Genomic DNA, 45600 nt, shown 5'->3' with positions numbered 1-45600 from the left:
TGGTCCGTCGCAGGCGTCGGCCTGGCGGTCGGTGGTGGGATGTACACTGCCGCTATCGGCGCCACCATCATCATCCTGGTCATTCTTGCCGGGGTGAAACCGCTCGAACGTCGTTTTATTTCGGTCAAGCAACAGCGCAGTATCCACATGCTGGTCGAGCGCGGCAGCGTGTCGCTCGATAGTGTTCACGAGGCCCTCGGTACGGGTAGCGTCCGGGTCAAGCAGTTCATCGTCCAGCAGTCCGAAGACGATCCCGAACTCGACGACGTGCAGATCGGACTGTCTCGCACCGCGGACAGCGACTTCGCCGCTATCTGTGCGCGACTGGCGGCAATGTCCGGCGTTCGCGAATGCCGAAACGCCGGATGACGGCCTTCTCGGGTCACCGATCACCTATTACCGCTCAGCGCGGCCACATCCGCACCGCGAGCGCGGCCATCGACGACACCACCGCAAGCGCGATCACGCCAGCCCAGCCCCATTGCGCCAGAGCCAAGCTACCGATGCCCGCCCCCGCCGCCATGCCGATGAACATTCCGACGAACAGCACCGCATTCAAACGGCTACGCGACGCAGGATCGATGCCGTAGACGATCGTCTGATGTGCGATCAACGTCGCCTGCACACCGAGATCGAAGCCGACCGTCGCGAGCGCAAGCACGACCAGGTGCGTATGAGGCGCCATCGTCAGACCGATTGCCATCGCCGCGAACGAAAGCGTCGCAATAGCAATACCGATGCGCGTGACTATCTCCGGCCCGCGGCGATCGGCCAAGCGCCCGGCAATGGGCGCGGCCAACGCGCCGGCCGCACCGGCAAGACCGAATGCGCCTGCCACCGAGCTGCCGAGGTGAAACGGCGCGCCGTGCAGCATGACAGCCAGCGTCGACCAAAACGCGCTGAAGCCCACTGAAAGCAGCCCTTGCGCGAATGCGGCGCGACGCAACGCGCGATGATGCCACCACAGATGTGCGAGCGAGCCGATCAAGGCGCGATACGACAGATGCGTCGTCGGCTTGAACGACGGCAGTCCCCGCCAAGCAGCCGCGCCGATCGCTGCGACGCTTGCCGCCGCAGCGAAGAACATTGCCCGCCAGCTGGCATGCTCGGCGACGAAACCGCTCACAACGCGCGACAGCAAAATGCCGAGCAACAATCCCGTCATCACCGTTCCGACCACCTTGCCGCGACTCGTGTCGGGCGCGAGCGTGGCTGCCGCAGGCACGATGTCCTGCACCATCGTCGCCGATAACCCGATCGCGAAACTGGCTGCCAGCAAGTATCCGATCGAAGGGGAAACCGCCGCGAGCAACAAAGCGCCGACGAGCGCAGTGGTCTTGACGAGAATCACGCGGCGCCGATCGAACCGGTCGCCGAGCGGCGCAAGCAGCAAGATGCCGAGCGCGTAGCCGAGCTGGGTCAGCATCGGCACCATTCCAACGACGCGTGTGGACGCGCCAAGATGAGTCTCCAGTATGCCGAGCATCGGCTGGCTGTAATAAAGCGTGGCAACGCCAAGGCCGGCGGCGGCCGCGAGCAGCAACACCAGGCGAGGACTGAGCGCAGCTGCCGAGGCTTGTGTCCGCGCGGTCTGCGGTAAAGCCGAGGACGCTGCATCGAGGGTCTGTGAAGTGGACATCGTCGGATCCTTATTCGGGTGTCGAATCAATGGACGCGAGTGTGACGTTCCTGCCATCGCCCTGGTAGTACCGCAGCATGCAGATTTGTTATACGCTGAGCGTATGACAACAAAATCTCGCCCTTTCGCCGCCCCAGGCGCCCGCTCGCGCACCCCGGAAGGTTTCACCGACAGTGCGAGCCAGCGTTTCGAGCTCATGGAAACGTTCGTGCGTATAGTCGAGGCCGGCAGCTTGTCGGCTGCCGCGGCGCAAATGCGAACGACACAGCCCACGATCAGCCGCCGCTTGCAGGCACTCGAACGGTCGCTCGGCGTGAGACTGCTGCAGCGCACGACGCACGCGATGAGGCTGACGGTCGATGGCGAACGGTGCTTCAAGCGCGCCAAGCAGTTGCTGGCGAGTTGGGCATCGTTCGAGGCCGACGTACGCGGGGCGCAGGAGGAGCCCGAGGGATTGCTGCGAGTGGCGGTGCCGCACGCATTCGGTCAACACAGATTGGTCGAACCGCTGGCAACGTATTTGAGCGATCACCCGCGCGTAGCGGTCGAGTGGTTGCTGCGCGACGATGTGCGGGATTTCATCGCCAACGGCATCGATTGCGCGATCCAGGTGGGCGAGCCCAGCGACCCCGCCGTGGTGGCGGTCCGGCTGTCGAATGTCTCGAGGATCGTGGCGGCTTCGCCGTCGTTGCTCGAATATGGCGCGGTGCCGGAAGAACCGGAACAACTGATGTCTCTACCGTGGCTCGCGTTGCGGACGTATTACCGAACCGAGTTGACGCTGACACATGCAGACACGGGCGAGAAGCGCCGCATCTCGATCAACCCGCGCATGAGCACGGACAACTTGTATGCGCTTCGCAGCGCGGCACTGCTCGGCATCGGTGCATGCGCGAGCTCGGCTTGGCTGCTTGCAGACGATCTCGCCGCGCAGCGCCTCGTCCACCTCGCGCCAAAGTGGCAGGCCGCGGCACTGCCCGTTTACATCATCTATCCGCACGCGCAGTTTTATCCATCCCGGTTGCTGCGGTTCGTCGCGCTGATGCGTGAGGCCGTCCCGCTTGCGATAGGCGGCCTGTAGCGGATTCAGGCAATCCGCGCACCGACGGCCACGACAATTGCGGCCGTCGGTCACGGGCCCGTCGAGGCCGAATCTACGCCCGACGGATCAGTTTCCAAAGGACGAGAAGCACCACCGCGCCGGCCGTCGCCGTTATGATCGATGCGATGAACCCGCCGCCAATGTGAATACCCAGCACCCCCGCGAGCCAGCCGCCCGCGAACGCGCCAATGATACCGACGACGATATCGCCCAGTAGCCCGAAGCCTCCGCCGCCCACGATCAAGCCTGCCAGCCAGCCTGCGATGGCGCCGATCACGAGCCAAACGATAATTCCATGTGCTGCCATTTACATTCTCCTTTTGTCGTCACGGTGGCACTCCCCGCTATGCCCTCGCTGTGTCGGGCGATGTAGGGTAGCGGCTTGAAACGAAGAAATCTGTCAAAAATTGTTAGAACCGCAGGAACCAGATGAAAGCAACCGACACCCCCGATACAGATCGGAACCGCGCCGGCACTCGCAATATCGCGTTGGCCGCGAGCCTCGCTTTGATCGCCTTCTCGCTTCGCACGCCGATTACGAGCGTGGGCCCGATCCTGCTGGAAGCGGTTCGCGCAACCGGGCTGACAACCACCGGTGCGAGTTTGCTGACTACCCTTCCCTCGCTCTGCTTCGGGTTGTTCGGGCCGATTGCGCCGATGCTGTCTCGTCGTATGGGCAGCGAACGGGCGTTGCTTCTCCTGCTGACGCTGCTTGCCGCGGGCACGGCATTGCGGGTCATACCGTCCTGGCAGCTTCTGTATCTCGGTCAGGTGGTGGCCTGTTTTTCGATTGGTTTGATGAACGTGCTGCTGCCCGGCGTCGTCAAGCGCGACTTTCCGCATCACGTCGCGCTCATGACCGGTCTCTACAGTGCCGCAATGTGCGCGGGCGCGGCGACCGCCGCGGCAGTCACGGCGCCAGCGGCAAACGCGATCGGGCAGCTATTCGGCAACACGAGCGGCAATGCGTGGGCATGGGCCTTGGCGATGTGGGCTCTGCCCGCTGTTTTCGCGATACTCATGTGGAGCACTCAACTCCCTCCGGCCGGCACGCGCATCGAACGGACTTCACGGGTCGTGCGCGGTTTATGGCGAGACCCCCTCGCCTGGCAGGTCACGCTGTTCATGGGCTCGCAATCGTCATTGGCGTACATCGTGTTCGGCTGGCTTCCGACCGTTTTGCGCATGCGAGGCATGAGTGCGGTCGATGCGGGGCTCATGCTTTCGCTCAGCGTGATGGCTCAGGCCGCGGCCTCTTTGCTGCTGCCATTTCTGATCGCGCGTCTCCCTGACCAGCGCTGGGTGAACGTCGGCGCGTTGTTGCTGACCGGGCTGAGCCTCGTGGGGTGTTTCTTCGCGCCGATCTCGACGATGTGGGGCTGGGCAGTGTTGCTCGGCATCGCTCAGGGTAGCGCCTTCACACTCGCCCTCACGGTCATCGGGTTGCGCTCGGGCGATTCGCATGTTGCCGCTCAGCTCTCGAGTATGGCGCAAGGCATCGGCTATCTGATCGCGTCGAGCGGCCCCTTCATCGCGGGTTCGCTCCTGCATGCAACCGGCTCGCTTTACAGTCTGGCATCCCTGTGCGCCGCCGTCTGCGCCGTGTCGGCGGGATTCGGTTATGCCGCGGGCCGGCGCGTGCATGTCCGAACCGGAGCATCGCCGAGCGGACAGTCTTGAGACCTCGGTCCGCCGAACCGCCGGGTCCGCGCGCGAACGCCTGAACGCCTGAACGCCTGAACGCGCGCGTTCGATATTGCATTCGCCGCAAGCTGTGTCATCGATTCGTCACATAGCGTCCACCCGGGCATCGGTACATTTTCCCCTTGTCTCAATATTTGACAGCGATAGAGGGAATCTTCCCGGTTTCAGGGTGGATGACGCAACAATACGGAAATCCCTACGGCGCCAATTCTTACTATTTCTCGCAAAGCGCCGTATCGTTTAACGACGCTGCCCCGATGGCTCCCGGCCTGACCGAACCCATCGGCGAAACGCCAAAGGGGCATTGCGGTCACCGTCCGCGTATTCGATTCAGTCAACCGCATATCAAACAATCCACTGACCTACATCTTTTGAGTTGTTGAGTACCCTGAACCATTGCATCGCAAAACGAGAACGAGTCATGATGAGTTGTACTGACGAGCCCCACCTGTTCTGGTTCAGTCCGCGCGCACACGCCGCGCCCGCCAACATTCAAGCGCACGGAGCCGTTGCGCTTTCGTCGCCGTGCGAGCTCGACAACACCGAGCCTGCCGTTGTCTTCCTGGACTGCCGCGAAGCGGATGCGGCAAACGAATTGGCGAAGATGCGGGCCGAAACCGGCCCGAAACCCTATCTCATTCCCGTCGTGCGCCAACTTACGGCGGAGCGTGTCGTTTCGCTCGTCGTGCACGGCGCCAACGATGCGGTCACGGAGCGGGACATCGAACAGCCCGAAGGCATCATTCGGGACGCGAAAGGGCATGCAGGCTTGATTGGCCTCGCACTCGGCACGCAGGCCGGGCTCGCTCAAATACAGGCTCATGCGAATGCCATGGGTTCGCCCGTCTTCATGAAGGACGCCGATGGCATCTACATCGGCTGCAACGATCGATTCGAGAATTTTCTCGGCTTCGGACGCGAGGCCATCCAGGGCAAGACTGTGTATGACGTCGCGCCGTCGGAGCTTGCACTGACCTACCATCGTGCCGATCTGGACCTCGTGTCCTCGGGTGGGCTCCAAAGCTATGCCACCGGCGTGCGGCACGCCAGCGGCAAGATTTGCATGGTCCGCTTTTTCAAAAGTGCGATTCGCGACAGCGCTGGCCGCATCGCCGGTATCGTCGGCGCCATGCACGATATTGCCGATGTGCGCGGCCTGCGCGATACGCATGCCGAGTTTCAATCGGTCGCCCGCGAAATCAACGCCGAACTCGGCGGCGCACACGGGGCCGCGCCGGCGGTCGACCCCGACGCGCCCGTCGTCGAGCGCATCGCGCAACGCAACGCGGCTGCGCTCGCGCAGCTTTACAGGACTTATCACCGCCGTTTGACGCGTTTTCTCAATCGCATGAGCTGGAACGAGCAGTTGATCGAAGAGGTGATCAATGACACGTTCATGGTTGTCTGGAACAAGGCCGCGCAATTCCGCTACGACTGTGCAGCGTCGACCTGGATCATGAGCATCGCGTACCGTTGCGCGCTGAGCGCTTTGCGCCGCGAGCGTCACACGCGGCTGCTCGTACCGCTCGACGATTCGTACGCACTCATGCACTACTGGCACGACTACGAATCGAGCGATCTCATTTCCAAAGCACTCAATCTGCTGCCGGACGAACAGCGCCTGGTCATGTCGCTCGCCTACGTGCTCGGCCACTCCATGACGGAAATCGCCGACATCATCGATAGGCCGCCAGCCACCGTCAAGGCAATCCTGCACCGCGCCCGAAACAGTTTGCGGCGTGCGATGTCCACCCTCGGTCACTAACCGGGCGGCGATGCCCTGCTCCTCTTTTGGTACGATCGCGGCTTTCATTCTCGTTTTGCCTCGTACCGATAGATGATCGAGCCCGTCCAGCAATTGCTTCTCTCGGCGCGCAAACTGGCGCTTGCCGGACGCGCACGCCTGCGGCGCCCCACGCGGCGGGGCATCGCACTCGCGCTCGCGGCGGTCCCCGTGCTGTTTGTGCTCTACGTCCTGGCGCTGATCCCTCTGACTCCCGGTATCGGCGATATCCGCAAGGCACGCGTCGATCGCCCCGCCCAGATTCTTTCGTCGGACGGAAAGCTGCTGGCCGAATTCAAGCCGTCGAACCGCGAATGGGTCAAGCTGGCCGATATCTCGCCACGCGTCATCGATGCGCTGATCTCCACCGAGGACCATCGCTTCTACCAGCATCACGGTATCGATTGGCGGCGCACGATCGGTGCGGCGCTCCATACGTTCTCGGGTGACCGCCAAGGCGGCTCCACGATCACGCAACAGCTCGCCCGCAACCTCTATCCCGATGAAATCGGACGTGCACCGACCCTCACACGCAAGCTCAAGGAAGCGATTACCGCGCTGAAGATCGAGGCGGTCTACCGCAAGGACGAGATTCTCGAGACCTACCTCAATACGGTGCCGTTCCTCTATAACGCGTACGGAATAGAAATGGCCGCGCGCACGTATTTCGACACGTCGGCCGCGGAACTCGACGCGCGCCAGGCCGCGACGCTCGTCGGGATGCTCAAAGGCAATGCCTATTACAACCCGAGGCTCAACCCCGCGCGAGCGCTGCAGCGACGCAACACGGTGCTTGCCCAGATGGTCAAATACGGGCGGCTCACGCCGGCCCAGTACGCGTCGCTGCAAGCGCGTCCGCTGGGCATCGATTTCGAGCGGCAGACCGAGCCGCCCGGACCCGCGCCTCATTTCGCGCAGCAGTTGCGCAAATGGCTGATCGCTTGGGCCGATCGCAACGACTACAACATCTATGCCGATGGCCTCGTCGTGCATACGACGATCGACGCGAGACTGCAGACGATGGCAACGCAGGCCGTCGCATGGCAGACGAGTCAGTTGCAGAGCATAGCGAACCGCGCCTGGTCGGGAAGAGAAGGTTGCTCCGCGGCCAATCCGACTTTCGTCGCGTTCATGCGCGAGACCGATCTCTACCGCGCCGCCCGCGCGGCGGGTCAAAGCGAGTCGGATACGGTGAAGCAACTGGCGCGCGATCCATCCTTCATGCGCGCGCTGTGCACTGCGAAGACCGACATCCAGGCGGGTTTTCTCGCGATCGACCCGCGCACGGGCGAGATCCGCGCGTGGGTGGGTAGCCGCGACTTCGCGCGCGAGCCGTTCGATCACGTTCAACAAGCGCGGCGGCAACCTGGCTCGACATTCAAACCGTTCGTCTATGGCGCCGCCTTTGCGGCCGGCGCGAAAGCCGACGACAAGCTCGTCGACCAACCCGTCGCAATCGCGCTCAAAGGCGGGGAAATCTGGCGCCCCTCCGACGAAACACCCGCAAATGGGGACGCGTTCACGCTCCGGCGCGCGCTCGCCCTTTCGCGCAACCGGATCACCGCGCAAGTGATTGAACGCATCGGCCCGGCCAAGGTCGCCCGGTTGGCCCGCGCGATGGGTGTGCGCGAGAGTCCGCTCGAAGAGGTGCCCTCGCTCGCACTCGGCACCAGTCCCGTGACGCTGAAAGAAATGGTTGCGGCCTATAGCACCATCGCCGACGACGGCGTGTACCGCGCACCGCAGATGGTCACGCGAATCGACGATGCGAACGGTAACGTGCTCGCCGAGTTCGCTCCGGCACAAGCCGAGCGTGCGCTTGCCCCGGATGTCGATCGTACGCTCGTCGATGCAATGCGAGATGTCGTGAACTACGGCACCGGTTCATCGATTCGCAGCCGCTTTGGCATTCGCGCCGACGTTGCCGGCAAGACGGGCACGACGCAAGACGGCGCGGATGGATGGTTCATTCTCATGCATCCGGAATTGGTGGCAGGCGCGTGGGTAGGGTTCGACGACGGGCGCGTCACGCTGCGCAGCGATTATTGGGCGCAAGGCGCGCATACGGCATTACCGATCGTCGGGGAGTTCTTTCAGCGGGCGTTGCGTGCGCGAATCGTCGATGCGCGCGTGCGATTCGATACGGTAGCGGAGCCTTCCGCGTTCGAACAATTCCGCTCGCGCTTGAGCGAACGGCTGCAAGGATGGCGCGAGGCGCTCTTCGGCGGCGCAGCGCCGCAACGAGCCGCGACCGGCGCGGTTCGGACTCCCCCGGCTCCGCGGCCGCCGTCCGCCAGTGCAACCGAAGAGGCGAGCGGCGCAACGAACGTCAACGAATCCGCCGGCGCAGCGGTGCAGGATACTATCGAGACGCAGGCACAGCCGGCTGCAGCTGCGGCTGCGGCTGCGTCCGTGCCGGCGCCGGCGAGTACGTCGCAAGCAGCGTCCGCGCCGCCCTTCCCTGTTGTGCCCGATGCGGGTGGTGCGGCGTCGGAACCAGCGCAAACGGCGCCATCCGCACCGGCGGATATGGAGCGTGAAAGCGGCCCCCAACAGCAGTGACCAGCGTTGCCCGATTTCGGCGTAGCAGTGAGTACACGGACCCAAGCTCCGGTCGATGGGTCGGGAAGCTCGATCCGCTCTTGTTCCTTTGCTTTATGCAGCGCTATTGCCCGCTCTTCACGCGAGATTGACGACATGCAACCGACCCTTACCGCCATACTGCCCTGCAACGATCTTGACCGCACCGAGGCGTTTTTCGCACGGCTGGGCTTCAAGCGCGAGGCAGGCAGTCTCGGCGACTATCGAATGCTCGCCGACGGTTTCGGTGGGCGAGTCCACCTCAATCCGGCTGTCGAAGGGTGGCTCCTGCCGGGGCGCAATCCGTTCGGGCTTTACCTCTACCGCGAGGATGTAGACGAACTCGCCGCCGTGTTCGGTGCCGAAATCCTCGGAAGCGGCGATCCGAGCGACAAACCGTGGGGAATGTACGAGTTCGCGCTGAACGCACCCGATGACGTGTTGGTCAGAGTGGGATGGCCGACGCGCCTGCGCCGCTCTTCGCGAGGCTAGCCAGCACACGCGCCGCAGCACGCTCTCCTGAGCAAAGACTCGAGTTCGTCGTCGAACCGGAAAAGTAGTCGCCGGCCAGTTGCACCGGCGAGCCCGCATCGACCGATTGAACGAAGCGCCGCAGCGCCGACAGGTGCCCGGGAGCATTCACCGCGATCGATGGGCTCCACCGTTGTACATGCGTCCATTGCACGTCTGTCAGCAGATGCGGCAGTGCGCCGGCGAGCGTATCGAGCGCGGCTTTCCCGATCGCATCGTCGTCGAGATCGGCCCGCGGGTCGCTCCACGTCTGCCGCCAGTACGTCGTGACCAAGCCGCGGCCGGCGGGCGCTCGACCCGGTGCCTTGTTGTGTTCGAGGACGATCGCTCCGAGGTCTGGTTGTTCGACGCGGGGTACGAGCAGAAAACACGCCGGCTCAGCGGGCGGGACCGATAGCGCGAACGAGACATTGACGCATCTGCCATAGCGCACGCTCTCGAGAAACGCGCGCTGATCCAGCGTCCAGTTTCGATAAAGCTGCGCTGCCTGAAGCGCAGGCAATGCAATGACGCACGCGGCGGCCTCAGTGCTGTGCTGCTCCCCGTGCGCATCGCGCCACGTGACCGTGACCCCCGCTCGCGTGCGCTCCACCTCGAGCGCGGTCGCTTCCAGCCGCACATCATCGATATGGCGCGCCAGCCCTCTCGGCAAGAAGGCGACGCCGGATGGAGAATTGAAGAGCCCCCGGGTCGCGAGCACGCGGCGAATGAAAAACAGAAAGCTGGCCGCCGAATTGTCCTCCGCCGTATTGAGCGTCATACTCGCGCAGGTCGGTTCGACGAGGTAGTCGCGAATCTCGAGATTGAGGCGCCGCACTGCATACTCGGGAGCGCTTTCACGGTCGGCGGCATGTGCGCGCGAAAGATCGAACCAGTCGAGCTTGTCTCCGAGCCGTATGCAATCCCATACCGCGCGCAACAGCGTCACCTTGCTGCGCGCGGAAAGCGGAATTCCGAGCATATCCTTGAGATTGCCCGCCTGAAAGCGGTGCACGTTGCCGTCGCGCACGAGACCGAAAAGGCTCGACGTGGGCACGATCTGATCGGCAAGACCCGCTTCGTCGATCAACGCCAACATGTGCCGGTAGCTCGTCGGCAAAAGACTCGCACCGAGGTCGATGCGGTAGCCGTCCCGAAGATGCGTCGACATGCGGCCACCGACCTCGCCCATGCGCTCGAGCACCGTCACGCGAAGGCCTGCCTTGTTCAACCGGTAGGCCGCGGCGAGGCCAGCTACGCCGGCGCCCACGACGATGACACGCTCGCCCGTGGTCACCACCCTACTCGCTCGCGCTCAGCAGATCTTCGAGATAGGGCCCCCCCAGTGTCGCATCGGCATCGTATCGTATCGTTTGCAAGCCCCAATCCAGGTGACCTCGCATCCAGTGATGCAATCCCTGTATATACCGGTCGATGGCATCGCGTGAATGACCGCCGAGATCCGTTGCGGATATTCTTTGGCGCGACGCATCGAAATCGGCGATACGCGATGCAATCCGCTCAACCACCTTCTGCAATGCCGTTGGCTCATCGCATCCTGTCTGGTGTTCGAGAACGATGACGAGATTGTGCACATCGCCATGCGCCCGCTCTTTGGCAACGGTGAGCAAATCGTCGCTCCAGCAGACGACATCGGCACATGCGGTCCGAGCTTCGAGCAGCAGCGGATGGCTGCGAACATCGTCCGGCAGCGGCGCATCAGCCACATATTCGAGCAGATCGAGCGACGGCCAGATCGCGCCCGCGTGACGACGGTTCGGCACGAACTCGTGGATCGGCGGTATGCGGCCATGCCCTCGATTTGCCGCTTCCCACTCGCAGCCGGAAAGGTAGCCCAAATAATGCCGCGCGAACACAGCGCGCCAATGCTCCGTCATGCGCCCAGCCAGCCGGTACCAGATGTCCCGCAGGGCGCTAACGAGGGGCAGGCACGACGACGGTTCTCGGGCCGGACTCACCGACCGCGCGCCGTCTTCGAGGCGCACCGCTGTCCTTCCCGTCATTTCGCCCGCCATCGCGATGAAGGGCCGCAAGCGGTCTCTGACGAGTTGCAGCTCTCTTCCTGTTTCGCCCTCATCCAGTTGATCGTCGATCAGAAAGAGCCAGCCAATCCAGGCGGTTGCCGTCTGAAGCCGATCCTGATCGATGGCAGTGGAATAAACGCGGCCTGCCAGGGCACCGGCAGCGGTCTTGCGGAACCGGTCCCGGGCAACTTTCGAGCGCGTGAGCCCGAATGCGACGGCCCATTCCCGAACCCACGCTTCGGCTTGCCCGGTCCATACACTGACCGGCGATCGATTTGTGCCCAGCGCTTCGAGGAGCGTTCGAGCCGCCTGCATTTCGTCACGCACACTTGCCACCGTCCGGGAATTCACGCGTGCTCAGTATGCTTCGAGGGTTAGGACTGCGAACGAATCAAAGCCGTAGGTGAATCTCCGTGGCGAGCCGCAAGCTACGATTGCGCGCGCGTGCAATTCCCGACCATAGAGATACAGTGCTAGTCGACTGGACAGGAGCGATTTCATGGCGCAGACATCGTCATACAGCCTCGATCAGCGCCTCGCGGGCTTCAGCACCTATGAAACGACGCCCGACGAAGCATTGGCATTATTTCGTGAAGCCCGGGCGTCCGGGCGCTCCGTGTTCTGGAGCGACACGCAAGGGGGCCACTATGTGTTTCTCGACCACGCCGACGTCAAGGCAGCGCACATCGATTGGGAAACCTACCGTTCCGGCCCACAGGTGCTGCGCCCGCTGGCCGAGCGGCCAAGATTTCCGCCGATCGAATACGATCCGCCCGAACATGCGTCGTGGCGCAAATTATTTGCGGAGGTATTGAACCCCGATACGGCAACGCTTCACGAAGCGGCTGTACGGGAGGACGTGGAAGAACTACTCGACGACGTCGCTCGGCGCGGGACATTCGATCTGCAAGCGGATTTCGCGGAGCAGGTTCCGTTGCTCGCGCTGTGTCATCTGATCGGCTTCGACAAGACCAAGCGCAGCGAAGTCCGACGCTATACGGTCGAACTGCATGCTGCTTCTGGAGACCCTCATAGAGCAGCCGCGGCCTTCCAGGCGTTTGCCGAGTTTGGTCTCGAAGAGGTTCATGCGCGGCTCCAGGAACCGCGGGATGACTTCCTGACCAAGCTGGCGCATGCGCGGCTGGGCGACCGGCCGCTGACCGCGATGGAAGTGGGCGCGACGATGAACAGTCTTCTGAACGCGGGCCACGGCACAACGGTCAGTGGGCTGACAAGCCTTTTATGGGAAGTGCTGCGCTCCCCTGCCATACGAAGGCGGTTGATCGAAGATCCCTTCCTGATCCCATTCGCGGTTGAGGAATCGATGCGGCTGCATACACCTTTTTTCGGCATCTATCGGATGACTACCCGAGATGTGACGGTAGGTGGCGTCGATATCCCGGCCGGCAGCTCGGTGCAACTGATGTGGGCGGCCGCCAATCGCGATCCGAAGGTGTTCCGGGACCCCGATACATTCGATCTCGATCGCGACCTCGGCAGTAACCGATTGCTGACCTTCGGTTTCGGGATACACGCCTGCATGGGTCAGCCGATGGCTCGCATGGAGATGAACGTGGCGCTAGGTGCGCTGTTGCGGAGGCTGCCGGACATCGAGCTCATAGCACCCGATGCGGTCAAGCACGAATTTGCCGGTTCGGAGACCGCCCTGATCAAATCGCTGCCCGCTCGGATCGTTCAATGACTCGACCCATGTCTTCGAAGACGTTTTCAGACTTCCCTCCCGCGGGCTTCAAAGGTGTGGTCTTGCGTCCGGGCGACCCGGGATATGCCGAGGCCCGGGCGCTACCCAACGCTCGATATGCGACGCGTCAGCCTGCGCTGATCGCGCGCTGCCGCGATATCGAGGACATCGTGATGGCGGTCGAGTACTGCGCCGGGCGCGGCGAACCGATCGCCATTCGCAGCGGCGGGCATGCGATCGACGGGCACGCGATGCCGCACGATGCATTTGTCATCGATATGTCGTTGATGAAGCACATCGAGGTCGATCCACAGACCGGCGTCACGACGATCGAAGCGGGAGTGCTGCTCGGCGAGATGGACGCGGCGACGCAACGACACGGGTACGTCGTGCCCTCTGGTACCGTTTCGACCACCGGCGCGGCCGGTCTGACACTGGGCGGAGGTATCGGCTACCTGACGCGGCGATTCGGCATGACAGTCGACAATCTTCTCTCGGTCGATGTCGTGACCGTCGACGGCCGCAGGCTGAGCGCGTCGGCGAAAGAAAACCCGGAACTGTTCTGGGGACTGCGCGGCGCCGGGCACAATCTCGCAATCGCCACGTCGTTCACCTATCGGGCGCACAAGGTAGGACCCGAGATCGCGAGCGGGCTGATCGTCTATCCCATCGAGGCTGCGGTGCCCATCCTCGGCCGAATCGACGAAGTCATGCTCGCCGCCCCGCGCGAGCTTACGCTGTACCCCGTGATTCTGCCGGCGCCACCGCTACCCGGGCTGCCTCCGCATATGATCGGGGTACCGATCTTCGTGCTGATCGTGGTCTACACAGGCGAATCGGCGAAGTATGAAGAAGCGCTCACAGGAGTGCGGCCGTTGGCACGCCCGCTTGCCGACATGGTTCGCCCATCGTCGTGGCTGGAAGCGAATTCGCTCCTCGATGTGTTGGCACCGCCGGGCCGCCGCCAGCATAGCCGCGGCGGATACCTGGCGGCGATCACCCCCGAGATCGCCCAGACTGCCGTCGATCTCGTATCGCGCGCGCCGGCACCGACCGGGCCCGGCCCGAGCGTCGCGATTGCTTTTCCTTGTCTGGGTGGCGCGAACTTCGACGTTGGCGAGGATGCGATGGCGTACTCGCGCGAAGGTGCCTATTGGCTCTGGGAAGTGCTAGGGCAATGGGACACGCCCGATGAAGACGCGCAGTACGAGGGTTGGGTGGACGGTGTGATGAACGCACTGAACCCGTATTCGCTGCGAACCGGGTACGTCAATTTGTCGACCGACCGTGGCGCCGAATGGTTACGCAACCTCTACGGCTCTCCCGAGAAATGGCAACGCCTGTGCGCGCTCAAGTCCGAATTCGACCCGCGCAACCTGCTGTCGTACAACAAGAACATCGCCCGGGCCCAAGCGGCTGCCGCATCGCTGCGCGCAGCCGGCGTTGCCTGGTCCCGGGAAAGGTAGCGACGATACGGGCCGCGCACGGCGGCCCATTTTCGATCAGCCGACCTGGCGCAGCGCGTCACCAACCGTCGAAAAGATCTGGTCGATCTGCCGCTCGTCGACGATCAACGGCGGCGAGAAAGCCAGGATATCGCCTGTATAACGGACGAGCACGCCGGCTTCGAAGCACTTCACGAAAACGTCGTAAGCGCGCGCCCCTGGCGCATCCGCCCGCGATTCGAGTTCGATTCCGGCGACCAGGCCAAGGTTGCGGATGTCCTTGACGTGCGGCGAGTTGCGCAATTCGTGAACCGCATCCTCGAATGCGCCCGACAATTCCTTCGCGCGCTCGAAGAGCCGCTCACGCTTGTAAATGTCCAGCGTGGCGATCGCGGCGGCCGCCGCCGAGGGATGGGCCGAGTAGGTGTAGCCGTGGAAAAACTCGATCGCATTGGCGGCCCCGGCATTGATCACCGCGTCGTGAACGGCACGGCTCGCCGCAACGGCACCCATCGGGATCGCCGCGTTGTTGATCGCCTTGGCCATCGTCAGCAGATCTGGTGTCACGCCGAAGTATTCGCTCGCGGTTGGCGCGCCAAGACGGCCGAAGCCCGTGATGACCTCGTCGAAGATGAGCAGGATGCCGTACTTGGTACAAATGTCGCGCAGCCGTTGCAGGTAGCCTTTGGGCGGCACCAGCACGCCGGTCGATCCGGCGAGCGGCTCCACGATGACAGCCGCAATCGTCGAGGCATCGTGCAGCGTAACGAGCCGCTCCAGTTCGTCGGCGAGATGCGCACCCCAGGTCGGCTGGCCGCGGGTGAAGGCGCATTCGGCGATATTGAGCGTGTGCGGCAAATGATCGACATGCGGCATCAGATTGCCGGAGAACGCCTTGCGGTTCGGCGCGATACCTCCAACCGAAATGCCGCCGAAGCCGACGCCGTGATAACCGCGTTCGCGCCCGATGAAGCGGGTGCGCTGACCTTCGCCGCGCGCACGGTGATAGGCGAGCGCGATTTTCAGGGCCGTATCGACCGATTCGGAACCCGAATTGGTGAAGAAAATCCGGTCCAGGCCGGCCGGCATGAAGTCGGCCACTTTCGATGCCGCTTCGAAGGCCAGCGGGTGCCCCATTTGGAACGTCGGCGCGTAGTCCATCGTCGCCAACTGCCGGGAGACCGCTTCGGTGATTTCGGCGCGACCGTGCCCCGCATTCACGCACCACAGCCCCGCCGTTGCGTCGAGCACGGAGCGATCGTCGACCGTCGTGTAGTACATGCCCTTGGCGGCCTTGAACAGACGCGGCGCGGTCTTGAATTGGCGATTTGCCGTAAAGGGCATCCAGAAATTGGAAAGATTCGGGTTTTCCGTTGCGCTCATTCTATGTCTCCATCGATGTGCGACCGACTTTAGCGACTGTGCAGGCTACAATCACTGGACAGCAAAAAACGAATACTCAGACCGTACTGGTTTTTTCTTCCCGACTGTATTGAAATGTTCAAGCTGAATTTGTCCCGGTCCCGGAAAGACGAAGGTACGCTGGTCGAGCAGATCGTTTCGTCGGTCAGGCAGGAACTCAAGAACGCCACCTACCCCGCGGGCACTGCGCTGCCGTCGGTACGCGCGCTCGCCAAGTCGTACAACCTCAGCACCTATACGGTATCCGAAGCGTATCAGCGGCTCGTCTCGCTCGGTTTGATCGTGGCGCGCGCAGGCGCGGGCTACCGCGTCGCAACCCCGGTGGGTCAGATGCCCGCCGCTCCGGCATGGCACGCGCCGAGCCTGAACGGAGCCTGGTTGCTCTCTGATGTCTTCGCCGACCAATCGATACCGATCAAGGCCGGAAGCGGCTGGATACCGAACGATTGGGTCAACGAGAGCGGTCTGCAGCATGCGCTGCGTGTGGTGAGCCGCACGCCGGGCGCGCGCATCGGCGGTTACGGGCATCCTTATGGTCTGGGCGCCCTTCGCGAATACATCAGCGGATCGTTGCGCCGCTATTCGCTGTCCGTCGGCACTGCGGACGTCCTGCTGACACAAGGCGTCACGCAGGGGCTGGACCTGATCGTACGGACGTTGCTGCAGCCGGGCGATACCGTCGTCGTCGAGGATCCTTGCTACTGCAATTTGCTGCAGATCCTGAAGGTCGCGTTCATCAATGTGGTCAGCGTGACCCGCACGGCGGAAGGCATCGATACGGAAGAACTCGAAACCGTTATCCGCGAGCATCGCCCCAAAGGCATATTCGTCAACACGGCGCTGCAAAACCCATCGGGCACGTCGCTCAGCGCGGCATCCGCGTTCCGCTTGCTGCAGATCGCCGATCGCGAAGGTTTATGGGTCGTCGAAGACGACATCTCGCGCGAACTCGCGCCGCCCGGCGCGCCGTGTCTCGCCGCGATGGAAGGATTGCGACGCGTGATCTATCTGTCGGGATTCTCGAAGACGATTACGCCGGCTGCGCGCGTCGGCTACATCGCCGCCAACCGCGAGCTCATTTCAAAGCTCGCACTGACCAAGATGGTCGTGGGGCTGACGTCTTCCGAAGTCACGGAAAGAATGGTGGCCAATGTGCTGATCGAAGGACACTACGATCGTCACACGGCTCATATACGCGAGCGGCTGTTCAATGCGCATGCGAGCGTGGCCGAATCGATGCTGAGCTCAGGGCTCGAAATCTTTCATACCCCCAACGCCGGGCTTTTCCTGTGGGCGAAGCTGCCCATCCGGCCCGACGAGAGTTTGGCCGTTGCGACCGAAGCGCTGACCAAGGGAATCTGGCTCGCACCCGGATCGTATTTCCGCCCGGCCGAGGCCGAATCGGCCTGGTTCAGATTCAATGCGGCGACATCCGATGTGCCCGAGCTGTGGGAATTCATCCGTGGGCTTGCGGCATAGCGTTCGGGGACCGAAAGCGGACGATGCCTCCCGCCAAGGCCGATTCGTTGAATCGCTACACGATGGCCATCGATTCGGTCATGTTCTGCCGCATATAGTCGAGGAACCGCTTCTGAAACAACATCGTGTGCTCGTGCGCGGCTTTTTCGGCAGCGTCCGCGTCGCGCCTCGCGATGGCCTCGATCATCTCGTTATGGTCCCGATCGAGCTTCGAGGCCGTGGGCGAGTTGACCGTGAAATCGAAATGCAAATGCAGCAGCCGCTGTCCTTCGCCGAGTAGCCGTTCGTAGTAGCCGACAAAATACGGATTGTTTGCCGCGTGCGCGATAGCCATATGAAACGCTTTGTTCGTCTCCGACATCGCCTGGAAATCACCGCTTTCGACCGCTTCCATGTAGACATCGTCAGCCTTGCGGATTTTGCCGAGATCCGCTTCGGTCCGCTGCGTCGCGGCCAATCGAGTCACGGCCCGCTGCATGAGATCCAACGCCGAAATGTACTTCGGAAACTCCTCGATTTCGAACGGCGTCACGAGCGTCGTTCGGTTCGGCAAAATCGTGACGAGCCCTTCGCTGATCAATCGGGCCAGCGCATCGCGCACGGGCGAGCGCGACAAGCCGAACTGCTCGGCCAGAGAGATCTCATCCAGCTGGGCGCCCGGCTTGAGCTTGAGCGTCAGAATCTGCTTGCGCAGTTCTTCATAGACGTACCGCCCGCCGTGCCGGCGCACGCCACCTTCCGCTTCCTTCGTCGCTTTGCTCGTCACACCCGTCTCTCCATCATCGATCCGCTGATCCAGCATGCGTTTCAGTGTAGCACTGCACAAACTCGACAGTGACTCGGAGCCGGGTCCGATGTAGCCGCGATGCGCCGTCGATAGCCATCGCGTTCGCCCTTACGCCAGCAAATGAACCTGCGGCCCCCAGGTGTCGGACAGCGCGAATCCATCCGGAAACGGGTCATCGTCGGACCACCGGAGCTGTTCCCGGCCATAGACGAATGCCCGTCCCGTGATACGCGGCAATATCGCGCGGCGACCGCCCACTTCGGTTTCGCCGATCGCTTCCGCGACAAACTCGCCGCCGATGATCGAGCGCGACGTACGGCGGTCTCCGACCGCGATAGCCCCACGCGCGAACAATGTCGCGAGGTTCGCCGAGCTGCCGGTACCGCATGGCGAACGATCGACGCGGCCCGGCTTGAGCGTCGTACAGGTGCGCACGGCACCATCAGGCTCGCGGCCGCGAAACATGACGTAGGCGATTTCGTCGACGCCCGTCAGTGTCGGGTGCCGCACCTCGATCTGGCCCGCAAGCAGCGCTTTCAGTTCGATGCCTGCCTCGGCCAGGGCGCGCGCGTTGCCTGGCACGATATCGAGCCCGATCTGCTGCGCATCGACCAGCGCGTAATAGACGCCACCGAACGCGACATCGACTTCGATACGCCCCCAGCGTGGCGTCTCGATCGGCCGGTCCAGTAACTCGGCGAAGCACGGCACGTTGTCGAGGCTGACCGAAAGGCACCGACCATTACGGCAAGCCGCCCGCGCGACGATGAGGCCCGCCGGCGTATCGAGCCGGACCACCGCCTCCGGCTCCTGCATCGGCACGCGTCCGCTTTCGAGCAGCGCCGTGACGACGCAGATGCAGTTGCTGCCCGACATCGGATGCGCACGGTCGGCCTGCAATACGATGAAGCCGGCGTCGGCGTCCGGACGGGTCGGCGCGACGAGCAGATTGACGGACATCGCGGCGTTCGCGCGCGGCTCGAACGTGACGAAGCGGCGCAGGCTGTCGTCGACCGTGTTGATGTGATTCATCTTGTCCAGCAGGGTCGCGCCCGGAATCTCGGGTGCGCCGCCGACGATGACTTTGCCGATCTCGCCCTGGCAATGCACCTCGAGCAGATCCAGCGAGCGTTCCCAATTCATCATTCGCTCCGTTCGGACTTGATGTACCAACCCCATGGCTGGTCGCTTTCATAACGCGTAATCTGCTTGATTTCGAGGTAGTTGTTCAAGCCCCACTCGCCCAGTTCGCGGCCTATGCCGCTTTGCTTGTAGCCGCCCCACGGTGCCTCGGTGAACGTGGGCTGCGAGCAGTTGATCCAGACGATACCGGCACGCATGAGGCGTGCGACGCGCTCGCAGCGCGCGAGATCGCTCGACATGACCGCCGCCGCGAGGCCAAAGCGGGAATCGTTCGCACTCCGGACGGCCTCGGCTTCATCGTCGAACGGCCGCACGCAGACGACAGGACCGAAGATTTCTTCGCGCCAGATCCAGCTGTCCTCGGGCACATCGGCCAACACCACGGGCTCGATGAAGTAGCCTTTGGCCAGGTGCGCCGGGCGTTCGCCGCCCGTCAGGCGCCGCGCGCCTTCGGCTTCGCCGCGCGAGATTGCCTCGCGCACCTTATCGTATTGCCCCCGGGAGACGAGCGGCCCGAGCAGCACGTCTTGCTGAAGGCCATCGCCAATGGTGATCTTTCGGGCTTGCTCGGTCAGGCGTTCGAGCAACGGCGCGTAGAGCTTGCGTTGCACGAGCACGCGTGACGTAGCCGAGCAAACTTCGCCCTGATTCCAGAAAATGCCGAACATGATCCACTCGACGGCGGCTTCGATATCGCTATCGTCGAATACGATGAACGGCGACTTGCCGCCCAACTCGAGGCTCACGTTCTTGATGTCGCGCGCCGCGGACTGCATGATGCGGCTGCCTGTCGGCACGCTGCCTGTGAACGCGAGCTTGTCGACGCCCGGATGTTCAGCGAGCGGCGCGCCCGCATCTTGCCCGAGCCCGGTCACGACATTCAGCACGCCGCGCGGCAGCCCTGCCTTCGACGCGATGCCCGCCAATTCGAGTGCCGTCAGCGGTGTGAGCTCCGACGGCTTGAGCACCATCGTGCACCCCGCCGCAAGAGCGGGCGCAACCTTCCAGGCGGCCATCAGCATCGGGAAATTCCACGGGATGATTGCGCCGGCCACACCAATCGGCTCCTTTCGCGCGATCGAGCTGAAACGACCGTCGGCGAGCGCGACCGGCTTTTCGGCATTGGCATCGAGCGTTTCCGCCAGACCGGCATAGAACTCGAAGCAGCCGGCCGCATCGCCGAGATCCCACAGCGCTTCGGGTAACGGTTTGCCGTTGTCCCGGACTTCGATTTGCGCCAGCTCGTCCAGGCGCTCGCGGATTCCTGCCGCGATTTTCCTCAATATCGCGCCGCGCTCGGCTCCGCTCATGCGCGGCCAGGGACCTTCGTCGAAAGCCTCGCGCGCGGCGCCCACCGCGAGGTCGACATCCTCGGCCGTCGCGGCCGCCACATCGGCGAGAACGGTCTCGTCGCTCGGATTGACGGTTTGGAATGTGCCGCCCTCGACAGGCTTTACCCATTCGCCGTCGATGAATAGTCGGTCGTACGATTTCATGAATGTCTCTTTTCAAGCGAACCGATAGGCGCTGAACGGCGCCAGGTCCTGTTTGGTGGGGCGGCCTGCAACCAGATCGGCAATCAGCCGCCCCGTAGTCGCACCGAGCGTCAAACCGAGCTGCCCATGCCCAAATGCCATGAAGACATTCGGCAGGCGGCGCGATCCATCGATGACGGGCTTCGTATCCGGCAGGAACGGGCGATAGCCGACACCGTATTCGAGCCTGTCCGTACGCAGTTCTGGCAGGACCCGCCGAGCCTTTGCGAGGATGATCTCGGCCCGCTTGAAGTTCGGCTTCGCGTTGCGGCCGGCGAACTCGATCGTGCCTCCAATCTGCAAGCCTCGCGTCATCGGGCTGAAACAGAAGCCGCCGTCCGCATAAATGACGGAATGGCGAATATCGACGCCCGGCTCTGGTAGCAACGCCTGATATCCGGCGATGCCTTCCAGCGGCACACGCACGCCCAGCGCATCGAAGAAACGGCGGGAGCCGGTCCCGGCCGCAACGACGACGTGACTGGCCGCAACGCGTTCGCCGTTGGCAAGCGTGACGCCGGTCGCATGCCCGGACGACTCATCGATACGCGTCGCTTCCGTGCGAACGCGGCGTCCGCCCTGTGCGACGAAACTGGCGGTCAGCGCGGCGATAAAGCCTTCGGTATCGCTCACCGCGCGCCAATCGGGAAACAGGATGCCATGAGAGAAGCGGCCAGCCAGCGCCGGTTCGAGATCGCCGATCTCCGCTGCGTTCAGCCGCTGGGATGCGAAGCCGAGCGAGGCGCGCAGCTCCAGATGCGGCCGCTCGTGCTCGAGGCCCGCCGGCGTATCGAATACTTCGATGATCGGCTGTTCGCCCATCAGCGTCTTGTCTTCGCAGGCATCGATGAGCGGAGCGAAGTCCGCGTAGACGTCGTGTGTGAGTGTCGCCATCGCCTTCGCGATATCGACGATCTTCGAATGGCGCGCGCACAGGACGAATCGCAAGAACCACGGCAAAATGCCAGGCAACGCGCGCGGCCGCAATGCCAGCGGTCCCTCCTGATCCATCAACCAGCCCGGCACCTTCATCAGGATGCCGGGTTTGGATAGCGGAATCACTTCACTCACCGCCATTTGACCGCAGCTCCACTTCGCAGTGCTGTCGCCGGGTGCAGCCGGATCGATCAACGTGACGGCATGCCCGTTGCGCTGCAGGTACAGCGCGCAACATACGCCTACTATCCCGCCGCCGATCACGACGGCGGCGCCCGGCTTGACCGCTGCCCGGGAGGAATCAGCGCGATCACGAGGAATGGCGTTCAATTGACGAACTCCTGCAAGGAAAGATCATGCGCATAAGGCTGCACCGATGCCATCGCCCGCGCTGCCGCTCGATCACGCCCGCGACGCCTCGAACACTGCGCGAAATTCGCCCTTCTCCTCATCGGTGAGCGGCTGCAACGGCATACGCGCGTTGCCGACCTTGAAGCCTGCCAGCTCGCAGCCGTACTTGACCTTCTGAATGAACTTGCCGGCTTCCATGCTGGCCATCACCGGGAACAGCGAGCACATGACCGCCTGCGCGCCGCGAATATCGCCGGCCGTGAACTTGTCGTAGAAGTCGACGACTTGCTTCGCAAAACAGTTTGCCGGTCCGCAGATCCAGCTGCTCGCACCCCACAGAAAAAAGTCCAGAGCCTGATCGTCGGAGCCGCACGACAGCTGATAGTCGTCCTTGTACTGGGTGCCGATCTGGATGGCGCGCAGCAAGTTACCGCTGCTTTCCTTGATGCCGATCACGCGCGGGTGATCCTTGAACGCCTCGAGCACACCAAAACCCACTTCGACGTTGGTCCGAACCGGGTAGTTGTACAGAATCACGTTGATGTCCGTCGCTGTATCGAGAATCGCCTGATAGTGGCCGATCAGCTCGTCTTGCGAGGGCAGCGCGTAGTACGGCGGCGCGATCAATATGTTGGTATAGCCCGCATCGCGCGTCTGCATGACCTGCTCGATGACTTCGCGCGTCGACGAGCCGTTTGCACCGGCGATCAGCGTGCCGCGATTACCTACGACTTCACGCACCGTCTTCAGGACGGCTCGACGCTCTTCGTTCGTGAGCGCGTAATACTCTCCCGTCGACCCGAGCGGAACGAAACCCTTGACGCCGACCGCGAGCTGAAACTCGAGGATATCGGCGAGCGTTTGGTGATCGACCGCGCCCGCTGCATTGAACGGTGTGACAAGAGCGGGAAGGATGCCTTTCAGTTGCATGCGAGTTTCTCCGGATAACGAGAGGAATTAATAGGCGAAGCGCCTGAGCAAGCGCGATTCCACGACGCCGACGAGACGCGTCAGCGGGAATGCCACGACGAAGTAGACGAGCGCGACGGTCGTCAGAAATTCGACCGGGTGCGCCGTGCTGTTCGAGATGTTCTGGCCGACGAACATGAGATCCGCAATGCCGACCGACGAAATGAGCGCGCTTTCCTTGAACAGGCTCACGACATTCGATAGCAGCGGCGGAATTGCGCGCAGCAGCGCCTGCGGAAAAATCACATAGAGAATCTTCACGTGCGGCGTGAGACTCAATGCAATGCAGGCATCGTGCTGCTCGGACGAGATCGACTTCAGCGCGCCGCGAAACGTCTCGCTCGTGATCGCAACCATATAGAGTGTCAGCGAGATCAGCACCGACAGATACGGCGGAATCGGCAGCCGGAAAACGACGGGGAAACAGAAAAACACCCAGAACAGCTGAATCAGCAGCGGCGTGCCGCGGAAGAACTCGACATAGAACGTCGTCACGGCCTTCATCCAGCGAGAAGGCGACATCCGCAGCAGGCTCAGCACGAAGCCGCCGAGACTGCCGACGATCGCGCACGCGCTCGTGAATGCGAGCGTCAACCCGAGGCCCTTCAGCAACACCGCCCAATACGGCGGAACGAGCGAGAAATCGAGATGCATATTCCGCTCCTCAACGCTGGATCGCTGCGTCCTGCCGACGCTCGATCATGTGCACGAGCCGCGCCACCGGCAAGGAAAGGGCAAAATAGATCAACGCCACGACCGAGTAGGTCTCGAGCGGCCGGTACGCTTCGGTCGCGAGGCTTTTCGCGACGTACATCAGATCCGCCACCGCAACGATTGCAACGAGCGCGCTTTGCTGGAGCGTGCCGATTCCATTGGTCATCAGCACCGGCATCGCACTGCGCAGTGCCTGCGGCAGCACGACATAAACAGTGCGCTGCCACGGTTTCAGCCCGAGTGCGACGCAAGCGTCGAGATGCTCCTTCGGAACCGACTGAATGCCCGCGCGATATGCCTCGGCATTGAACGCGGTGAGATTGAGACCGAGCGCGAGCACGCCCATCGTGATCGGATCGATGAAGACATCGACGATCATCGGAATGCAGTAGAAGAACCAGACGATTTGCAGCAGCGCCGGTGTGCAGCGGAAAAATTCGATGAAGAGCTGAGCGGGCCAGCGCACGAACGACCAGCGGCTCATGACGACGAGACACAGCAGGAAGCCGAGCACCACCCCCATGACGTTGGCCGCGATGGCAAGCTCGAGCGTGACCCTCAAACCTTCCAGCAGCTTGCCGAAGCTCCCGGCCAGAAAGCCGAAATCGAAGTGATAGTTCATGGCTTCGACCTCAATCGAGATGCAGGACTTTTTCGAGGAACTCGCGCGTGCGCGCTTCCTTCGGACACTTGAACATTTCCGCGGGCGCCCCTTGCTCGACGATCTTGCCGCCCGCGCAAAACACGACGCGCGTCGCGATATCGCGAGCGAAGTGCATGTCGTGGGTCACGATGATCATCGCCATCTTCTGGTCGGCCAGTTGCAGCATTACGTTCTGCACTTCGATCACCATTTCGGGATCGAGCGCGGACGTCACTTCGTCGAACAGCATCAACTTCGGTTCGAGCATCAGCGCGCGGGCGATGGCGACGCGCTGCTTCTGTCCTCCCGATAACTGGCTCGGATACGCGTGCAGCTTGCTCTCGAGCCCGAGACGGGCCAGATAGGTGCGTGCGCGTTCGGTCGCCTCGGTCTTCGAAAGGCCCCCCGCTTTGACCGGAGCGAGAACCAGATTGCCGAGCACCGATAAATGCGGGAACAGCGTGTAGTGCTGAAACACCATGCCGATCTGCTTTTGCAGCTTCCCGTCGATGCGTTTCGCGCGCCCCGAATCGGCTCCATGGATGTACGGTCGGCCCTGGAAATCGATCCGGCCGCCCTGCATCCCTTCCAGCCCCATCATCACGCGCAGCAGCGAACTTTTTCCGCTCCCGCTTGGGCCGATGATGACGAGCCGATCATCGGCGCGCATCTCGAGGTCGATTTTGTCCATGACGACAAGATTCGGGCCGTACGACTTATAGACCTCGTGAAACCGAACAAACTCGGCTGCGGACGAGCCGGCGCGGCTTGCCGCTTGAACATGCGCGGGGATAACCACGGATTCAGGTACCGACATGAGGAGTCTCTCCATCGAAGCGCTTGATAGGCGAATCCGTTAGGTCGCCGCCAGCGGGGCACGCACTGCATCGATGGCATTTGGAGCACATACTTGTGCTCTTCATTGCGTGCATCAATGTATGCAATAGTAGGGGACCAAAATCGCGACTGTCAACGTTTGCCTGATCGCCTCAGGGAAATCACTGAGCGGCGGGGCGGCTTGCGTGCGTACGCCCGATGTCCGCGGGCAAAAAAAACGCCGCTGGCAAGGCGGCGTAAAGCGCGGAGAGACGCCCCTGTCGAGGCGCCGAAACACTCTCGTTCAAACAGCGGCGCTCAGAATTTGTGGCGGATGGCAACGCGCGTGACGAATTGGTTGCGATTCGACGAAACATCGGCCGCGCCGGGCACGTAGGCGACATCGAGCACCGTCCCGGTCTTGTCGCCGGCCACGTGCTGATAGGCACCCTGCACATAGACGTCCGTGCGCTTCGACAGGTTGTAGTCCGCCATCAAGCCGATCTGGTGATAGGTTGGATGCTCCTTTCCGGTCGTCGCGTTGAAGCTCGCGCGCGTGTAGGTGTACATCCCACCGACGAACAACGCCGGCGTGAACTGGTACTTGCCGTTCACCTCGAAGTTCTGGAAGCGCAGGTTCGAGAGCGTGCCCGCCGTCGGCGTGATGGCTCCCACGTAGCCGGAGCTCGTCGGCTGCACGACGTCGGTGTTCGTGTAGGCAAAGCCGACCGTAGCCGGGCCGAATGCGTAATTCACACCGGCACCGAAGACGCGCAGGCGCGTGGCGAGGAAGTTCTCGTCGCCGCCGTTGTTGATTGCTCCGCCGGCGCTCGACGACGGATTGTTGGCCTGCAAGTAGGCCAGGGCCACGAGCAGTCCGGCGTTTGCATATTGCGCGCCGAAGCTGTACTGACGGTTGTTCGCGAAGTTCGTGTCGTTGCTGAAGCTATAGGTGCCTCCGAACTGGAAGCCCGAAAGGTTCGGGCTCGCGTACTTGACCGTGTTGTTCACACGGAACGTGTTGTCGGTGTTGTCGTTGTCGTACGGATGCGCGAACAGATAGCCGGCCCAGTTGCCGTTTGCCGTGGTCTGCGCCAGATAGTCGACGAGCGAGTCGTACTGCCGGCCCAGCGTGACAGTGCCCAGCCGGCTGTCCGCGAGACCGACATAGGCTTGCCGGCCGAACATGAGACCACCCTGCCCGAGCCGCCCGTTATTCACGTTGAAGCCGTTCTCCAGCTGGAAGACCGCTTTCAGCCCGCCGCCGAGGTCTTCGGTGCCTTTCAGGCCCCAGCGGCTGCCTTGCGCATAGCCGCTCTGCAGTTCGTACACTTTGCTGCCCTTCACATTGTTCGTGAAGTCGAAACCTTCATCGATCAGACCGTAAAGCGTGACAGTGCTCTGCGCAAATGCGGGAATCGATAGTGCCGCGACGAACGCCGCAAGAATGGTCTTTTTCATTAGGAGTCCAAACTGATATGTCGTTGAGATGGGCATGCGTCGAGCCGTCGCTATCGAGTCATGGGTGACAGCGACGCTCTTGTCCCAGGCTGGCCCTGTGCTCGGAGTGCTTTCTTATATCGAGTCGACGATCGATCTCGCGACCGCGAATACGTCGCTACGCGGCGCGGGACCGATCTCAATTCTTTTGTTGAACCAGCATTTGTTGCACCGACGTCTTGATCAAGCGATTGACCGCGCCGGACTTGACCTGCTTTTCCAGATAGCCGTTGAGTACGGCCAGATCGGCCGCGGAAGTGTCTTTCCTCACGCCGAACGCCACTTCCTGTTGAGCCAGTGGCGGATTCGGATGAAGAGCAGTCGCCCAGTCCGGATGCGCCTCGGTCAGCAGCATGTTGGTGATATTCGCATCCGCGAGCAGATCCGCGCGCCTCGACATCAATGCCAGACGCGTTTCGTCGTTGCCCGGAAGCCGCATAATTTGCGCGTTCTTCAGCACGGCTGAGATCGCTTTGTCCTGCGCCGTGCCCGACATGACTGCCACGACGACGCCGGATTTGTCGATGTCGCCAAGCGAATGGGTGTCCTTGGGCAGCTTCGGATTGTTCTTGTTGTAGACGAGCGAGACGTTGTAGTCGGTCGCGGCCGTCGAGAACGAAATGGCCTTTTCACGCTCGGGTGTGTCGTTCAGCGCCATCGACAAATCCCACTTGTCCGATTGCAAGCCCGCAACGATGTTGTCCCAGGTGGTGTCGACGAACTCGACTTTGACCTTCAGCACGTTCTGCCCGAAGTCACGGCACAGTTCGGAAAAGAAACCGCTGTACTGCCCCGTCTTTGCATCGCGCATGACATAGGGCGGCGCCACGGCCGCGCCGCAGCGCAACACACCGGCTTTCTTGACGCTTTGCCAGGCGTTGGCGTCCTCGGCCCGCGACGGCGCGCTGCCCATCAACGCAACCGATGCCGCCACACAGAGAAGGAGTTGACGCGAAAAAAGAGACAGCCGAACCATGTTGACCTCTCGAACTAGGGTAATCCCGCAGATGGAGTAATAGCTCTGCCACACATTAATGAGTGCTTCATTGTGTGCAGCATTGGATGCAATCATAGGAAGCCAAAACTTTTTCTGTCAACGGGAGATTGCCCTTAGGTCATCTGCTGGTGCGCGACGCGGAGGCGAACCGCCCGCGCGAAGGGCCGTATCGAGCCTTCGTTGGGCGCTGCTGTGCTTCGCATCGCTCGCTCGAGTGGCCGGTTCTCGCCGATAGGATCAGGACTTCCCACTACGGTTACGGACCGCCACTTGACGTCTTGGTTACCTTGGAACAGGGCCTCCCGGCCTGGACCGGCGCCGCCGCACGATAATAACGAGACGACGTCGAACGATTCCGGGACGCCGACGTCCGCGCCCGCGTCTCATCCTCTCCTGGACCGTTTGCGGCAGCTGCCCCGGCGCGACCATGGACGTTCACCGTCCGTGGCCGACGCCGCCGATGGTGAAGCCGGCGCAGCGTTGAGGAAGGACGCCGAGCAGGGTCTATACATCTCGCGCCAGGTCGAACATGGCAGTGCGCAACGCTTGCTCGACCTGGTTGACGAAACGCTGCGTGGGCAGGGTATATCGACGAGCGATATGACCTTGGTACCGCCGGACAAGATGCACGTTACGGTCGTACGCAGCCCGAATCCGCTACGCCCTGGCGCGACGCTCGATCCGCTCACCGAGCCGGTGACGATCGATCTGCGGGCAGGCTGTCATCTGGTGCGATTGGGCGACGGCATCGCATTGCGTTTCAACGCGCCCGCCCTCGAGCAGAGGTGGGAAGCCGCGAGAGATAAGGGCGCTGGCTGGGCGTACGGCGGCGGTTATATCGCGCACGTCACCGTTAGCTATGACGCGAAGGGCGCCGAGTTCGAGCCGATCGCCATACATCCCGACCTGGCTCTGACGCTGCTGGGCGAGCGTGCCGAAACCTACGACCCCAACTGGGTCAAGCGGCAGGGTCTGTAGAGACTCGCGCTCCCCCATTTGCCGCGCTGCGCGTAAGCTACGTCCACTTGGCGTTCGGCAAATCGAATGAATACGAGCAGACCATGAAGCGCGACTACGCAGTCCAGCGGGGCACACTCGACGGGGTCGAGGCATTCGTACGTGTCGCCGAACGCCGCAGTTTTCGAGGCGCAGCGGCCGATCTCGGCGTCACCCCATCGGCCGTGAGCCAAGCCGTCCGGGCACTCGAAGCGCGCGTCGGCATCGCGCTTTTCACGCGCACGACGCGCAGCGTGGGCCTGACCGAAGCCGGTGAGCGGTTTCTCGAGCGCGCCCTGCCCGCGTTCCAGGAAATCCTTGCCGCAAGCAATGCCGCCCGCGAACTCGGCGCAAAACCGTCGGGCCTGCTTCGTATCGCGGTACCGCGCGCGGCCGTACCGCTCGTATTGCAGCCGCTTCTGGCCTCGTTCAGCGCCGCCTACCCCGATATCGCCGTCGAGATTGCCGCCAGCGAAAAGCTCGTCGATCTGGCAAAGGAAGGTTTCGATGCGGGGATACGGATGGGCGAGCTGATCGCCAACGATATGGTCGCCATCCGGCTCACGCCGCCGTTTCGATTCATCGTGGTGGGAAGTCCCGCCTATTTCACACGGCGTGGTCGCCCCCGCACACCGGCCGAGCTCGCCGCGCATTCGTGCATTCGGCTGCGGCGGTCCAACGGTGCGCTTGCCACGTGGCGGCTGAAAGAAGGGAGCGAAATGGTCGATCTGAGCGTGTCGGGCTCGTTGATCGTTCACGATTTCCCGACGATGCTGGAGGCCGCGCTAAGCGGTGCGGCGTTGGCGCAGGTGCCGGAGCCCGTCGCCGCGGAGCACTTGAGCTCGGGGCGGCTCGAAGAAGCGCTGGCCAGACACGCGCCGCTCACATCGGGTTTGTTCCTCTATTTCCCTGACAGGAAACAGGTACTGCCGAAGCTGCGTGCGTTTATCGAGCATGCGCGATCGTTCACGCAGGATCGGCAGACCGAGGCGTCCGAAACAGCGAAACCGGCGAAAACGCCGAAAGCGGGAGCACGGCGCGTGCGCTCGCGCGACTAAGACGTTGGCTCGCGGCATGCGAGTCGCGCCTCTCTGGCTCGCCCGCGTCAAAAGAGCGCCGCCGCTATTCGGAAGCGCCCCACGAAACGAGTACCGCGTGAATGTCGCGCGCATATTGATCGCGCAGGCGCGGCGTTTCGGAGTGATACGCGCCGATGGCTCGCCACGTATTGCCGTGACGCAGCATTTTCTGCTTGAGCATCCACGCGGCCACATAGACATTCACGCAGCCATTGCGCAGCGCCCCGGGCGGAACGCCATTGCGGCGCAACTCATTGAAGTGAATCGAGTTGATCTGCGCCTCTCCGATATCGACGCTGCCGTCCGTGTTGCGGTGCACGGCCTCCGGATTGCCTTTCGATTCGAACCAAACGATCGCTCGCAGGATCAGCGGATTGACGCCCTGATAAGCGCCGGCCTGCTCATAGCAGTCCGCCTCGGCGTGGACAGCGCCGTTCAATGCGACCGTGCAGGCAAGCGCGAGCGCAAGGCGCATCCATACCGAGTTTCGGCAACGGCGGCTAGCCGGTAAAAGGTTCTTCATCGCAATAGGCTCCCCTGGCGCTGGCGGCGGCGAATCATCGCGTCATGGCAACGGATACGGCGTCGGCCGCCGAACGCGCATCGTTCGCGGTCCCGCGCAATACCGCATCGAGCTTGCTGGACATCGACGCGAGGTAGGCGCGCGACTCCGGGCCGACCACCGTGCGCACGACGATCTCGGCGGGCTTGGTGGAATGAGCGCGTGCGCGCAACGCCTTTTTGGAACGATGAGTGCCGCGCGGGACGGGAGCGTCGTCCTTCAGATCCTCGACATCCTGCGCGGCCGATGTCGGCAACGACGCGAGCGGCGGCAAGGGCGGCAGCAGTTTGTCGGGATCGGCAGGCGCGACGAATTTCATGGCCGGTGCGCCCGCCGTCGTAGCGACGGGCGTAGCGTCCGTGCTGCCCGGTGCCGCGAATGTGCATTGCGAGGCGTGCAGGAGTGCAAGAGCAATCGTGAATCGCAACATGAATCGTCTCCTGTCACTCGGTCGGCTTGACCCTGACGCTATAGGGTTGGCAACTTCCCGTCGCCACGTTATCGATGCGAACGACCCCGGCGCGCTGAGGCGGGATGCCTCGTCGTACTGCCTGATCGAGGTAGCCGAAATCCTGCGCCAGCGCGGCAACGACGATCGTCGTCGGCTGCGGCTGCTTTGCGGCCACGGCGCCAACCTTGGCAAGCACCTCGCTCAATTGCGGATCGCGCGCCCCGAGCGCATCCGGTGGAATGACGAGGTCGACGACGCTCGCCGAAGCAGGCTGCGTTTTGGCGTCGGCATTGCCGGCATCTGGGCGCATTGCCTGCAACTGGGCGCAACCGGCAAAAGCGGTCACGACGAAAACGCTGGCGAGCAGTCTCAAGATTCTTCTCCACGCTAAGGAATGCCTTATCGGCAGCGCGGAGAAATGATTTAGCCCCCTAGCGTCGAAAGCCCCAACCCACTGGGCTCCCCGGTAGCGAGCAGGATCGCGGAATTCCACGAACGCTGAATAGCGTCCTCACCTTTCATCGGCGCAGAGGGTTTCGCCATTTTCATATGACAAAAGCCCAATAGCGACGGAACCGCTTCAATCGCATCGTGAAGAAAATCCGAATCGGCGTTTAAAACTCGAAAGCGGGCGATGTCTTCGTCAAGATCGCCTGCGCCTTCGGCGCAGTCCATAGCTCGCTTACCTCACGAGCCAGGACATCGAGCACCGTGCCAATGTCCGTCATCGCCGTGGCATGAAGCGCTTCGATAACGATCAATACGAGCTGGGTATCCGAACGAACCGCTGAAGCCGCGCTTTGCCGATGTGTCCAGCGTCGAGCGTGCGCGCACGCCGCCTCATCCGCAAAGATCACCTCGCCGGGCTCGGGCGACTCGAGTTCGCCGGAAAAGGACAGATAGTGTTCGTCGCCCGCCGCAAAGCGGACCTCGAGATACTGCGCAACGCGTGAGACGTCGAATACTGCGATCGGAACCGCGAACGCGAGCGAGATCGCGTTGCATAGATCGACCAGCGGATGAAGCCGCGGCAAAGCGCCGTCCTTTCGGAAACGCCGAAGCAACGATTCGGCGGCGCAGCGGTATTGCGTGGGCTTGCATCCCATCTTGGCAAAAGCCCGCCGCCAGGCCTGGATCTCCGGCCATTCGCCTTCCGCCACCTGACTCAGCCGCGACCGGGCCATCCCTTGAAACCTTGCGATGCGTCCATCGACGTCGACGCCGTCGGTGATTTCCGGCGCCAACAGCACGCCGGGAACCAGAGCGGGATGATCCTCCCAGATCTCTCGAGCATGTCGAAAATACATCGAATCGCCTCCTCTGCCGATACGGAAAGTCCGTATCGTGACGAAGGGGGCGTTGGCCGTCTTGAACGAAATTGCAGCGGGTGGCAAGTCCCGCTATTGCCCGCCGCAGTAAGCCTCGATCCGATATCCATCCGGATCGATGACAAAAGCGGCATAGTAATCCGGCGCGTAGAGATCGCGTATGCCGGGCTTGCCGTTGTCGCGTCCGCCCGCCTCCAGCGCCTGTTTATAAAATGCGTCGACACTCGCACGGTCCGGTGCGGTAAAGCAAAAATGCAGCCCGGTGCGCATATCGGGATCGACGGGGTGATCGGTGGGGGATATCCAGAACCTCGGGGAATCCGCGCCATATCCGAGCGAGTCGGCAGCCTCGCGCAAGCAGCGATACCCGAGCGCACCGAGCGCCGCGTCGTAGAACAATTTGGCCTTCGCGATATTCCGTACGCCGATAGAAACGTGGTCCAGCATTTGACGCCTCCTGAGATCGTTGGAACAGCAAAGCGATTGTCCAGCAACTGTCCGTCGAAGGCTTTGCAAAAATTGCGCCGCGCATCGTTCGTCTGCCGCCGCCATGCGGGCCCCAGGGAATCAGACGGCGCCGCGCAGCAGCGACAAAGGTATCTCCGTGCAGGGAAGCCGAGGGGCAAAGCTGTGGCGCGTCGTTTTATACGGAAAAAGAAGCTTGTCCTGCAAGATCCGCTTGCAGATATGACGGACGCAAAACGGCTCGCCTGTCTGCCAGTGCGTAACCGAGACTCTCGGGTCTCGATAGTCGAGCAGCACGCATGGCAGATAGCGAAGCTCGAGCACAGCCGCGGCGCGTAGCCGGTGATTGCCGTCCATCACGATCCCCGACTCCTTCTCGATCGGAATCGGCGTCGTCCAGTCGCCGACATTGCGAATCGCCAACGCGAGACGGCAGACGTCGCCCTCGTCGACGATCTCCGACGCCCGCAGAAACGAGACTGGCTTGAGCGCTACGCAGTATGCGGGTTCAGTGGGCATTTCGATGGTCATTCGCCCTCCGTGGTGGAATCGCCGGACCGCCGGACCGCCGGACCGCCGGATCGAACGAAAGTCGCTAAGGCGCAGGCCGTGCGTGTTCGATGCGTCACGCCACTGCCAGATCGTGCAGGGCACCATCGACGATGACGTGTCGCGCCCCCATCGAGCAGCGCTCCACGCGCGCCTCGATCCGGTACACGTCACGCAGCATCTGGCCTGTGATGACGTCTTCGCAGGGGCCGCTGGCGCGCGCAGTGCCGTCAGCGATCACGAGCACTTGATCGGCGAAGCGCAATGCCTGATTCAAATCGTGCAGCGCGATCAACACGATCATGCCCCGCGCCTTCGCAATGTTCCGGATGAAGCCGAGCACCTGAAACTGCCTGCGCATATCGAGCGCACTCGTCGGTTCGTCCATCAGCATGATTTCGGGCTCGCGCGCGAGCGTCTGGGCAATCGAAACGAGCTGACGCTGTCCGCCGCTCAACTCGTCCAGATGGCGAAACGCAAGCTCGCCGATGCCGATCGATGCCATGACGGTGTCGATCAGCGCGAGATCGTCTTCATGCACGGTCCATGTCGGCTGGCGCTGTTTGCGCGCCAGCAGCACGGATTCGTAGACAGTCAGCCGAGCGGTGGCAACCGAGTCCTGCGGCATGTAGCAGATGCCGTCCATGCCGCGACGCGACCCCTCTATCCGCACCTCGCCGGGCCCATCGACGAGCCCCGCGATGCGTTTGAACAGCGTCGATTTGCCGGCTGCATTCGGCCCCACGACCGCGATCACTTCGGAGCCCTTGAACACGGGCGTGCTGACATCGGAAAGAATCCGGCGGGCGCCGTACGCGGCGCCGACACCCTCGAGCGATAGCTTCACCATGTGTTCCTCTTGCGGCTCAGAATCAGCGAAATGAAAAACGGCACGCCGACGAGGGACGTGACCACCCCAATCGGAAAGATCGCGCCCGGCACGATGGTCTTGCTGACCACCGAGCTTGCCGAGAGCATCAACGCACCTGTCAGCACCGAGGCCGGCAGGAAAAAGCGTTGATCCTCGCCGACGAGCATGCGGGCGATATGCGGCCCGACGAGCCCGACGAAACCGATGACGCCGACGAAAGCGACCGGAAACGCCGCCAGCACGCTGACCATGACGAGCGTCTGCAAGCGCAGCCGCGGGACGTCGATCCCGAAGCTTGCCGCCTTGTCGTCGCCGAGCCGCAGCGCCGTCAATTGCCATACGCGTCGCGCGAAGATCGGCAACATGACGAGGATCGCCGCGCTGACGATGCCGAGTTTCGCCCACGTGGCCTTGGTGAGGCTGCCCATCGTCCAGAACACGACGGCGGCCACGGCCTGCTCGGTCGCCAGATACTGCACGAGCGCAAGCAGGGCATTGAAGGTGAACACGAGTGCAATGCCGAGCAGCACGATGGTTTCGGCCGTGACGCCGCGCCGCGTGCTGAGCAAATGAATCAGCATCGCCGAAACGAGTGCCATGGCGAACGCATTGAGCGGCACGATGTAGTCGACAGCCACGGGCAGCAGCTTGATGCCGAACGCCAGCCCCAGCGCGGCACCGAAACTGGCTGCCGCGGAGATGCCCAACGTGAATGGACTGGCAAGCGGATTGTTGAGGATGGTCTGCATCTGCGCACCGGCCAGCGACAAGGCAGCGCCGACGGCCACCGCCATCAAGGCCACCGGCATGCGAATCTCCCACAGCACGACGCGCAGTTGATCCGGTACCGAGGCGGGACTCAGCACGGCGCGCAACACGTCGGCGGGGCGATAGCTTGCCGGTCCGAGCGCGAGATCGCAGAGCACGCTGGCGATCAGCGCGATCGCGACGATGCCGAGCAGCAGCCGCTTGCGGCGCACGAGCCCGCGATAGGCGCTACGTTCGACCGTAGTGGGCAGGGACACCGAACTCATTGATGAAGCTCCTTCGCGGGCAGGCTGACGAAATAACCGGGTTTGTAATCGACCGGCAAAAAACGCTTATGCAATTCGCGGAATGTGGCATCGGGATCGAGGTCGGCAAAAAGCTCGGGATGAAACCATTTCGCCAGTTGCTGAATCGCCACGAAATCGTATGGGCTGTTGTAGAACTGATGCCAGATCGCATGAAACGCACGATTTCGGTTGGCGGCGGTCCCTGCATAAGCCGGTCGCGCCGTGAAATACTCGAGCTTGCGCGCGGCTTCGGTCATGTCCGCGCCCGGGCCCAGACCGATCCAGTGTCCATGCGGCACGAAGGCCTCCCAATTCGCGGTCGTCACGATCACCTGATCGGGGTTCGCGGCGACGACCTGCTCGGGGTTCAACTGACCGAACGTCGTGCGCACGATGCCGTCGGCGACGTTATGCCCGCCCGCCATTTCGACGAACTTGCCGAAGTTCTCGTTCCCGAAAGTGAGGCAACAGTCCTCCGTATAGCCGCCGATGCGTTCGATGAACACGTTCGGTCTCGCCGGACGGCGGGCGGCGATGACGTCCGTCACCCGCCGGATCTGTTCGTTGCGAAACGCGATGAATGCTTCCGCGCGCGCCTCCTTGCCGAAAAGCTTGCCGATGAGGCGCATCGTCGGCTCGGTGTTTTCGATCGGATGGTGACGAAAATCGACATACACCACGGGAATGCCCAGCGCGCTCAATTTCTCCGTGTATCGCGCATCGTCGGTCGCGCGCTTCGCCTCGATATTCATCAGAATCACATCGGGCTCGAGCGAAATGGCTTGCTCGATGTCGAAGGTGCCGTCCTCGAATCCGCCGAACGTCGGAATATCCGCGATCTTCGGGAATTTGGTCCGGTAGGCGGACCAGGTATCCGGATCCGATTGGATCAAGTCCTTGCGCCAGCCGACGATCCGCTTGATCGGATCGTCGGTATCGAGTGCTGCGACGAGATAGAGCTGACGCCCCTCGCCGAGGATCACCCGGCGCACCGGCACATGAACCTGCACCTGGCGCCCCAGCAAATCCGTGACTGTCGGCAGCGCGGGCGTACCGGAGGCCGGTACAGCCGAAGCCTCCGCGGGCTGCGCAGCCGGCTTCGATAACCACCATAACGAGAGCACGACGCAGAGCGCGGCAATTGCGACTGCGGCTATCGAGGTGCCGCGCCGTTGGCGTTTTTGTGTCATTGCGGGAAATAGCGATGAATAAACATGAACCCGTTACTGTCGGACCGAAACCCGCGCACGTGCGACAGGATGCCGATCGCGCGAGAGCACGAGGATGACAGCCACGGCGAATGCGTAGGCCGCCGCCACGAAAAAATAGGTGTATCGCAGGCCCAGGCCGTCGCTCAACCAGCCACCCAGCGCAATGCCTGTGATCGACGCGAACTGAGTCACGCTCTGCGCGATGCCGAGCACATACCCTTGATGAACCGTTCCGGCGGCGCGCGAGATCAACGACATCAGCACGGGCGTCGTCGCGCCGAGCAGCACACCCCACGCAAAATGGATCGCCACGAAAACGGCGATATGCTGCGTGAGCGCCGCGCTCAGCGTGAGGGCCATGCATGCGATGGCGACGAAGGTCATGGCGCGCAGCGCCTCGCTGCGCATCCGATTCTCGAAGTAACGGGCCCAGAGGGCGGCGGAAACGACGAATCCGAACGACAGCATGCCGTAGCACAGGCCGACGACCCAGTTGTCGGCCTTGAATGTCGAGCTCACATAAAGCGAGAACGGTGTCTGCGTGATCGTCCGACTCACGAGCAGAATGCCCACGATGCCGAGCAGGCCCGGTATTGGAGATGCGCGCCAAGGAAATGCGGCGCCCGTCCCCGCCCCGCCCGCCGGCACCGGTGCGGGGGAATCTGTCCGCGCGGGCTGCTGTGCACGCACATCCGGCAGGACGACCGCGACGGCGATGGCACAACACAAGCAAAGCAGGCCGGCGACGAAATTGATCCAGAAAAACGTCGCGTTATCGAGAATCAGCCCGCCGACGACAGCCCCCGTCAGCGAGCCGAGATTCGTCGACACCTGCAGATACGCAAAGAGCCGCGCGCGCCGCGACGGCGCAACGATACCCACCCCATAAGTCTGGGCCGGCGCAATATAGCCGGCGCACGCGCCTTGCACGAAACGCAGCGCGAGGATCGCCCAGACATCGCTCGCCCATGCCAGCGCGAGCTGCGTCAATGCGAGGCCCAGCAGCGCTCGGATCATCATGAGTTTGTGCCCGGTGCGGTCGCCGATGCGGCCCCACAACGCACTGGTCAACATGATGCCGAGCATCGGCCCGACGTAGACGGCAACACCCGCAAAGCCGAACTCGAGATTCGATGTACTGAGTGCCTTGAGACGAAGCGGCCAGAACGGGCCGCTCATCTCCATCGCACCCATGGAGACGAGTTGAATCGCGAACAGCACATGAATCAGCCGCGAAGCGCGCGGCGGTGCAAGCGAGGCACCGGCGTATGTCATCGGTCGGTCCCGCGAAGCGCCGTCATCGCATGTCGCAATGGATTGGGCAGATGATGCTGAAGCCGGTAGTCGGCGTATCTCAGCAGATGCATGCGCAAGACGGAGCGCGTCGGCCACGGGTGCTCGAGAAACGCGGCGCGCTCTGTCTCCCACAGCGTCGCATCGACTCGCGAGGCGAAGGCGTCGAACGAGCGGGCCGTTTCCTCATGGAGAATCTCCCACAAGCGCGTGGGTGCCAGCCCATACTCGCGCGTGAGCAACAGCGCCATTTCGTGCAGATGGCAGACGAAGCACGCATCGAGCACGAACGCACGCACGGGTTCGATATCGCCATCGAAAACCGTGGGCAGGATGCCGGGATGCACATAAGGCTCGAGCGTGTGCCCGCGGGCGGCCAGTAGCGGCGCGTAGGTGCGTCCGTCGCCGAAATCGCGAATCAGCAGGCGCTTCGGGGTGCCGTCAGCCGCGAACAGCACCGATGTGTTCTGCTGATGCGCCTCGAGCGCGATACCGTACAGCAGATAGATGCCGATCACCGGATGCGTGACGACATGCGCGTACTGCCTGAACCACGCTTCGACCGCTTCGATCGTTTCGGCCGTTTTCGCCGTGGCGCGTCGAGCGTCGCGCGTTTCGATCAACTCGGCCGCGAGCGGCCGGCCGTCGATCGGCGATGCGCTCAGCAAGGACGCCACCGTGACCGGCAGCAGTCCGTCCGAACGCTCGAACGCATCCTTGCTCGCGCGGAACGCGACCGACAAATGCCGTCCGGGCCTGTCCTCCTGCCGCACAGCATGCTTATAGTGAAATGCGACTTCTTCGGGAAAGATTTCGAGCGTTTGGTCGAAGCCCCGCTCGTCCGCCAGGATGCGCTGGATCAGCGTGCTGATGCGCGGCCCCATATGGATCGATTTCGCTTGCAGGCTGCGTTGCTCGCTCGTCAGCCAAAGCGCGACAGGCAGCTTGATGAACGGCACCGCACCCGGCAACCGCGGCATCATGGTGCGAAACGACATCGTCGGCCACGTCTCGATATCGGGGCCGTCGAGCATGAGTATGCCCTCCTCGATCTCGGCTGCGTATTCCTTGTGCACGAAATGTTCGAGATGCCACGCGTGAATCGGCAGCGGCAGCCACGCACGCTCGTCGAGCCCCTTCTCGTTCAAGCCGTCCTTCCAGCGCGCCCAGACCTCGGGGAAATTCTCGCCGAACCAATCGTGATAGCTCTCGACATGCGGCATCCGCTCGATATGAGCCATGTCCCCGCGCAGCGCCGCGATGCGCACTGCCACGGTGGCATTGAATTCGGGCGAAAGCGCCGCGACTTGCCGCGCATCGAGATCCGGTTTGCTCTTCCACGTGGGATAGAACGGGTGGCCCTCGAGCGCGCCCCATTGGTCAAGCAATATCGCGGCGTCGCGCACGCTCAGCTGCTTGCGAAGATAGTCGGCAAAGCCCGCGGCTGCGCTCGCATCGATGTCGGCGCGCAGATCGGCATTCCAACCGTCCCGGTGAACGCGCGCGAGTGCGTCGTTCTCGATGCTGTTGGCGATGTCGCGCGCGAGCCTGGCTACCCCCTCCTCGCTCGGCGCGAAGTCGAAGTGCGGCAGTAGCAGATCGATCAACCGTGCCGCGCTGAGAATCTCCTCGCGCGTGCCATCGACACCGATCAACGTCACGGTGCCGTGATTGACGAACGTATCGGCCAATGCGGATTCGAGATTGCTGAAGAACAGCAGCGCCCGCGTATCCCAGAGCGGCAGCCATGCACTGGGGCCAACCGGCGCGAAGACGAGTTTGTCCGTAGCAATGATTTTCTCGGCGAAAAGGCAGCGCACCACGCGCCGCAGCGCATTGCGCCGCGCCAGATTCAGCGCCGTCTCATGGCGCTCGGCATAACGGACATCGTCGGATTGCAATGGCAAAAGCGTGTTGTTCATGAAGTGTCCTGCGTCAGGCGGGCCAGGTTTCGGGAAAGTAGTCGAGCGCGGAGCCGCGTAGTCCACCCATGTAGGACACGCTCCAGCGAAAGACCTCTTCGATATGAGGCAGGCGAACGCCGAGGCGGCGGCCCATTTCCACCAGCAGCGCAAGCCCATAGGCCACGTCTTCGTGAAAGGCGCGATGCGTCCTGTCGATGACGTACCCCGGGCGATCCGACGCACGGATCAATGGAGCCTGGATGCCGTTGTATGCCCGGTTCGTGCGCAACACCGACAGCATCGTGTCGCGGTCCCGAATCTGCTGTTCATAGGCCTCGACGATCTCCTGCTTCAACGGTTTGACCGAAGAAAGCTCTACGCCCAGGCGGCGTTCGACGGTCTTGCACAGCAACTGATTCTCTTCGTCGCTGCGTTCGAGGAAATAGGCGCCGAGCTCGGGGCAATCGGTCCACCAGCAGATCGGGGCGGCAAACGTCTTGTCATGCCACTGACCGTATGGGCCGATGAGTCCATAGATCACCGAGCTGTGCATGATCGGATTGCCCGGCGTCAGCGTGATCTCGAGATAATCGTCGAGCAACTCGACAGGCGCCGCATAGAGGCGCCGCAAGTGCGCCAGCAAGGCACGGCGCGACGCATCGCTCTCGCGTGCATGCGTCGCGACATGCAGCACGCTTTTCGCGCCCCCCATGCGGACCGATTCGCCCGGCTGCAAATCGGACGCGATATGCGCGACATCCTTCATTCCCCAGATGACGACGTTGGGGCGCTCTCCGAAGGCGCGCTCGGCGAGCCAATCGAAGCCGCAGAAGCCGGGGATCGCGCCGACGTATACGGGCTTGTCCGAAGACAGATGCGGCGCGATGGCCCGCACGAGTGCCGGCCGTACATGCGCCGGTACCGTTACGATGACGATATCGGCACCCGGGAGCACCGTGGCGGGGTCACACGCGATGGCATCCAGGCGACCGAAGCATCGGCTGCCATCCGGCAGCACTGCGACGATGCCGTTCTCGAGTTCGCGAGCGCGCGCGATCGCATACTCGTTGTTCGTCAACAGCGCCACGCGCACACCGGGGATCTGCTTGAACAGTACCGCCGCGAGATGCCCGGTTCGGCCGCCGCCGCATACCACCACGTTCAGAGTGGACATGGGATTCGCTTCGCTCGCCGTCATGCGGCCTGCACCGCATGCAAACGCGGAATGTCGCGCGGCGGCTCGGCTGGATGCTCCTGTCCCAGCCAGCCATCGAGCTGGTCCCAGACCGCGGCGTCGAGCAGATTGCGCTCCCTGAGCCACGTCTCGCTGAAGATCGTGTTCAGATATTTCTCGCCGCCGTCGGCCACCGCGGCCAGCACGTTGCCGCCGATCGTTCCGCTATGGATCAGTTCGAGCGCTTTGTAGATCACACCGCCCGTCGAGCCCCCGACGAGCAACCCCGTGCGTCGCGCGATATAGCGGGCGGTCTCGAACGCTTGCGCATCGCCCACTTGCACGCCCATGTCGATGCAGCTGTAATCGAGTACGAGCCCGACCGTATCGCCGGCCGGTGTGCCGGTGCCCGATTGATAGTAGGGGTGCCCCGGCTGGCCGAAGACGATCGATCCGTCAGGCTCGACAGCGATGGTCGTGGTGCGCGGGTTGTGGACTTTGAGCCCGCGCGCGATGCCAGTCATCGAACCGCCCGTCCCGACACAGCCCACATAGGCATCCACCCCGCCCACCTCGGCGATGACTTCCCTCACGAACTCCGAATATCCGCCTGCATTGGCCGCGTTATCGGATTGATTCATGAAGACGGCGCCGGGAATCTGGCTCGCTACCTCCGCGGCCATGCGCTGGCGCTCGACCACCGCGACTTCGTCTTCGCGGTAGGTGCCTTCGACATAACGGATGTCGGCGCCCAAAGCGCGCATGACGGCAATTTTGTCGGGCGCCGCATGATGATCGACGATGGCGATGAAGCGCAGACCGAACTCGACGGCGGCGATCGCCAAGCCAATGCCCGTATTGCCGGAGGAGGACTCCACGACGACGCCACCCGGGCTCAGCCGTCCCGATTTGAGCGCGGCGACGATCATATTGCGCGCCATGCGGTCCTTGATGCTCCCACCGGGGTTGTTCTTCTCGATCTTGAGCAGCAGCCTTGCCTGCCGGGCTGGAACAGAAATGCTCAGGACAGGTGTGTTTCCGATCAGGTCGGTGACTTTATTCAAAATCATTCCGATTCTCCATTCGATCGTCAGGTGAAATGTCCATGCCGCCCGTGGCGTCAAATGCCACGGCAATCCGGCGCGGCATGGGATGGCGGTGAAATTCGTTTTCGAGCAGATCCATCTGGTAGCCGGCTGTGTTGGCATAGACCAGCAGATCCCCGGCTTGGGGTCTTCTCGAAAAATGAACGAGGCGATTCGTCAAGACGTCTTCATCGAGACAGCTGTGTCCGGCGATCCAGGCGCGCACCGGTACCGCGGTCCGCGTTTCATCGTCGGTGGGATTCACCGATACGACGATCGGGTCCACCAGGAACTCCGAGCCGAACCACGTTTCGCAAGCGCTGAAGCTGCTGCCTTCGACGAAGACGACGGCCTCGCCCGCCGCCTGCGCCTTGACACGGGTAATGCGAAAAATCGATACGGCCGTCTGGTCGGCCAGGCTTCTTCCCGGCTCGATCGCCAGCGTCAGGCCTTGCGCATTCAGATACCGTGCGATGGACATACCGTCCGTGCAGGGCGAGTCGAGCAACCGGTCCAGCCACTCGCAGGCACCGATCGGGCCGCCATAGGGATAAAACGATGCGGGGATCTTGCCGTTGCGGTAGTGACTCGGGTCCTGTGCACGAACGAACGCTTCGTACTCCTCACTATCGACGTATCCGACGGGCATTCCGCCGCCGATATCGACGATCTTCGGCACGAGGCCCATCGCGCGAGCCGCATCGACGAAATGAACGAGTTGGCGCATGGCGCTGGCCCGCGTCTCGTAACGATATCCGCCGAGATGGAAATGAAAGCCCTCGAAAGAAAATGAATTGCTTTGCAGAGCCAACCGCTTCATGCAGGCGAGCAGATCCGCCGCGTTCATACCGAAGCGGCTCGCCGGCGCTTCTTCAGGGCGATAGCGCAACAGTACGCGCGCGGGCCGGTCGGGTTCGATCTCGCGGACGATCGTTTCGAGGTCTGCCAGCTCCTCGCTCGAATCGACCGATATCAACGCTGCATTGGCGACCAATGCCATGTGAAAGACTCGTGTCTTCGCGGGGCCCGTCGCACACAACCGGGCCGGGTCGATCCCGGCGCGCAGCGCATCGCGCATTTCGTAGAGGCTCGATACGTCAACCCCGATGCCTGCGTCGACCGCCGCACGCACGAGCGCGGGCGACTTGTTGACCTTCGCGCCGTAAAGAATCTCGAAGCGCAGATCGTGCCGGCGCAGCACCGCGCGAAACGCGTCGACGTTGCGAGCCAGCGTGCCCGGTACCACGACGTTGAGTGGAGAGCCATACTGCCGCGTCATGTCGCCCAGCGCTTGCGGCGCGCCGTGCACGAGACGGTCGAGCGCCGGCGCCAAAATGGGACGCAGCGAGGCAGGTTCGAACACCTGGACGCCTTGCGTTCGGTCTTGCCGATGCGAGCGATGAGTTTGCATCCGTATTCCCATCGCCGCGATCAGAAATCCACGGTGGCGGAGGCGAACAGTGTTCGCGGTGCGCCGAGCGAGATCGTGCCGAAAGAGGCGACGCCAGACCAATACTTCCGGTTGAAGGCATTCAACACGCCGGCACGAAAGGTGGTGGTTTTACCGTGAATGGCAGTCGTATATCGCGTGCCGAAATCGACCGTCGTCCAGCCCGGTACCGACTGCGTGTTCGCCTGATTCACATACTCGCGCCCCGTGAAATTCACGCCTCCTGTGAGCGTCAAGCCCGCGACCCACGGCAGATCCCATTCGGCGCCCACATTCGCCATCCAGGTCGGTACACCCACGGGCCGATTGCCCGTCGTCGCGGCGCTGGCGGTCCTGGTCAGCTTCGCGTCGAGCAGCGTCGCGCCGCCGAGCACGCGAACGCCTCTGATCGGCTCGCCTGCTACGGTGAGCTCGAGCCCTTGATTGCGCTGCTCGCTATCGACGGTAAACACCGTCCCTGACAATTGACCACTGGGCTTCGTGATTCGAAATGCCGCGAGCGTCGCCATCACGTTCTTGAAGTCGACTTTTACGCCGACCTCGTGCTGCTTCGTCTTGTACGGCGCGAACACCTGGCCTGCGTTCGAAGCGGCAGCCGGCGCAATGTCGCCCTTGCTGAGCCCTTCGATATAGTTCGCGTAAAGCGAAACGTTCTGCACGGGTTTGAAGACGATCCCCACCAACGGCGTCACCGCACTCTTGTCGTAGGATGTCGTCTTGGCGCCAGTGGCTGCGCTGAAGTTGTCCGACTCGACTTGCTGATGGCGCACGCCGGCCGTGAGCTGGACCCGATCGTTCAAGACGCTCAGCGTATCCGCGAGCGCCACGCCCGTCAGTTGCGACGACGAGACCTTCGGCGCACTCGACGGCGAAGCGATGGCCTGAGCCGGGCTCGCGACGGGCGAATAAATGTTCGAGAGAATCGCGGTGCCGGAATTGCTCGTCTGCGCGAGACGATCCTGATAGAGACTCGCCTGCAGCGTCAGCGCATGCTTGACCGGACCCGTATCGAAGTGGGCGCGCAAGCCCGTGTCGGCGCTCCAGCGGTTGACCTGGAATTTCCAGTTCTGCGGCGTCGAGCGCGTATCGCCCGCGGCATCGATGATCGTCGGCGTCTGGTCGGACAGCCGTGCAACGTCGGTCTTGGCGCCGCCTGCATCGGCGAATACCGTCACGTTGCTGTTCACGTCGTATTCGGCACGCAACAGCGTCGACTGATCGTAGGATTTCCACCAGCCCCACGATTGCGTGACGTTGCGCCGGCCGTCGGCGGCAGACGGCACCGCGATGCCCGATGTCACGAGGAAAGGCCGTGTGGGCGCATCGATCCATTGATATTGCTCGATGACATCGAGCGTCGCCCGCAAGCGCTCGCCCTGATAATCGAGCGACAAGGCGCCGACCTCCGCGCGGGAACGCTGGTTATCGAGCGGTGTGCCGCCTTGGCGATGCAGCCCGTTGAAACGGATGCCGAACTGTCGTTCGCTGCCGAACCGCCGGCTCATATCAATATGGCCGCCCACTTGCGAATCGGAGGTGTAGTCGGCCGTGAACCGGGTGAGGTCTTTCGCGAGCGGCCGTTTCGGCACGATGTTGACGACGCCCCCGACCCCACCGTTCGGCGACATGCCGTAAAGCAGCGCCGCCGGCCCCTTGAGCACATCGACACGCTCGACGTATTCGGTGAAGACGTGATAATTCGGCACCACGCCATATACGCCGTCGAATGCGAAATCGCTCAGGTTGCCTTCGTTGACTGGAAAGCCGCGGATATAAAAGGAATCGGTCACACCGCCCGTTTGCCCAGTGAAACGAATCGATGGGTCTTTGTTCAGCGCATCGCCGAGCGTGGGCGCCTGTTGATCGTCCAGGCGCTGCGACGTGTAGTTGCTCACGCTGAACGGCGTATCCATTGCGCTTTTGTTGCCGAGCAATCCCAGCCGCCCGCCCTGGGCGATCTGCCCGCCCGCGTAGGGTTTGACCGGCTCATCCGCCACTGCGTCGGTCTTGATTACGACCGCAGGGAGCGTGTTGCGCGAATCGCTCGGGCTCGTCACCGAGTCCGCGGACGCCTGCGCGCAGGCGACGGTACCGAGGCCCGTCGCCAACAAACCGACAAAGGCCGTGCGTACCGCGATCAATAAAGGTTTGAGAGCAACGGAAGATGGAGCGGCAATCGGATAAATAGACCGAACGGCAGCGCTGCGAGGCCGAAATGACATGATTGTTCGACGGTGTTGTTGTTGAGTGTTGACGAAACGTGCTCTCGTTCGAGCTCGCTTATCGTTAACCTTAACGCAAATGAGAATGACTCGCAATATCATT

40 protein-coding genes and 1 pseudogene are annotated in these 45600 nt (G+C 62.7%); 11 read left to right on the top strand and 30 right to left on the bottom strand.

Annotated elements, in window-relative coordinates; genetic code table 11:
• A pseudogene (locus VGL01_RS20730) lies at positions 1–369 on the top strand (MgtC/SapB family protein); the annotation flags it as partial.
• A gap of 34 nt (positions 370–403) precedes the next feature.
• Here the strand turns inward: VGL01_RS20730 and VGL01_RS20725 are convergent.
• The gene (locus tag VGL01_RS20725; protein ID WP_331572674.1) at positions 404–1639 is read right to left on the bottom strand and encodes an MFS transporter; all 1236 of its coding nucleotides are present in this window, start codon (positions 1637–1639) and stop codon (positions 404–406) included.
• Positions 1640–1742: 103 nt separating this feature from the next.
• Between VGL01_RS20725 and VGL01_RS20720 the strand changes: the two genes are divergently transcribed.
• Positions 1743–2720, top strand: coding sequence for a LysR family transcriptional regulator (locus tag VGL01_RS20720; protein WP_414720314.1), 978 nt, complete (start codon positions 1743–1745; stop codon positions 2718–2720).
• Positions 2721–2793: 73 nt separating this feature from the next.
• Here the strand turns inward: VGL01_RS20720 and VGL01_RS20715 are convergent, their stop codons facing one another.
• A complete protein-coding gene (locus tag VGL01_RS20715) occupies positions 2794–3048 on the bottom strand; it encodes a GlsB/YeaQ/YmgE family stress response membrane protein (protein ID WP_173255638.1) in 255 nt (84 codons plus the stop codon).
• A 122-nt stretch (positions 3049–3170) separates the two neighbouring features.
• Between VGL01_RS20715 and VGL01_RS20710 the strand changes: the two genes are divergently transcribed.
• From VGL01_RS20710 to VGL01_RS20695, 4 genes are all read left to right on the top strand, one after another.
• On the top strand, positions 3171–4421 hold the full coding sequence (locus VGL01_RS20710; protein ID WP_331572672.1) for an MFS transporter: 1251 nt from the start codon (positions 3171–3173) through the stop codon (positions 4419–4421).
• A 445-nt stretch (positions 4422–4866) separates the two neighbouring features.
• Positions 4867–6210, top strand: a complete 1344-nt coding sequence (locus tag VGL01_RS20705) for an RNA polymerase sigma factor (protein ID WP_331572668.1) — start codon at positions 4867–4869, stop codon at positions 6208–6210.
• A 72-nt stretch (positions 6211–6282) separates the two neighbouring features.
• Complete coding sequence (locus tag VGL01_RS20700; RefSeq protein ID WP_331572666.1) at positions 6283–8790, top strand: penicillin-binding protein 1A; 2508 nt, start codon at positions 6283–6285, stop codon at positions 8788–8790.
• Positions 8791–8925: 135 nt separating this feature from the next.
• Complete coding sequence (locus VGL01_RS20695; RefSeq protein ID WP_331572664.1) at positions 8926–9300, top strand: hypothetical protein; 375 nt, start codon at positions 8926–8928, stop codon at positions 9298–9300.
• Here the strand turns inward: VGL01_RS20695 and VGL01_RS20690 are convergent.
• Both VGL01_RS20690 and VGL01_RS20685 read right to left on the bottom strand, forming a co-directional pair.
• Positions 9254–10615 (bottom strand): NAD(P)/FAD-dependent oxidoreductase, encoded by a 1362-nt coding sequence (locus VGL01_RS20690; RefSeq protein WP_331572662.1) that lies wholly within the window; start codon positions 10613–10615, stop codon positions 9254–9256. The genes VGL01_RS20695 and VGL01_RS20690 overlap by 47 nt on opposite strands.
• A 4-nt stretch (positions 10616–10619) precedes the next feature.
• Positions 10620–11714, bottom strand: a complete 1095-nt coding sequence (locus VGL01_RS20685; protein WP_331572660.1) for a terpene synthase family protein — start codon at positions 11712–11714, stop codon at positions 10620–10622.
• Positions 11715–11862: 148 nt separating this feature from the next.
• Between VGL01_RS20685 and VGL01_RS20680 the strand changes: the two genes are divergently transcribed.
• Both VGL01_RS20680 and VGL01_RS20675 read left to right on the top strand, forming a co-directional pair.
• A complete protein-coding gene (locus VGL01_RS20680; RefSeq protein WP_331572658.1) occupies positions 11863–13065 on the top strand; it encodes a cytochrome P450 in 1203 nt (400 codons plus the stop codon).
• A gap of 8 nt (positions 13066–13073) precedes the next feature.
• Positions 13074–14531 (top strand): FAD-binding oxidoreductase, encoded by a 1458-nt coding sequence (locus tag VGL01_RS20675; protein WP_331572656.1) that lies wholly within the window; start codon positions 13074–13076, stop codon positions 14529–14531.
• A gap of 36 nt (positions 14532–14567) precedes the next feature.
• Here VGL01_RS20675 and VGL01_RS20670 read toward each other — a convergent pair whose 3' ends face one another.
• A complete protein-coding gene (locus VGL01_RS20670; RefSeq protein ID WP_331572654.1) occupies positions 14568–15893 on the bottom strand; it encodes an aspartate aminotransferase family protein in 1326 nt (441 codons plus the stop codon).
• A gap of 114 nt (positions 15894–16007) precedes the next feature.
• Between VGL01_RS20670 and VGL01_RS20665 the strand changes: the two genes are divergently transcribed.
• Entirely contained in the window at positions 16008–17411 is a 1404-nt protein-coding gene (locus VGL01_RS20665; RefSeq protein WP_331572652.1) for a PLP-dependent aminotransferase family protein, read from the top strand.
• 55 nt (positions 17412–17466) lie between these two features.
• Here the strand turns inward: VGL01_RS20665 and VGL01_RS20660 are convergent, their stop codons facing one another.
• The 10 genes from VGL01_RS20660 to VGL01_RS20615 form a co-directional block, all read right to left on the bottom strand.
• Positions 17467–18177 carry a GntR family transcriptional regulator gene (locus VGL01_RS20660; protein WP_331572649.1) on the bottom strand — a complete coding sequence of 237 codons (711 nt, stop codon included), beginning with the start codon at positions 18175–18177 and terminating at the stop codon, positions 17467–17469.
• A 129-nt stretch (positions 18178–18306) separates the two neighbouring features.
• Entirely contained in the window at positions 18307–19344 is a 1038-nt protein-coding gene (locus tag VGL01_RS20655) for a proline racemase family protein (RefSeq protein WP_331572647.1), read from the bottom strand.
• Entirely contained in the window at positions 19341–20837 is a 1497-nt protein-coding gene (locus VGL01_RS20650) for an aldehyde dehydrogenase family protein (protein WP_331572645.1), read from the bottom strand. Before VGL01_RS20650 ends, VGL01_RS20655 begins: the two co-directional genes overlap by 4 nt.
• 12 nt (positions 20838–20849) lie before the next feature.
• Positions 20850–22142, bottom strand: a complete 1293-nt coding sequence (locus VGL01_RS20645; RefSeq protein WP_331572643.1) for an NAD(P)/FAD-dependent oxidoreductase — start codon at positions 22140–22142, stop codon at positions 20850–20852.
• Between the two features lie 72 nt (positions 22143–22214).
• The gene (locus tag VGL01_RS20640; protein WP_331572641.1) at positions 22215–23093 is read right to left on the bottom strand and encodes a dihydrodipicolinate synthase family protein; all 879 of its coding nucleotides are present in this window, start codon (positions 23091–23093) and stop codon (positions 22215–22217) included.
• A gap of 27 nt (positions 23094–23120) precedes the next feature.
• The gene (locus tag VGL01_RS20635; RefSeq protein ID WP_331572639.1) at positions 23121–23786 is read right to left on the bottom strand and encodes an amino acid ABC transporter permease; all 666 of its coding nucleotides are present in this window, start codon (positions 23784–23786) and stop codon (positions 23121–23123) included.
• A 10-nt stretch (positions 23787–23796) separates the two neighbouring features.
• Positions 23797–24468, bottom strand: a complete 672-nt coding sequence (locus VGL01_RS20630) for an amino acid ABC transporter permease (RefSeq protein ID WP_331572637.1) — start codon at positions 24466–24468, stop codon at positions 23797–23799.
• A 10-nt stretch (positions 24469–24478) separates the two neighbouring features.
• On the bottom strand, positions 24479–25306 hold the full coding sequence (locus tag VGL01_RS20625; protein WP_331572635.1) for an amino acid ABC transporter ATP-binding protein: 828 nt from the start codon (positions 25304–25306) through the stop codon (positions 24479–24481).
• 317 nt (positions 25307–25623) lie between these two features.
• Positions 25624–26766, bottom strand: a complete 1143-nt coding sequence (locus VGL01_RS20620; protein WP_331572633.1) for a porin — start codon at positions 26764–26766, stop codon at positions 25624–25626.
• A gap of 178 nt (positions 26767–26944) precedes the next feature.
• Positions 26945–27781: a substrate-binding periplasmic protein gene (locus tag VGL01_RS20615; protein ID WP_331572631.1), complete on the bottom strand. Its 837-nt coding sequence runs from the start codon at positions 27779–27781 to the stop codon at positions 26945–26947.
• A gap of 465 nt (positions 27782–28246) precedes the next feature.
• Here VGL01_RS20615 and VGL01_RS20610 point away from each other — a divergent pair, with 465 nt between their 5' ends.
• Positions 28247–28780: a hypothetical protein gene (locus VGL01_RS20610; RefSeq protein WP_331572629.1), complete on the top strand. Its 534-nt coding sequence runs from the start codon at positions 28247–28249 to the stop codon at positions 28778–28780.
• A gap of 83 nt (positions 28781–28863) precedes the next feature.
• Positions 28864–29856, top strand: coding sequence for a LysR family transcriptional regulator (locus tag VGL01_RS20605; RefSeq protein ID WP_331572627.1), 993 nt, complete (start codon positions 28864–28866; stop codon positions 29854–29856).
• Positions 29857–29920: 64 nt separating this feature from the next.
• Here the strand turns inward: VGL01_RS20605 and VGL01_RS20600 are convergent, their stop codons facing one another.
• From VGL01_RS20600 to VGL01_RS20530, 15 genes are all read right to left on the bottom strand, one after another.
• The gene (locus VGL01_RS20600) at positions 29921–30400 is read right to left on the bottom strand and encodes a lytic transglycosylase domain-containing protein (protein WP_331572625.1); all 480 of its coding nucleotides are present in this window, start codon (positions 30398–30400) and stop codon (positions 29921–29923) included.
• Between the two features lie 34 nt (positions 30401–30434).
• The gene (locus VGL01_RS20595; protein WP_331572623.1) at positions 30435–30869 is read right to left on the bottom strand and encodes a hypothetical protein; all 435 of its coding nucleotides are present in this window, start codon (positions 30867–30869) and stop codon (positions 30435–30437) included.
• A 13-nt stretch (positions 30870–30882) separates the two neighbouring features.
• Entirely contained in the window at positions 30883–31263 is a 381-nt protein-coding gene (locus VGL01_RS20590) for a hypothetical protein (protein WP_331572621.1), read from the bottom strand.
• Between the two features lie 241 nt (positions 31264–31504).
• On the bottom strand, positions 31505–32197 hold the full coding sequence (locus VGL01_RS20585; RefSeq protein WP_331572619.1) for a B3/B4 domain-containing protein: 693 nt from the start codon (positions 32195–32197) through the stop codon (positions 31505–31507).
• Positions 32198–32290: 93 nt separating this feature from the next.
• Positions 32291–32665, bottom strand: coding sequence for a VOC family protein (locus VGL01_RS20580; protein ID WP_331572617.1), 375 nt, complete (start codon positions 32663–32665; stop codon positions 32291–32293).
• A gap of 120 nt (positions 32666–32785) precedes the next feature.
• Entirely contained in the window at positions 32786–33214 is a 429-nt protein-coding gene (locus VGL01_RS20575) for a transcriptional regulator (protein ID WP_331572615.1), read from the bottom strand.
• Positions 33215–33308: 94 nt separating this feature from the next.
• Positions 33309–34082, bottom strand: a complete 774-nt coding sequence (locus tag VGL01_RS20570; protein ID WP_331572613.1) for an ABC transporter ATP-binding protein — start codon at positions 34080–34082, stop codon at positions 33309–33311.
• Positions 34076–35137: an iron ABC transporter permease gene (locus VGL01_RS20565; protein WP_331572611.1), complete on the bottom strand. Its 1062-nt coding sequence runs from the start codon at positions 35135–35137 to the stop codon at positions 34076–34078. The genes VGL01_RS20570 and VGL01_RS20565 overlap by 7 nt, the downstream gene beginning before the upstream one ends.
• Positions 35134–36348, bottom strand: coding sequence for an ABC transporter substrate-binding protein (locus VGL01_RS20560; protein WP_331572609.1), 1215 nt, complete (start codon positions 36346–36348; stop codon positions 35134–35136). The genes VGL01_RS20565 and VGL01_RS20560 overlap by 4 nt, the downstream gene beginning before the upstream one ends.
• A 33-nt stretch (positions 36349–36381) precedes the next feature.
• On the bottom strand, positions 36382–37644 hold the full coding sequence (locus tag VGL01_RS20555) for an MFS transporter (protein WP_331572607.1): 1263 nt from the start codon (positions 37642–37644) through the stop codon (positions 36382–36384).
• Positions 37641–39584: an IucA/IucC family protein gene (locus VGL01_RS20550; protein ID WP_331572605.1), complete on the bottom strand. Its 1944-nt coding sequence runs from the start codon at positions 39582–39584 to the stop codon at positions 37641–37643. The genes VGL01_RS20555 and VGL01_RS20550 overlap by 4 nt, the downstream gene beginning before the upstream one ends.
• Before the next feature lie 13 nt (positions 39585–39597).
• On the bottom strand, positions 39598–40740 hold the full coding sequence (locus VGL01_RS20545; protein WP_331572603.1) for an NAD/NADP octopine/nopaline dehydrogenase family protein: 1143 nt from the start codon (positions 40738–40740) through the stop codon (positions 39598–39600).
• Positions 40741–40760: 20 nt separating this feature from the next.
• The gene (locus VGL01_RS20540; protein WP_331572601.1) at positions 40761–41810 is read right to left on the bottom strand and encodes a cysteine synthase family protein; all 1050 of its coding nucleotides are present in this window, start codon (positions 41808–41810) and stop codon (positions 40761–40763) included.
• Positions 41797–43236, bottom strand: coding sequence for a Y4yA family PLP-dependent enzyme (locus tag VGL01_RS20535; protein WP_331572599.1), 1440 nt, complete (start codon positions 43234–43236; stop codon positions 41797–41799). The genes VGL01_RS20540 and VGL01_RS20535 overlap by 14 nt, the downstream gene beginning before the upstream one ends.
• A 20-nt stretch (positions 43237–43256) precedes the next feature.
• Complete coding sequence (locus VGL01_RS20530; protein ID WP_414720313.1) at positions 43257–45497, bottom strand: TonB-dependent receptor; 2241 nt, start codon at positions 45495–45497, stop codon at positions 43257–43259.
• Between the last annotated feature and the right edge of the window lie 103 nt (positions 45498–45600).

Origin of the sequence: Trinickia sp., from assembly GCF_036503415.1 — a bacterium.
Lineage (GTDB): Bacteria > Pseudomonadota > Gammaproteobacteria > Burkholderiales > Burkholderiaceae > Trinickia.
Note: the sequence above shows the minus strand (reverse complement) of the source record. Positions and strands in the feature narration are given on the sequence as shown.

Bases quoted from the DNA above. Each gene is read 5' to 3' on its own strand.
- VGL01_RS20725 (WP_331572674.1), bottom strand. From the start codon at position 1,639: ATGTCCACTTCACAGACCCTCGATGCAGCGTCCTCGGCTTTACCGCAG.
- VGL01_RS20720 (WP_414720314.1), top strand. From the start codon at position 1,743: ATGACAACAAAATCTCGCCCTTTCGCCGCCCCAGGCGCCCGCTCGCGC.
- VGL01_RS20715 (WP_173255638.1), bottom strand. From the start codon at position 3,048: ATGGCAGCACATGGAATTATCGTTTGGCTCGTGATCGGCGCCATCGCA.
- VGL01_RS20710 (WP_331572672.1), top strand. From the start codon at position 3,171: ATGAAAGCAACCGACACCCCCGATACAGATCGGAACCGCGCCGGCACT.
- VGL01_RS20705 (WP_331572668.1), top strand. From the start codon at position 4,867: ATGATGAGTTGTACTGACGAGCCCCACCTGTTCTGGTTCAGTCCGCGC.
- VGL01_RS20700 (WP_331572666.1), top strand. From the start codon at position 6,283: ATGATCGAGCCCGTCCAGCAATTGCTTCTCTCGGCGCGCAAACTGGCG.
- VGL01_RS20695 (WP_331572664.1), top strand. From the start codon at position 8,926: ATGCAACCGACCCTTACCGCCATACTGCCCTGCAACGATCTTGACCGC.
- VGL01_RS20680 (WP_331572658.1), top strand. From the start codon at position 11,863: ATGGCGCAGACATCGTCATACAGCCTCGATCAGCGCCTCGCGGGCTTC.
- VGL01_RS20675 (WP_331572656.1), top strand. From the start codon at position 13,074: ATGTCTTCGAAGACGTTTTCAGACTTCCCTCCCGCGGGCTTCAAAGGT.
- VGL01_RS20670 (WP_331572654.1), bottom strand. From the start codon at position 15,893: ATGAGCGCAACGGAAAACCCGAATCTTTCCAATTTCTGGATGCCCTTT.
- VGL01_RS20665 (WP_331572652.1), top strand. From the start codon at position 16,008: ATGTTCAAGCTGAATTTGTCCCGGTCCCGGAAAGACGAAGGTACGCTG.
- VGL01_RS20655 (WP_331572647.1), bottom strand. From the start codon at position 19,344: ATGATGAATTGGGAACGCTCGCTGGATCTGCTCGAGGTGCATTGCCAG.
- VGL01_RS20650 (WP_331572645.1), bottom strand. From the start codon at position 20,837: ATGAAATCGTACGACCGACTATTCATCGACGGCGAATGGGTAAAGCCT.
- VGL01_RS20640 (WP_331572641.1), bottom strand. From the start codon at position 23,093: ATGCAACTGAAAGGCATCCTTCCCGCTCTTGTCACACCGTTCAATGCA.
- VGL01_RS20635 (WP_331572639.1), bottom strand. From the start codon at position 23,786: ATGCATCTCGATTTCTCGCTCGTTCCGCCGTATTGGGCGGTGTTGCTG.
- VGL01_RS20630 (WP_331572637.1), bottom strand. From the start codon at position 24,468: ATGAACTATCACTTCGATTTCGGCTTTCTGGCCGGGAGCTTCGGCAAG.
- VGL01_RS20625 (WP_331572635.1), bottom strand. From the start codon at position 25,306: ATGTCGGTACCTGAATCCGTGGTTATCCCCGCGCATGTTCAAGCGGCA.
- VGL01_RS20620 (WP_331572633.1), bottom strand. From the start codon at position 26,766: ATGAAAAAGACCATTCTTGCGGCGTTCGTCGCGGCACTATCGATTCCC.
- VGL01_RS20615 (WP_331572631.1), bottom strand. From the start codon at position 27,781: ATGGTTCGGCTGTCTCTTTTTTCGCGTCAACTCCTTCTCTGTGTGGCG.
- VGL01_RS20605 (WP_331572627.1), top strand. From the start codon at position 28,864: ATGAAGCGCGACTACGCAGTCCAGCGGGGCACACTCGACGGGGTCGAG.
- VGL01_RS20600 (WP_331572625.1), bottom strand. From the start codon at position 30,400: ATGAAGAACCTTTTACCGGCTAGCCGCCGTTGCCGAAACTCGGTATGG.
- VGL01_RS20595 (WP_331572623.1), bottom strand. From the start codon at position 30,869: ATGTTGCGATTCACGATTGCTCTTGCACTCCTGCACGCCTCGCAATGC.
- VGL01_RS20585 (WP_331572619.1), bottom strand. From the start codon at position 32,197: ATGTATTTTCGACATGCTCGAGAGATCTGGGAGGATCATCCCGCTCTG.
- VGL01_RS20580 (WP_331572617.1), bottom strand. From the start codon at position 32,665: ATGCTGGACCACGTTTCTATCGGCGTACGGAATATCGCGAAGGCCAAA.
- VGL01_RS20575 (WP_331572615.1), bottom strand. From the start codon at position 33,214: ATGACCATCGAAATGCCCACTGAACCCGCATACTGCGTAGCGCTCAAG.
- VGL01_RS20570 (WP_331572613.1), bottom strand. From the start codon at position 34,082: ATGGTGAAGCTATCGCTCGAGGGTGTCGGCGCCGCGTACGGCGCCCGC.
- VGL01_RS20565 (WP_331572611.1), bottom strand. From the start codon at position 35,137: ATGAGTTCGGTGTCCCTGCCCACTACGGTCGAACGTAGCGCCTATCGC.
- VGL01_RS20560 (WP_331572609.1), bottom strand. From the start codon at position 36,348: ATGACACAAAAACGCCAACGGCGCGGCACCTCGATAGCCGCAGTCGCA.
- VGL01_RS20555 (WP_331572607.1), bottom strand. From the start codon at position 37,644: ATGACATACGCCGGTGCCTCGCTTGCACCGCCGCGCGCTTCGCGGCTG.
- VGL01_RS20550 (WP_331572605.1), bottom strand. From the start codon at position 39,584: ATGAACAACACGCTTTTGCCATTGCAATCCGACGATGTCCGTTATGCC.
- VGL01_RS20545 (WP_331572603.1), bottom strand. From the start codon at position 40,740: ATGTCCACTCTGAACGTGGTGGTATGCGGCGGCGGCCGAACCGGGCAT.
- VGL01_RS20540 (WP_331572601.1), bottom strand. From the start codon at position 41,810: ATGATTTTGAATAAAGTCACCGACCTGATCGGAAACACACCTGTCCTG.
- VGL01_RS20535 (WP_331572599.1), bottom strand. From the start codon at position 43,236: ATGCAAACTCATCGCTCGCATCGGCAAGACCGAACGCAAGGCGTCCAG.
- VGL01_RS20530 (WP_414720313.1), bottom strand. From the start codon at position 45,497: ATGTCATTTCGGCCTCGCAGCGCTGCCGTTCGGTCTATTTATCCGATT.